Below are 57,671 nucleotides of genomic sequence, written 5' to 3'. Positions count from 1 at the left end.
ACCGTCGCCAGCACCAGGAGATTGGACTCAAGCTTCTCGACTTCCCGCGCGATCGAAACATCCAGCACTTTTTCGATCCGCGCCTGCAGCCCCATGAAAGAGGAGCCCGCGCCTTGCACGGTGCGCCGCCATTCGCGCATCGCGGCGACGAACAGGGTGGCCATTCCCGTCGTCGGGCGCGACGACAAGGTGCCATAAAGTTCATCAAGAGAGGCGCCCGACCAGAACACTTCCTCGAACTGGGCCATGGCGCGCTGCGTCCGCCGCAGAAGAAGAACTTTGTTGATAATGATCGCCCAGCACCAGACCGACGCCCCAAGCAAGCCCATCATGACGAGCTTGACCACGAGATGGGCGGACCAGAACATGCTCAAAAGCGAGACTTCGGCGCCCGAAGCCAATCCGGATGCGGCCAGTCCCGTAGCAGCGATGTCGGTAGGATTCATCTTCTAATAGTCCTCTCGATGCCGGCCGATCGCGGCGCATTGGCGCCGCATTGTCATAAAGCCAATCTTGGGCCGGAAATCGGTCATTTCTGGGGCTTTGCGCCAATTCGCCGGCGCCTATGAGCGCAGACTTTAGCCTCGATCGAGGTTAATATCCGGTTACCCTCGGCGTCCGCCCGCCACAGTTACAGTTCTCTTGGCGACGTCATCTTGAGCTTGGCCAGTATCTCCGCCGGGATGCGGCGCGCTCTTCCGCCTGAGACCACGGCTATTCTGACCTTAGCGGTCACAAGCGATTCGCCGCCGCGCAAGATCGCCTGCGCCATTTCGATCGAGGCGCCGCCAATGGCTTGGGTCCTGGTCTCGACCAAAAGCGCATCGTCCATCAGCGCCGGCTTGAGAAAATCGAGCGTCATGGCGCGAACGACGAAATGGAAGCCTTCGGCGCCGCCGCCGGCGAAGATCGCCTTATGGTGAATGCCGAGCGCGCGTAGAAATTCAGTGCGGCCGCGCTCCAGAAAACGCAGATAGGACGCATGATAGACGACGCCGGAAAAATCCGTGTCCTCGTAATAGACCTGGACGCCGAAGCGGTGCGGGCCGGGCAAGGCGATCGCCTCGCTCATCGTCGCTTCGCCGGAAGTAAGGGGCATATGACCTGTTGGCGCTTGAGCCCTTTGCGGGGGCGTTGAGCGGGAACCCTAGCCTTTTTCCCCGGTTCGCCTCAAGCACGGGGCCCCACCAAAGACTCTGACTTTTCCAAATCATGCTTTAGCCACGCAGAGTCCACATCGCCGCCAAACCCAGGGCAGCCACGAAATCATAAATCGCGCAAAAAGGCGGATACCAGACCGGTATCGTTACAAGCTTTGATCCTTGATGATGCGCGTAGTCCCAAGCTCCATGCAGGACATAGGCGATCGGAACAATCCAGACGTTGAGCCACAAGCCGGCCAGGGCCGCCGCCAGGAATCCAAAGGCTGCGGCGATTTCCGTCGCGATTTGCGACAGGCTGCCGCGCTGCAGGGCGAAACCGACGTAAATCGCGCCAATGGCGGCAAGGAGCACGCAGGCGAATTGCTCCGACTGCAGCTTTGAGAGAAAAAAATGCGCCGGGATTGTCGCGACGCTCGCGAGACCGCCGATCATGGCGGGCGAACGCGCGAAAGAATTTGCAACAAGAGCGCCGCCCATTCGATTGCCTCCATCCTCTACGCGTACGAAAACCTCGTCGCGAAATCGCCAATTCAAGGGTATGGATAAATTGCCATTAGGTTGAGCCGGCACGCATCGCCGACCCCGCACAATAGGCGCGAAAGACAAAAAAATACCGTTAAGGTAGAGCAAGCTTTCCCTCCTGTCGCAAGGCATAAGGCGCGCGCCCGCGAGGAAGGCGAAAAAGCGGGGAAGGAATTCATGGCCATGGAGCGCAATCGCCGGATCGCGGTTCTGGGGGCTGGCGCTTGGGGGACCGCTCTCGCCAATCTCGCCGCCCGTCCGGGAGCGGGCGTCGAGGTTGCGCTATGGGCGCGCGACGCCGCCCATGTCGCCGAGATGGCGGCGACCGGCGTCAACGCGCGCCGTCTGCCCGGCGTCCCTTTGCTCTCGAATGTGCATCCAACCGTCGATCTCGCGCAGGCGTCGGGCGCGGACGCGGTCCTCGCCGTTGTCCCGGCGCAGGCGCTGCGCGGCGCGCTGGAAGCCTTCGCGCCGCATCTGCCCGCCGGCGCGCCGATCATCGTCTGCGCCAAGGGCATCGAGCACGCGACCGGCCTGTTCATGAGCGACGTCGTCGCGCAGGTCCTGCCGGACAATCCGCCTGCGGTCCTGTCGGGGCCGAGCTTCGCCATGGATGTCGCGCAGGGCCTGCCGACCGCGGTCACCCTCGCCGCGCAAGATGGCGATCTCGCCGCCAGGCTCGCGGCCATGCTCGCGGCGCCCTGGTTTCGCCTCTACTCCTCCACCGACATAAGGGGCGTCGAGATCGGCGGCGCGGCCAAAAACGTTCTCGCCATCGCCAATGGGATCGCCGCCGGACGCGGCCTTGGCGCCAGCGCCGGCGCCGCCCTCGTCGCGCGCGGCTTCGCCGAACTCATCCGTTTCGGCCACGCATTCGGCGCGGAGCCCGGCACGCTCATGGGCCTTTCCGGACTGGGCGATCTGGTGCTCACCTGCACCTCGCCAATATCGCGCAATTACGCCTTTGGCGTCGCCCTTGGGCGCGGGCGCTCCATTGCCGAAACCGCGCAACGCGGCGGCCTTGTCGAAGGCGCGCATACCTGTGGCGTGCTTGTCGATCTCGCCAGCGCCAAAGGCGTGGAAATGCCGATCGCGGCCGCCGTCGACGCCGTGCTGGCGGAGCGGATCGGCATTGACGAGGCCATCGCGACCTTGCTCGCCCGCCCCTCGAAAGCCGAACTCACGATACTTGACTAAGCAACCCGCGGCGCTCTTTCCGGAGGCGGTGAAAATGGTCTAGCCTCCGCCGGGAATGGAGACGGACACCGATGGCGCATTGGCTGATCAAGAGCGAACCGAACAAATGGTCCTGGCGGGACCAGGTCGAGGCGGGCGAGAAAGGCACGTTCTGGAACGGCGTGCGCAATCATACCGCCAAGCAATATTTGATGGCGATGCAGCTTGGCGATCAGGTCTTTTTCTATCACTCGAATGAAGGCAAGGAGATCGTCGGCATCGTCGAGGTCATCAAGCTCTTTTATCCCGATCCGAGCGACCCCAGCGGCAAATTCGGCATGGTCGATGTCCGCGCGGTCAAGCCGTTGAAGCGGCCGGTGACGCTGGAGGCGATCAAGGCCGACCCTCGGCTGAAGGACATGATGCTGGTCAAGAACTCCAGGCTTTCGGTGCAGCCGGTCACGGACGAGGAATGGAAGATCGTTTGCGAGGAAGGCGGGGTGTAGGGGCGCGGAGAAGCCCTATGCGCAGCTGCGCTTCGCAGCAGAATTATGCACCAAAAAAGCCCTTAAAAATCAAGCAGCTGACTTTCGTGCAACATTCTTTTTCCCCGCACGGGATAGGCCGCTTCGGGTGGGTCGTGGCTGTTCGGCGGCGCTACGGGCGATCGACAGCTGAACCATTTCGATATTATGATGGCGTTGTACAAATTATCGTCTGAACACCCTGCGTACGTTCTCGAATCGTTTGCGCAAATCTATTTTGAAATCCCGCCACGCCATGCTGAATTCATCTTGCTGCATTCTAAACGCATAATCTTGTATCTCCCGTCTCATATTTTTCATTTCTCTGCGCAACTCCTCCATGGTCAGCGACTTTTTTATCGGATCAATAAAGCCTAAAATAGAAGATTTATCTAGTCGTATCAATATTTGTTTCTCGCTGTATGACATCAGCAAATTGTATAGTATTCCAGCGACTGGGCAAAAGACCAACGCGAACACCGAGAACAAGACTACCGTCCAATTATCCAGCGGCGCGGTTGGATCGACGGCGGACAGAACCAATCCGATAAGAGATAGTGATACCGCGACGCCAAATAGTCCGGCGATAATAAGACCTAACGGACGGGTGTTGCGCATTGCGGGGAATCCGTATCGCACGTAATGCCGCACGACGATCAACTCACGTTCGCCAAACTCAAGAGATGGATCGATCCTGCTCATTTCCTCCGCCAAGTGCCTAGCCAAGGAATCATGCGCTCGTCGATATGCAAAATATACGGTCGGCAGAGCCGCGTTCAATCCAAAAGCCAGTTGGAAGATGGACGCCGCGTTTCCGTACGTGCTCATTGTCCACTCCCTCTCAACGCGCACCGGCACCTGCCTTCAAATCAGGCGGCGCCTCTCGCGCCATTCTCAAGAACCCTTGCTCTTGAGAGGCGTTCGCCACGCGCATGAGTTTTGAATTTCGCACATACAATGCATCTATCAAGCCTGAGCGGAATACTTCCTTCCCTTGTGCGTTGAGACCACCGCGCCACTCGCCTATTGGCCTAGAGCCGGATGACTTTGGACGGAATCGCGACGCGATCTCGTCCAAAGTCTTAAATCCGCCTCTCATCAAAAAGTTAGAGCATGATGTCGTCCGAAAACCGGTTTCCACTTTTCGGCATCATGCTCTAGTCACCCAAATGGGCTGAGTCGGCCCGTTGCGATCTTGCTCGGCGCTAATTTTCTGGAAAATCATAGCGTAGGTTTCAGTTGGGCTATGCCCTTGGCGTCAAATAGGAAGGGCCGCCCGAAGGCGGCCCTTGTTCGCACTCATTCCCCGCTGCTCATCAGCCAGCGCAGAAAAATCAATACCGATAGTGATCCGGCTTGAATGGCCCGCTCGCGGGCAGGCCGAGATAAACTGCCTGCGCCGGGGAAAGCTGGGTCAGCTTCACCCCGATCTTGGCGAGATGAAGAAGCGCGACCTTTTCGTCGAGGTGCTTGGGCAGGGTATAGACCTTGCGCTCGTAGTGGCCTTGCTTGGTCCAAAGCTCGATTTGCGCGAGGGTCTGATTGGTGAACGAGGCCGACATCACGAAGGACGGATGTCCCGTCGCGTTGCCGAGATTGACGAGCCGCCCCTCGGACAAAAGAATGATCCGCTTGCCATCGGGAAATTCGATCTCGTCGACCTGCGGCTTCACATTGTGCCACTTGAAATTGCGCAGGCCGGCGACCTGAATTTCCGAATCGAAATGGCCGATGTTGCAGACAATGGCGCGATCCTTCATCGCGCGCATATGCTCTGTGGTGATGACGTCGACATTACCGGTGCAGGTCACGAAAATGTCGGCGCGGGGCGCCGCGTCTTCCATGGTCGTGACTTCATAGCCTTCCATCGCCGCCTGCAAGGCGCAGATCGGATCGATTTCCGAGACCAGGACGCGGGCGCCCGCATTGCGCAGCGAGGCCGCTGAGCCCTTGCCGACATCGCCAAAGCCCGCGACCATCGCGACCTTGCCGGCCATCATCACATCGGTGCCGCGGCGAATGCCGTCGACGAGCGACTCGCGGCAGCCGTAAAGATTGTCGAACTTCGACTTGGTGACCGAATCATTGACGTTGATCGCCGGCCAAAGCAGCTTGCCGTCGCGCTCCATCAGATAGAGGCGGTGGACGCCGGTGGTGGTCTCCTCGCTGACGCCTTTGATCGCCTGGCCATATTTCGTGTAGACGCCGGGATGCGAGACGAGCCGCTTCTTGATCGCGGCGAAGAAAACCTCTTCCTCCTCATTGCCGGGCGTCTCGAGAAACGCGGTGTCGCCCGCCTCGGCGCGCATGCCGAGATGGACCAGCATGGTCGCGTCGCCGCCATCGTCTAGGATGAGATTGGGCGCGCCGCCATCGCCCCATTCGAAGATCTTGTGGGTGTATTCCCAATAGTCGTAGAGGCTCTCGCCCTTGCGCGCAAAGACCGGGATGCCGGCGGCGGCGATCGCCGCGGCGGCGTGATCCTGGGTCGAATAGATATTGCAAGAGGCCCAGCGGATATCGGCGCCGAGCGCCTTCAGCGTCTCGATCAGCACGGCGGTCTGGATCGTCATATGCAGCGATCCGGCGATCCGCGCGCCCTTGAGCGGCTGGCTTGGCCCAAATTCGGCCCGCGTCGCCATCAAGCCAGGCATTTCGGTTTCGGCGATCGCGAGTTCCTTGCGGCCCCAGGCGGCGAGCCCGATGTCGGTGATGGCGTAATCATTGAACGAATGGGTCATGACGGTCGAGGCTCCGAAAATGGGACGCCGGGTTCATATCAGGCCAGCGGGAATGGCGCAATAAAGATATGCACAAGTCTTTATATCAACGAGCCGACGTGAAAAGCGGTTCGACAAGCGCGCGCAGCGCCCCGCGATAGGCCTCGAAGGAAAACAGCCTTTCATAAGCGGCGCTTGTGTCGGCGCGCGGCCGATCGCCCCCCGCCCCGCGCCCAGATGCTGCGGCGTTGGCGCGTCGCAGCGCCGCCGCGAAGCTCTCGGCGTCCGGCGCGACTATGACATTTGCGAGCCCAGCTGGATCGAGGCCAAGGCCGCGGAACGCATGCATTGTTGCAATGAGAGGAGCGCCGCTCGACATCGCCTCGATGGTCTTGATCGAAACGCCATGTCCCTGCGTGGTCGGCAAAAGAATCGCCGCGGCCTTGCGGTAAACGGCGCCAAGATCCGCCACCCGGCCGTAAAACAGCGCGGAATGCTTTCTAAAGAGGGCCGGCGCGTGGGCGCGAACCGCCTGATCGATATTGCCGAAGATCTTGACCGGAACCCCAGGCGCCAGAGGCAAAACCTCGCTCAGGAACCAGATGACGCCAAGGACATTGGCGCGATTGGCGCTGGCGACCATGATGAGATCCTGCCCCCCCTGCCCGCCCGGCGCCGGGGAGACGGCGGGATAAAGCAGGGCGTGGCGCTGCAAAGGCAGCAGCTTGCGGAAGGCCGCCGCTTCTTCGTCGTTCAAATGGACGAGAACATCGGCCTCGCGCATGGCGGCAAGTTCGATCTCCAGCATCTCCTCAAAACCCGCCGCCGGGGCCAAGGTCCAGCCGGCCTCATTGCGCAAGGCATATTGACGCGCCTGCAAATCATGGGTGTCGAGCAGGACCGGACAGGCGTGAGGCGCGCGAAGGCGCGTCGCTGCAGGCATGCAAAAAAAGTGATTGCAATGGATGAGATCGATGCGGCGCGTCGCGGCGAGCGCTTGCGGGATCGCGGCGAGCTTTGTGGTCTCGACCAGAATCTTCGCGAAATTTCCATGCAGCCAGAGCTTCGCCGCCCGGAGAAAATCCGGCTTCAAGACCGAGAGCAAAGGCATGCCGGCGTAATAGCGCGCGTCGGCTGCAAGATCGGCCGTCGCGCCGACATAGGCCTTGTGGACGCGAGAGCCCTCGGTCGCGCCCGGAGCGTCGGCCACCGCCAGGCTCAAGACCTTGGCCCCAAGGCCGCGATAGGCCTGCGCCTGAGAGACGAAGACCTGATGGCTGCCGCAGGAATGCCATGCGGGATGCACAAGCAAGACGGTCTTGCCGCTTAGCGGCCCTTCCGGGTTCGCTGGCGGCGGCGCGCCTTCTCCTTGGTCTTGATCCATGTTTTCCATCAATGTACATCAAGGCGAACGCAAGGCTTCCGCAATCTTGCGAGGACCGCCGTCCCCGCCAGCCTAAGATCGGGCAAGATTTCAACCAACCCTATTGCGGCGATGCCAGAAATCGCGGCGAACCAGGAACCGGCCATCGCATTGCCGACGCAAGATTCAACCGGCTTCTTCGACCCGCCAAGCCCCGGCTTGGCTCCAGCCGCGTCTGAAGAGCCCTGCCCGGCGCCGATCCCCGTTGACGCCAGAGCCGATCCCCGTTGACGCCAGATTCGTCGCCAAATTCGATCCTCCCGCCCAGCCAATGCCCCAAACTTCCATGCCCGATCAACTCTCGCCGGATCATCTCTTGCCAAATCCCCTGCCAAGCTCCTCGCCCAACTCTTCGCCAAATCCCGCTCCGGCGGCCAGGACTTATGGCATCGCCATCGTCGCGAATGACCGAATATCCGATTGGCTGCTGCCTTTCTTGGAAAGCTACCGCGCCACGAATGCGGCGACGCCGCTCTATCTCATCCCCTACGACGACAATCTCGATCTGACGCGGCGCGCGGCGGACGTCTATGGCGTTCACCTCGCCACCGAAGACTCGCGCGAACTGGACGCCCTGGCGAGCCGGCTCTATCCCTTGTTTCCCGGGCATCGCCGCCGCCTGCGCAAATTCCTCTCCCTCGCCCTGCCACTCGACGAAGTCCTTTATGTCGATGTCGATACGATTCTGTTTCGCGACATGAGGGAAGTCTTCGGCAAGCTTGAGCCCGGCAAGGTCGATTTCATCATGGCGTCGACCAGCGACGAATATGTCTACAACAAAAAGCGCGACAAATATGATTTCCTGCGCGACGTCAGGCTGTTCAACGATGGTTTCTTCCTCACCTCCAATAAGATCCTGTCGCTGCAGCATTTCTACGACGTGATCGAGGAGGATGAGAAAATCTTCCACGCCGTGCGCAAGCATGGCATGCTGTTCGCTCAGCCGCTCACCAATTTCGTGACGCATCGGCGCGGCTTGCAGATCGCCTCCCTTACCGAATGCGTGGCCGGAGCCTCCGACGAAAGTTTCTACAAGGCGACAAATGTCCGCTTCGACGCGGATGGCGGACCACTCGATTGGGCCGGCAATCGGATTTTCTTCGCCCATTGGGCCGGCGCGGTTTCGCTGCCCAGCCGCCGCGTTTTCGACAAAGCCTGGCATGATTATGCGCGCCAGGCTTCGGCGCGCATGAAAATATGATCTCGAGCCCATGACCCGCGCGGCGGCGGCCTTGGCCCGCCGCCTCATGCAAGGATTGCAATGCCTCGGCTCCTCTACCTTTATCTTGCCAAGCGGATCGCTTTATCCGCCCTGCTGATCGAGACGGGCCTTTGCCTTCCGGTCGTCATGACGACGCTGTTCCAGCATCTTCCAGCCGCCGCGATCCGGGGCGGCCTTCTCACGCCAGCGCTTCTGGGCACGATGCCGACGGTTCTCTATATCGCTTTGCCGATGGCCGTCGGCATTGCGGTCGCGCTCGAATTCGCGCGCATGTCGGCCGATGGCATGATCGCAGTGCTCTATTCCGTGCGGCTTTCGGTATGGTCTATTTGCGTTCCATACATTTGCGTCGCGGCGATCGCGGTCGGCGCCGGCTATTGGATCTCGTCGGTTTTCGCGCCGGCCAATGTCGGCAAGATGCATGACGTGATCCACGTCATCCGAAATTCGCTCAATCACCGCATGTTGCAGCCGGGCCAGTTCTATACGTTCGACGACGGCTCCCGCACTTTGTATTTCCAGCGCTGGCGCTCCGCCGATGTCGTGTCAGGCATGTTCATCCATCAATTCTCCACCGAAAAGAACGAGGAGCAAATCATCACCGCCGCCGAAACGGAATTCCGCCGCAACGAGCAAGGCGTCGTGATGATCATGAGCAAAGGCTCGATTCAATCCCGCTCTGAAGGCGGGGCGACCATGCGCACGGCGAATTTCGACGAATATGTGATTCCGATCGACATGCAGGGCGCCGGCGGCCTGCCCAAGCGCGGCTGGCGCGGCCTTTTTGAATTATCCTCCGGCGCATTTCTTCACGCTTTGCCGAACCCCGCTTGGGATCCCCGCGGCTACGCCGAATGGATGAGCGAGGCGACCAAGCGTTTCGCCATTCCCCTGCTCGCCCTGACCCATGCGCTGTTGGCGATCGGGCTGGTCTTGAGCGTGGCTACTCCGACCGGCCGCGGCGCCGCGGCGGCGAGCGCAATGGTGGGCGCGATTCCGGCTGTCCATGTCGCGATCCTCGTTTGCGCCGAAACGCTGGTGCGTCAGGATCCGCGCCTCGTCTGGTTGATCGGCCTCGCAATCCTCGCCGAATTCGTCGCCGCGATTGTCTTGATCCAACGTCAGAACGCGGATTTTCCGGCGCGACGGCCATTGAGCTTGCAGCCGGCGCGCTGAAAGCTATGCCAAAACGCGTGAAGCTCTTGGCGGCTCAGCTTGACGCAGCCGCTCTCTTCAGCAGCAGCGCCTTGGCTGCCGCGCGACCCTCGACCGATTTGCGATAATCGGCGATGACATGTTCGGCGGTCCCAAGTTTGCGCACCGCTCCGTCCTCGATCCAGATGACGCGATCGCAGACCGTCGCCAGAAGCTCGAGATCATGCGAGACGACGAGAATCGTTCCTTGCGTCGCGAACTCCTTGATGAAGGCGTCGCATTTTGCGGCGAAGGCGGCGTCGCCCACCGAAAGCGCTTCATCGATGATTAGAATGTCGGCGTCGGCATGGGCGCAGACGGCGAAGGCGAGCCGCGCCGCCATCCCGGTCGAATACATTTTCAAGGGTTGATAAAAGAAATCGCCGATCTCGGCGAAGGCCGCGATCGCGTCGAGCCGCGCCTCGACCGCCGCGCGGCGCATGCCGAGAATCGCCCCCCCGATCAAGGCGTTTTCCCGGCCCGTCAGCTCAAGGTCGAATCCGGCGCCGAGCGCGAGAATTGGTGCCACCCTGCCGACGACGTTCACATTCCCCTGAGTCGGGCGGGTAATGCCGCAGATGATCTGCAAAAGCGTCGTCTTGCCAGCGCCGTTGCGGCCGATAATGCCGACCTTTTCGCCGCGATGAACCTTGAAGCTGACATCGCGCAGCACCCAATGCTGACGGTAGAATTGCTTCCAATGGCCGAAGATCGCCTGTTTCAGCTGGTCGTTTCGCCGCATGTAAAGCTGGAACGCCTTACCCACACCATCGCAGCTGATGACGAGATCAGATGACATCGACGAACACGGCCTTGTATTGCATGAAGAATCGATAGGAGAAGAAAAAGACGAGGAGCGAACCGCCGACCGTCCCGAGATAAAGCAGCGCATCTGGGAATCGGTTGAACAAGACGACATCGCGAATCATCTCGACATAATTTCCGATCGGATTGAAGTGGACGTAGAAGCGCAGGTGCGGCGGCACATCCTCGATCGAATAAAAAATCGGCGTCGCGAACATGAACACCGGCACGATCGAGATCATCAGATAGGCGACATCGCGGGTGAACGACCCGAGCGCCATCAGAAACCAGGATATGCCGAGGAGAAACAAGAAGAAGGGAACGACGACGAAAGGCAGCAACAGGCACGTCGGCGGCAGCCAGAACGTCAGCGCCAACTCAAAGACGAAAAGCACCGCCAAGCTGATCAAAGCATAAACGGAGGCGCGGATCGCCGCCGTCCAGGCCAGCGTCTCGCTCGGAAAAATCGACTTCTTGATGACCGCCGCATGTTCGTGCAGCAGACCGGGAGAGCGGTAAGCGAGTTCGCTAAACAGGTTGAAGACGATGAGGCCAGTGAAGATCGACAAGGCGTAGCTGCCGACCCCGCCCTGCTTCGCCGAGGCGGGGACCCCGACCGCATTGGAGAAGATCACGGTATAGGCGGACAGCATCACGAGTGGGCCGAAGATGGCCCAGAGCCAGCCAAGGATCGAGCCGCGAAACCGCACCGCCAATTCCCGCCGCACCACCGCTCGTATCAACTCGCGATAATGCCAGGCGTTCTCAAAAGGGGTCAGAGGGGTCATTCGTGGCGTCGGTCCAAAATGCGAAAGCTTGGCGAAGTCGGCGGATGTAGACCAGTTTGAGCCGGTTCCGTCAACGGAGGCCCGCGCCGGCTCCGTCCAAGGCGCGGCGCGGAACCCTGTGGTCGATGCGACGTTGACCGCGCTTGAGCGTGGACGAAGCGGCTCCCGGCGTTTTATCGTCAGCCGGAAAACAATCCCCTAACGATTCAACGTGAGCGGAGCCAGAGACGTGGCGCAACCAGCGGACGTCGATATTCTCGTCATCGGCGGCGGCGTCAATGGAGCCGGCATCGCCCGCGACGCAGCGGGCCGGGGCTTTTCCGTGGCCCTGTGCGAGCAAGGCGATCTTGCCGGCGCGACATCCTCGGCGTCAAGCAAACTGATCCACGGTGGGCTCCGCTACCTCGAATATTACGATTTCCGCCTCGTGCATGAGGCTCTGGCGGAGCGAGAGGCGCTGCTTGCCGCCGCCCCCCATATCATCTGGCCGACGCGCTTCATCCTCCCTTATGAGAAGGGCGTGCGCCCGGCCTGGATGATTCGGTTGGGATTGCTGCTTTATGATTGGCTCGGCCCGCGCAAGCGATTGCCGGGATCAAAGCGGATCAAACTGAGCGGAAGCCTTGAGGGCGCGCCGCTCAACAAGAACCTAACCACCGGGTTTTCCTATTTCGATTGCTCCGTCGACGATTCCCGGCTGGTCGCGCTGAACGCGCTTGACGCCCGCGAGCGGGGCGCCGAGATTCGCACGCGGACGCGCTGCCTTTCCGCCCGGCGCGAGCTTGGGCTTTGGCGGGTGGCGCTCCAGGATGCGCGGGAGGGGACCGAAACGACCCTGACGGCGCGCGCGCTGGTCAATGCGGCCGGTCCCTGGGCGCAAGACGTGCTGAACCGCGTCTGTCGGCTCAAGACCGGCAAGGAGCTGCGCCTCGTCAAGGGCAGCCATATCATCGCGCCGCGGCTCTATGCGGGAGACCACGCCTATATCTTGCAGAACGCAGACCGGCGGGTGGTCTTCGTCATGCCGCATGGCGAGGAATTCTCGCTCATCGGAACGACCGAGCAGCCATTCGCGGGCGACCCGTCCAGCGTCGCGATCAGCCCGGACGAGATCGCCTATCTTTGCGACGCCGTCTCGCATTTTTTTCAAAGCCCGCTAAGGCCAAAGGATGTCATCGGCAGCTTTTCGGGCGTCCGCCCGCTCTACGACGACAAGGCCGCAAACGCGTCGGCCGTCACCCGCGATTATGTTCTAGATCTCGATGCGCCGGAGGGCGCCGCGCCCCTTTTATCGGTCCTCGGCGGCAAGATCACGACCTATCGGCGCATGGCGGAGCGGGCGGTCGGAATGCTGGCGGCGCATCTCGAACCGGCGCGGCCAAAGCCATGGACCCGAACCGCGCCGCTGCCTGGCGGCGATATGGAGGGCGCCGATTTCGATTTGTTTCTGCGGCAATTCCACACCAAACACGCCTGGTTGCCCCTCGCGCAGGCAAGACGCCTCGCGCGCGCCTACGGAACCCGGGCCGAGCGGATCCTTGGCAAGGCCCGCGCCCCGGAGGATTTGGGACTCGATTTCGGCGCCGGTCTGTATCAGGCCGAGATCGACTACCTCATGGACCAGGAATGGGCGCTGACTGGAGAGGACGTTCTGTGGCGGAGATCGAAGCTCGGGCTGCGCCTATCGCCAAGCGAAAGCGCCCGCGTTTGCGCCTATGTCAGCGCGCGAAGCCATGATCGGGGAGCGCAGACATGACAAGCCGCAGCCTTCTCCTGGCGATTGACCAGGGCACAACCTCGACGCGAAGCCTCCTCTTCGACGGCTCGGGGCGGCTCAAGGCCACCGCCCAGCGCGAGTTCCCGCAGCATTATCCGCGCTCGGGCTGGGTCGAGCACGATCTTGAGGATATCTGGCGCGACGTCCTCGAAACGGCGCGCGAAGTCATCGAAAAGGCCGATGCGCCGATCGCGGCGCTTGGAATCGCCAACCAGCGCGAAACTGTTGCAGTGTGGGACCGCGCCACCGGCGCGCCAATTCATCGCGCCATCGTCTGGCAGGACCGGCGCACCGCCGATCAATGCGCGCTTTTGCGGCGGGACGGGGTGGAGGCTATGGCGCGAGCGCAGACCGGCCTCCTTCTCGATCCCTATTTCTCGGCGACCAAGCTCGCTTGGATTCTCGATCATGTGGCGGACGCGCGGACCGAGGCCGAGCGGGGAAAGCTGGCCTTCGGCACGATCGACAGTTTTCTTCTTTGGCGCCTGACCGGCGGGCAGGTCCATGCGACCGATGCGGCCAATGCGTCGCGCACATTGCTGTTCGACATTCATCGCCAATGCTGGAGCGACGAGCTTCTCAGGCTGTTCCGGATTCCCGCAGCTCTGCTTCCAACGGTTCGCGACAATAGTTGCGTCTTCGGCGCCACGGCCCCAAACTGGTTCGGCGTGAAGATACCCATCGCCGGCATGGCGGGCGATCAGCAGGCGGCGCTGATTGGGCAGGCCTGCTTTGAACCGGGCATGGCCAAGGCGACCTATGGCACCGGCTGCTTCGCCTTGCTCAACATCGGGGCCCGCCCCAAGCCGACGGACCCCGGCGCGCTGACGACGGTGGCCTACCGGATCGACGGCGTCCCCACCTATGCGGCCGAGGGCGCGATTTTTTCCGCCGGCGCCGCGGTCAAATGGCTGCGCGACGGCCTTGGCCTCATCAAGGATCCAGCTCAAACGCAGGAGATGGCCTCCGGCCTTGCGAGCAACCATGGGGTCTATATGGTTCCGGCCTTCGTCGGCCTTGGCGCGCCTTACTGGGACCCGAACGCGCGCGGCCTGATTTGCGGCCTGACGCTGGACGCCAGCGCCGCCCATATCGCCCGCGCGGCTTTGGAAAGCGTCGCCTACCAGACTCTCGATCTGATGGCGGCTCTGACCGGTGACGCTTCCGTCCGCGGACCACAAGCGCTGCGGGTGGATGGCGGAATGGCGGCGAATGACTGGTTCTGCCAATTCCTCGCGGATATTCTCGATGCGCCGGTCGAACGCCCAATCATGCTCGAGAGCACGGCGCTGGGGGCGGCCTATCTGGCCGGCCTGTCGAGCGGCGTCTATGCCGACTTCGCCGCCATCGCCAAGGCATGGGCGAAGGGCCGCCGCTTCGATCCTTCCATGGACGCGCCGCAAAGAGCGCGCTTGATCGACGGTTGGCGCGACGCGATCCGCCGCGCCCTCGCGAGCGACGCGCGCTCCGTGCGGTGAAACGCCGCAAGCGTATCGCGGGCGGAATTGACGAGAGAGAGAGAGAGAGAGAGAGAGAGAGAGAGAGCCGCTTATTTGCTCAAGGCATAGCTTAGTCGCGCGGATTATATCTTCCGACGTGCATTTTGACGCATATCATTATTTAAAAAATGTCCTAATATTTTCTTTAAAGCTTAATCACAGCATCGCCTCAACAATATTTGATAGGATTGGCGTTTTACGCAGTTTCTATGGGTCTCCATTGACCGCACGCCCTAACCCAACCAAACATAGTAACCGCCTAATGCCCTTGAGGAGAACCCATCGCGAGCTCTAGCTATCTGTATCTTTTACGGTTCCTAGAATAAGAAAATGGCCGGTGCGGCGCTTTTTGGCTTCGCCGAGGACAGACCGGCCCGGCTCCAGATGGTTTGCGGGCGATTGAGCGCCGGGCTTGCCGCCCGCGCGGATAATGGGCGAATTAGCTGACCAACTATCCAAGACAATGTCGGTATGTTATTTTTTTACAGTGTAAAAGATTCAATGCGGTCTGACGCGCCGGTTTGAACCTGAGCGTCATATGCGAAGGCCGGGGAGACTGTCGATGCCCCGGTTTAAGCCTTCAAGACACATGGCGAAGCGCTCACGTCGAAGTGAACGTCATTCACTGAAAATGCGCCTATGTCCTTGGCGTAGGCCGGATTGAAGACATAATTTCGTCAGCAATAGCTCCCTTAAAGGCCAGGATTCAGGGCCGAGAGTCATAATGGTCCTCTATGGCGGATGGCCGCGGCCATAATTTTCGGCCTAGTCGGACGCGCTTTGGCCTTACCGGCCCCATTGCAACCATGGCCAAGACGATCTGGCAGGAGCCCAAACCCCGCGATGCATTCTTCTTTTCTCCATCCCGAGTCGTTGTGGTCGATCACGTGAAACGCATCATCATTTTTGTCCTTGTGTTCATACTCTTGGCCGCGCTGGGCGGCGGCGTCGGCTATTTCCAATTCGTCGTCAAACCGGAGATGATCAAGACCATCATCGCGCAAGCGGCGCCGCCGCCCGCGACCGTTGCGGTCAGCGCGGCGCAGAGCGAGAGCTGGACGCCGCGATTGCCGGCCATCGGCAGCTTCCGCGCCGTGCAAGGCATCGAAGTCGCGCCGCAGATCGGCGGCGTGATCGTGTCGGTCCGCGTCCAATCGGGCCAAGACGTCGAGAAAGGCGCGGTTCTTTTTGAGATCGATAATTCAGTCGAACAGGCCGATCTCAAGAGCAATCTCGCGACTCTGAAGAATGCCGATCTCGCCCTCGAGCGGCAGCGGCAGTTGGTCGTCGGCGGCAATACGGCCAAGGCCAATTTCGACGCGGCGGAAGCCGCCCGCGATTCCGCCGCCGCCGCCGTCGAGCGGGTTCGCGCGATAATCGCCCAAAAAACGATCGCCGCGCCTTTTTCGGGCCGGCTTGGCATTCGCAAAAATGATCTTGGCCAGTATGTGTCGCCAGGAATGAGCCTCATTACCTTGCAGCAACTCGATCCGATTTTCGTTGATTTTCCCGTGCCTGAAAAATCGTTGGACATCTTGAAGCCCGGTCAGGTCATCGAGGTCGAGGTCGACGCCTATCCCGGCAAGATCTTTCGCGGCTCGATCGCGACGATCGACGCCCGCGTCGCGCAGGAAAGCCGCAATGTTTTGGTGCGGGGCCAGCTCGACAACAAAAAGAAGCAGTTGCTTCCGGGCATGTTCGCCAATGTGAACGTCATCGCCGGCGCGCCGGTCAATGTCGTGACCTTGCCGCAGACGGCAATCAATTATTCCCTTTATGGCGATAGCGTTTTCGTAGTCGCTCCCGTCGGCCCGAGGGCCGGCGAGGCGCAAGCGGCGCCGGCAGGCGGCGAATCCTTCGCAGCTGATCAGCCGTTGAAAATTGAGCGCCGCTTCGTGCGCGTCGGCGACGCGCGAGAGAGTCGCGTCGCGATCCTCGACGGCCTGCGCCCTGGAGAACGAGTCGTGACGGAAGGCCAGCTGAAGCTGCAGCCCGACGCCCGCGTGCGAATCGACCCCGATGCGCGCCTCGACCCGCCAGCAGTCCTGCCGAAGGAATAGAGAATGTCATTTACCGATATTTTCATTCGCCGACCGGTGCTGGCGAGCGTCGTCAGCCTCTTGATCCTGCTCATCGGCCTGGAATGCGCCTCCAAGCTGCAGGTTCGGCAATTTCCCGCGCTTTCCTCCACCACGATCACGATCACGACCACATATCCGGGCGCCAATGCGGACGTGATCAAGGGCTTCATCACGACGCCGATCGCCCAGGCGGTAGCGAGCGCCGAGGGCGTCGACACGCTGATTTCCAGCTCTCAGCAGAATGTCTCGACGATCACCCTCAACCTGCTTCTCAACGCCGATCCAGACCGCGCCGTCGCCGACGTGCTGTCGAAGGTGAACCAAGTCAAATATGTTCTCCCGCGAGAGGCCTTCGACCCGGTCGTCGTAAAGCAGACCGGCGATTCGACCGCGCTTCTTTATATGTCGTTCAGCTCGAAGGTTCTCACGCCCTCGCAGATCACCGATTACATGACGCGCGTCATTCAACCGAAGCTGCAAACAATCGACGGCGTCGCCAATGCGCAAATTCTTGGGGGCCAGACCTTCGCGATGCGGATTTGGCTGGATCCGAACCGCATGGCCGCGCGCGGCGTGACCCCGAACGATGTCAGGATCGCGCTGGCGGCGAATAATTTCACCGCCGCCGCGGGCCAGATCAAAGGCGATTTCACCCAAACCTCGATCAACGCCCAGACTTCGCTCAATTCGGCCAAGGCTTTCGGCCAGTTGGTCGTCGCGGCGCATGGCGATGCGCTGATCCGGCTTGGCGATATATCGACGATCGAACTCGGACCGGAAGCAGTCGATTCCTCCTCCGTTTTCGACGGCCTGAAAGCTGTTTTCATCGGCGTCTATTCGACCCCGACCGCGAACCCGCTGGATGTGATCAACGCCGTCAGGCAGGCCTTTCCCGAGATCAAGGCGCAATTGCCCGTCGGCCTCGAAGCCGCGATCGCCTATGACGCAACCGAATTCATCCGCGCCTCGATCAACGAGGTCGAGAAAACGCTCGGGGAAGCCGTCGTCATCGTCGTCATCGTCATTTTTCTCTTCCTCGGCAATTTTCGCTCGACGATCATCCCGATCGTGACCATCCCGCTGTCGCTGGTCGGCGTGATGATCATTCTGCTGGCGCTCGGCTATTCGCTGAACCTTTTGACCCTGCTCGCGCTCGTGCTGGCGATCGGCCTCGTCGTCGACGACGCCATCGTCGTCGTTGAGAACATCTATCGCCACATGGAAGAAGGAATGCCGCCGGTCGAGGCGGCGACCCAGGGCGCGCGTGAAATCACTGGCCCAGTCATTTCGATGACGATCACGCTCGCCGCCGTCTACGCGCCGATCGGCTTCGTCTCCGGGCTCACCGGCGCATTGTTTCGCGAATTCGCTTTCACGCTTGCCGGAGCGGTCGTTGTCTCCGGCGTCATCGCGCTCACTTTGTCGCCGATGATGTGCTCGCTTCTCCTGAAGCCGCCGGAGGCCAATCCGCGCGGCTTTCCGGCCTTGCTGGATCGCCTCTTCGATTGGTTGCGCAAAGCCTATCAGCGCCGCCTCCACAAGACGCTGAACTTTCGCGCCTTGACCGTGCTGATCCTCATCGGCGTCCTCGGCCTGACCGGCGTGATGTATATGTCGACGCCGAAGGAGCTTGCGCCGGAGGAGGACCAAGGCGTGGTCTTCGCCCTGATCAAGACGCCGCAATACGCAAACCTCAATTACATGGAAAAGGCGACCGAGCAGGTTCAGGCCTCGGCGGACCAAATCCCCGAAAAGGACCATGTGTTTCTGATCAACGGCTCAGGCGGCGTGCATCAGGGTTTCGGCGGCCTCATCCTGAAAGCCTGGGACCAGCGCGCACATAATCAGAAAGAGGTCATTCAGGCGCTGCAGCCGAAGCTTTCGGGCGTCACCGGAGCCCAGATCATCGCCTTCTCGCCGCCGCCGCTGCCCGGCTCGACTGGCGGCCCGCCGGTTCAATTCGTGATCCGCACGATTGGCGACTATCGCCAACTCGTCGAGGTGATGGCGCAGGTGGAGAAGGCCGCGCGCGAGAGCGGGCTCTTCATTTTCACCGACAGCGATCTCAAGTTCGATTTGCCGCAGATCGAATTCAAGATCGACGCCGACAAGGCGAACCGCCTCGGGATCACCATGCAGGAGATTGGCACCTCACTGGCGACCCTGCTTGGCGGCAATTACGTCAACCGCTTCAGCCTCAATGGCCGCAGTTACCAGGTTATCGCGCAGGCGCCGCGGGAGTTCAGGCAAACGCCCGATTGGCTGACGCGCTATCAGGTGCGCACGCGTTCGGGAGATCTTGTCTCGCTGGCGACGGTGGCGAGCGTGTCGACAAGCGTGCAGCCGAATGGATTGCCGACTTTCCAACAATTGAATTCAGCGACCTTGCAAGGCGTGCCCTTCCCCGGCCATACGCTTGGCGAGACGATTGATTTTCTGCAAAAGACGGCGGCGAACCTCCTGCCCGCCGGATACACGGTCGATTATCAGGGCGAGAGCCGGCAATATATTCAGGAAGGCAATGCGCTTCTGGTCACATTCGCCTTCGCGCTCATCGTGATCTTCCTCGTGCTCGCGGCGCAATTTGAAAGTTTTCGCGATCCTTTCATCATTCTCATCGCGTTGCCGACATCGATGTTCGGCGCGCTCTTGCCTTTGAACATTCTTGGCGTCGTCGGCGCGGCGAGCATGAACATTTATTCGCAGATCGGCCTCGTCACCCTGATCGGCCTGATTTCCAAACATGGGATCCTCATGGTGGAATTCGCCAACCGGCTCCAGGAAGAGGAAGGCATGAGCCGCCGCGCGGCGATCGAACATGCGGCGGCAGTGCGGCTGCGCCCCATTCTCATGACGACGGCGGCCATGGTGGTTGGCATGATTCCCCTGATCATCGCCGAAGGCGCCGGCGCGCGCAGCCGCTTTGCGATCGGCATCGTGATCGCCTCGGGAATGAGCATCGGCACGATTTTCACGCTGTTCGTGACGCCGGCGATGTACACGCTGATCGCGCGGGACCACAACAAGCGCAAAGAAGAAGACCGTCTGCAAAAACTCCTATTCCCGCCGCAGGCCCTTGAACAGGATCGGTCCGCCGCCGAATGACGAGCGCGGGCGCGATGCCCAAAGAGGTTACGGCCTTTTGGACATCCATGCGCTTGCGTTTCAAATCAGGCGGGAAGCCGCCGTTTGAGCGAGCCGGCGGCCAGCGCTAGCGCGAGACCCGCGCAAGCCAGCGCCGCCATGGCGAGATAGGCCTTTTGCCCAAAGAGGCTAGTCAGCCTGCCGGAAGCGAAAGTCGCCGCCGCCAAGCTGAGAGCGGAAGCCGCCGAGAGCCAGCCCTGCATCCGCGCCCGATGGGTGGGGAGCGCGAGGCCGCCAAGGAGCAGGACGCTGCCGCATGTTGTGGCGCCAAAACTCAAACCATGCATGGCCTGCAGGGCGATGAGACGCCAAGGCTCGGGATCGGCGCTCATCGCCCACCAGCGCAAGGCGGCGCCTAAGCCCCCGATCATGAGAAGGCCGATGGCGTTTTTCTCCGCGCCGAAGAAACGCGCCATGAGCAGAAAAAGCAGGCTCTCGGAGGCGACGCCGATCGCCCATGCGGCGCCGATGAAATCAGACGAAAGCCCCGCCTGCCGCCAGTGGATGGTGCCAAAGGAATAGACCTCGGCATGGCTCGCCTGGATCAGGGCGGCGGCGGCGATGCAAACGATTGCGAGCCGCAGTCGCGCGGCGTCTGCGGTCATGCGGCCGCCTTCCGACGCGCGCCAAGGTCCGGCCTTTTTCAGCTTCAGGGCGGCCAGCACGGCGACGCAAACAGGCGCCAAGGCAACCAATGTCAGCGCGAAAATAATCCGCTCGCCCGGGAATATCCCGACGATCCTGCCAGAGAGCAGCATCATCGTCAGCACGCCCACCGAGGTCCAGACCCGGATATGGCCATAAGCAATCGAGCGCTGACCCAAGGCGTCGACGCGCCGAATCTCATTGAGCGTCAAGGCGTCGGCGAGCGGGAGCATCGCGCCCATCGCCAGCGCCACGACCAGCGCGCCAAGGAAGATCGCCGCAAAGCCCTCGACAATGTCGAGGCCGCAATAACCGGCCAGCATCGTCATCGCGCATGCGGAAAGAACCAGCGCGATGCCAAGCCTGTCGGCGAGCGCCGCGATAATCGGCGTGGCCAGGACGCGCATGACCATCGGGGCGGCGATGACGGTCGCGATCTCGCCATCGGAAAGTCCCCGAGCGGCCAACCACACCGGAAAATAAGGCAAATGCAATCCGACGGGCAGAAACAAAACAGCCGCCAGGATCGAGAGATGCAATGCGGTCCGATCGCTGTCCGCCGGTTTCGCGCCAGACGGATTCAAGCTCTTGTCCACATTATTTTTGGAAATCATCTTGGCTGAGAACAAGAGAAATGGGCGGGGCGAAATCAGCCCTATTCCATCGCCGCGGCTTTGAGAATGCAGACCATCATGGCCGCCGCCGGCTTTTGTGAAACATTGCGGATTGTATGCGGACGGTCGCAGCGGTAGCGCAGCGTTTCGCCGGCCTTGGCCCGGTCGATCGCGCCGCCGACCTCGACCTCGAGCTCCCCCTCGCTGACCGACAAGCTCTCGACCGAACCGCGCTGATGCGCCTCCGACTCAAGCACGCCGCCGGGATCGGCATAAAAATCATACCATTGCAGCCATTCGACCGTCTTGATCCAGCCGATGATGGCGAGCTTGCATTTGCCATCATCCGAAACCAGGATCGGCGTATCGCCGCGCGATGATTTCTCCAAGAAGGGCTCGTCGTCGGCGGCCTGCAGAACCCGGTCGATCGAGACATCGAGCGCCTGCGCGAGGCGCCAGATCGTCGCGAGCGTCGGATTGGTCTCGTTGCGCTCGATCTGGCTGATGATCGACTTGGCGACGCCCGATTGTTCGGAAAGTTCGGAGAGCGAAAGATTATAGGCCTTGCGCAGCCGCTGCACGGTTTTGCCGAGCTGGCTCGACAAGGCAAGCGCGCCCGCCTCCAAAACCTTGACCTTCTCACGTCCTTCGATGCCCATGGATCCGGCTCGTTGTTGCCCTTGCGTTTGAGAAAATAGCTGGTTTCGTTTGAAATATCGAACGATCATTTGAGCGAAACGTGAACTTCAGAGCATAGCGTCGCCGCCGCGGAATTCCTGCGACGGGCGTTCTCATGGCGCCCGGATTCCGACCGGAAGCCGGCCACAGCTTTCCTGCTATTCCCTTGATTTGCTTAGTTTCTCTACCGGAGAAACCGTCACGCCAACAAGCGCGTTCTCGCCCCTCGCCTGACTGCTGTCATCCAACCGCCATAAGAATCTGCTCTTGCATGCTCGGATACGACATTCAAATCCGAGGTCACGCCGGTGAGCCACGAACGAGAGCCGACCCATTATCGCACGCTCTTTCTCTCCGACATCCATCTCGGAACGCGCGGTTGCCAGGCCGAACTCCTGCTCGATTTCTTGCGACATAATGAAGCCGACACAATCTATCTCGTCGGCGACATCATCGACGGGTGGCGGCTGAAAAGCGGCTGGTACTGGCCGCAGGCGCATAATGACGTCGTGCAGAAGTTTTTGCGCCAGGTGCGCAAGGGCTCGCGGATGCTCTATGTGCCGGGCAACCATGATGAATTCGCCCGCGACTTTATCGGCACGGTGTTCGGCGGCGTTGAAGTCGTCGACCGCGCCTATCATGTCACCGCCGATGGAAAGCGTCTGCTTGTCGTCCATGGCGACCAGTTCGACATGGTCGTGAAACATGCGCGCTGGCTTGCCGCGCTGGGCGATTGGGCCTATACTTTCGCGCTTTGGTCGAACATCGGGTTCAACAAGATCCGGCGCTCATTGGGTTTCCCTTATTGGTCCCTCTCCGCATGGGCCAAGCTCAAGGTAAAGAATGCTGTGAACTTCATTAGCGCTTTCGAGGAAGCATTGGCCGAAGCCGCGCGACGCGACGAGGCCGACGGCGTGGTATGTGGTCACATCCATCACGCTGCGATCCGCGACATGGGCGGCGTCGTCTATGTGAACAGCGGCGATTTCGTCGAATCCTGCACCGCCATCGCCGAGCATGCCGACGGCCGGCTCGAGATTGTGCACTGGCAGCTCACCGCCGTGCAGCAAAAGGCCGCCGCCGCGGCGGCGCAGGTCCGGGCGGTGACGAAGGCAGCCGCCTGATGCGCATCCTCATTGCGACGGACGCCTGGAAGCCGCAAGTCAATGGAGTTGTCCGATCGCTTGAATCCGTGGCCAAGGCGTTAGGTGAATTCGGCGCCGACATTGAATTTTTGACGCCGCAGGGTTTTGCTTCGATTCCCCTACCGACCTATGGCGAAATTAGGCTCGCCTTGGCGACGCCGAGGGCGGTCGCAAGACGCCTCGATGGGCCCTCGATCGACCATATCCACATTGCGACCGAAGGCCCCGTCGGCTTTGCCGCCCGGCGCTATTGCCTGCGCTCGAACCGCCCTTTCACGACGAGCTATCACACCCGCTTTCCCGAATATATTTCGGCCCGCGCACGCGTGCCGGAATCCTTCACCTATGCGCTTTTGCGCCGTTTTCACAATGCAGGCTCGGGCGTCATGGTCTCGACCGCTTCAATTGCCAATGATCTCGAAAACCGCGGCTTTCAACGCTTGATGCACTGGTCGCGCGGCGTCGATCACAGCCAGTTCACTCCGGCCAAAGCCTCGGTCATGAACCTGCCCCGGCCGATCTTTCTCTATGCCGGACGCCTCGCGCCCGAAAAGAATGTTGAGACTTTCCTGGCCCTGGATCTGCCCGGCTCCAAAGTCATCGTCGGCGACGGCCCCTCCCGCCGGGCGTTGCAGGCCAATTACCCCGAGGCCCATTTTCTCGGCTCGCAAACCGGCGACGCTCTCGCCGTTTCCTATGCTTCGGCGGATGTTTTCGTGTTCCCAAGCCGCACCGACACATTCGGCATGGTGCTGCTCGAAGCCCTCGCCTGCGGCCTGCCGGTGGCGGCCTTGCCGGTGCCGGGGCCGCTCGACGTCATTGGCGCTAGCGGCGCCGGCGTTCTCGACGCGGATCTGCGCGCCGCCTGTCTCGCCGCGCTCGAAATCCCGCGCGAAAAGGCGCGGGAGCATGCGCTAACCTTTACCTGGGCGAACAGCGCCCGGCAGTTCCTCGACAATATTCTCCTCGCCAAAACCGCCGGACCCTGCCAGATGATCGCAAGCCCCGGCCTTACCGGCTAAGTTTTTCCGCGCGAATTCCTGAAAAGCGGCGGTCATGCAAGTTGCACGCGCTGACGCCGCTTCATGAACCGCACAACATGAGCCGCCAAGCCGCGCGACAGGCCTTCGCCCGGCCCTTTGAGCGCTTTCTGATCGATCGAATGGAGTCATTCGATCGATCAGAAAGCGCTCCAGTGTCAAAAGAGTCTAAGCATGTTCTGGTCGAACAGTTCGAACCAATCTGTTCGGAATATGCTCTAGATCCGCGCAAGTTTGGTCGGTGCGCCGCAATGCCTGCCGCCGGGCGCTCATTCAAGACTTCGCGGCCCACCCTCTTAACGCACGGAAATCCGGCCCCATATCAATGGGGCCACAAAAGGATTGACGTGAAATGCTTGAGGTCTTTCCCTCATTCATCCTTGATGAAGACGACGGCGTTCGGGCGCCAGCCTCCGCCGATAACCGGGTCGATGACTCTTCCCTTCTGGACGCCTACTCCAGGAGCGTGACCCGGGTCGTCGAGCAGGTCGGGCCGAGCGTCGTGCGCCTCGACATTCGCCGCGGCGATGGCAAACGGGCGGGATCGGGCTCCGGCGTCATCGTCTCGCCGGACGGGCTCGTCCTCACCAATAGCCATGTCGTGCAAGGGGCCAGACGCGCCGAGGTGACGACGCTCGATGGGCGGAGCTTCTCCGGCCGCGTCCTCGGCGACGATCCCGACACCGATCTCGCACTGGTCCGGATCGATGAGAGCGCGACGCTTCCGGCGGCGCGGCTCGGCGATTCCAAGACGCTGAAGCCCGGCGAAATCGCCATCGCGATCGGCAATCCGCTCGGCTTCGACGCCAGCGTCACGGCGGGCGTCATTTCGGCTCTTGGCCGGTCTCTGCGTTCGAAGAACGGCCGCCTGATCGAAGATGTGATCCAAACCGACGCGGCCCTCAATCCCGGCAATTCCGGCGGCCCGCTCGTCTCGTCGAAAGGCGAGGTGATCGGCGTCAACACCGCCATTATCACGGGCGCTCAGGGCATATGCTTCGCCGTCGCCTCGAACACGGCGAGCTTCGTGCTCGGCGAACTCGTGTCGCATGGGCGCGTTCGGCGCGCCTATCTCGGGATCGGCGCCGGCACGATCCTCCTGCCGCGGAGAATCGCGCTTCGGCTTGGCCTCGCTCAGACGACGGGCGCCGTGGTCAGCATGGTGGAGGCGGAGAGCCCGGCCGATCACGCCGGCCTCCTCACCGGCGATATTCTGCTCGCGATCGATGGCGCGGCGGTCACTGGCGCCGATGATCTTCTGCGCTTCCTCGACGCCGAAAAAATCAATCGGACGATTCCGCTCGACGTTCTTCGGCGCTCAGATCGGCGCCGCTTCTGGGCCGCCCTTCGCGAACGGGAACGCTAGAGCACGAGTCTGCCTCATCGGGAAGCGCTCCAACGCATCCTTTGCGGCGTGACCGGCCACGCGCCTACTTCTGCCCGCCGCGAGAGATCGGATCGGCTTTACTTGACACCTTCAAGCAATGACTGCTGGTCGGCGTCAAGCGAGCCGCTTTTCCTTTTTATATCAATTCTAAAGATGGATCTTTACATTGATTGGCTGCATATCTTGGTGTAAAGCGCCAAAGCGTTTCGGGTTTCGCTCCGTAAGAGCCGGCCCTGTCGGGCCATCGCCGGTTCAGCCCGGCGGACGAAACCGCGGGGAAAATTCGGACCGTTCGGCGCCAAAGGAGCATTCAGCGTGATCGGCGCTCTCATTATCGTCCTGCGCGAGGTCATTGAAGCGGGACTGATTGTCGGCATCGTTCTCGCCGTGACCAAATCCATGCCGGGGCGGATGGCCTATATCGCCGGCGGCCTTGGCGCCGGACTCCTTGGCGCCGGCGTCGTCGCGATTTTCGCAGGCGCCCTCTCCAATGCCTTCGAGGGCGTCGGCCAGGAAATTTTCAACGCGTCCATTCTTGCGACCGCCGTGATCATGCTCACATGGCATAATGTCTGGATGGCGCGCCACGGCCGCGAGATAAGCGAACAATTGCGCCGCACTGGAAGCGAAGTCGCCGCCGGATCGCGATCGCTTCTCGCCCTTGCCGTTGTCGTCGGACTGGCTGTCCTGCGGGAGGGCTCCGAAGTCGTGCTGTTCCTCTATGGAGTGGTGATTTCAAGCGGCGCCTCCGGCTTCGGCCTGTTTCTCGGCGGATTGCTCGGGCTCTTGCTTGGAACTGCGATCAGCGGGCTCACTTATGCGGGTCTCGTCACCATCCCCATGCGTTATCTTTTCCGAGTGACCAGTCTTCTGATCGCATTCATGGCGGCCGGCATGGCGGCGCAAAGCGTCGCCTTTCTCGAACAGGCGGATCTCGCAACGGTCTTGGGTCGGATCGTCTGGAATACGTCATCGATCCTGCCAGACAGCGGCATGATCGGCCGCGTCCTCCACACCCTCCTTGGTTATTCCGACAAGCCGACGGAGCTGCAGCTCCTCGCCTATGTCGGAACCCTCGCCGGCATGTTCGGCCTCATGAGGCTTTTATCGCCTCCAACAAAACAAAACCAACGGCTCGCAACCCGTTGAAGGCTTTGTAATGAGCGGCTTTTTGTCCCGGCCTTGCCTCTGGCCGCGGCAATTCAGCGCAGGCGCGCTTGCCGATTTAGCTTTGCCGATCAATGCGGCGCTTGTAATTCCATTGTCTTAAGACGATAATAGTATACGAATGCGACAAGAAATCGCGTGTATGCCTCCGTCTGGCCGCGAGGGCGCGTCGGTTTGAACCCCTGCCGTTCAGGCAACGCACAGTTCTTGCTTCACCAATTAATCTTGCAAAAACCTGGACGGATTTTTGCGTCTCGAGGCCAAGGCTCGCCTGCCTGCGCGCCCGGACCTCACCAATCCAAGCTTCCGGCTAAACAGCCCATTTCAGGATCATAATGACATTTAACGAACTCGGACTCAGCGAGAAGGTTCTCCAAGCCGTGGAGGCTTCCGGCTATACGATTCCGACGCCTATTCAAGCGCAGGCGATTCCTGTCGCGCTCGCCGGACGCGACGTGCTGGGCATCGCCCAAACCGGCACCGGCAAGACTGCCGCCTTCACCCTTCCAATGTTGTCGCGTCTCGAACAAGGCCGGGCCCGGGCGCGGATGCCCCGCACCCTCATTCTCGAGCCGACCCGCGAACTCGCCGCGCAAGTCGAGGAAAGCTTCGCCCGCTACGGCGTCAATCACAAACTCAATGTCGCTCTCCTGATCGGCGGCGTCTCCTTCGGAGATCAGGAAACCAAGATCATGCGCGGCGCCGATGTCCTCATCGCAACGCCTGGCCGCCTCCTCGATTTTTCGGAACGCGGCAAGCTGCTTCTCACCGGCATCGAGATTCTTGTGATCGACGAAGCGGACCGCATGCTCGACATGGGTTTCATCCCCGACATCGAGCGCATCTGCAAGCTGGTTCCGTTCACCCGGCAGACCTTGTTCTTCTCCGCCACCATGCCGCCGGAAATCACCCGGTTGACGGAGACTTTTTTGCACAATCCGGTGCGGATCGAGGTCGCCCGCGCCGCCTCCACCGCCGTCACCATCACCCAAGGCCTCGTCGCCTCCGCGACCGGCCCGGCCAAACGCGAAACCTTGCGCCGCCTCATTCGCGGCGCGGCGGATTTCAAGAACGCGATTATTTTCTGCAATCGCAAGCGCGATGTGGCGGTGCTGCATAAGTCGCTGCAAAAGCACGGCTTCAACGCCGGCGCGCTGCACGGCGACATGGACCAGCGCGCGCGCATGACTTCCCTCGATGCTTTCAAATCGGGCGATGTCGACCTCCTCGTCTGCTCGGACGTCGCCGCGCGCGGCCTCGACATTCCCGATGTCAGCCATGTGTTCAATTTCGATATCCCGACCCACGCGGAAGATTATGTTCATCGCATCGGCAGGACCGGGCGAGCCGGCAAAAGCGGCGTCGCGATTTCGATCATCACCCGCGCGGACCAAAAGCATGTCGGTGAGATCGAACGCCTGATCGAGCGAAAGATCGATTGGCTCGGCGACGAGACGCTGGCGAATTTGCCCGATGACGAAGCCGCGGAGCATCCGCCGCGCCGCGAGCGCGGCTCGCCATCCCGCCGGCCTGCGCCCCACCGTGCGGAAACCGACCATGCGGAGAGCGCCGGTCGCGCTCTGCAAGCAGCAGCGACGAAGCCCACCCGCTCACGGCGGCGCGTCGAGGAGAGTCCCGCCGCCCCCGCACCCGTTTTGGTAGTTGAGGCCGGAGCGCATGCCGCGCCTTCGCGCCGGCCAAGGCGGCGACAGGAAGAGGACGACGCGCCGGTCATCGGCATGGGGGACCATGTTCCGATGTTCATGCTGCGCCCGGTAAAGCTCAAATCCTCCAAATCGGCCGAAGAATAAAGCCAATCGCGAGACGTGACGCGGAGCGCGGGAGATGGCCGCACCCGCTTCCGATCCCTAATAGTCAAGCCGCTCTCGCATCCGTCCGGCGGTTTCCTAGAGCGCTTCCCGATCGGATGGAATCATCTGATCGAAAAGGAATCGCTCAAATTCGACGAGTTGAGCATGTTCGGCGCCCGCCATTGGCGGGCATTTCTTTGCCTCGCCGCGCATCGAATGAAGGGCAAGGCCTCATGTCGAAAGCCGCTCCCAAGCCAAAATATTTCCTGCGGGACATTCCCTCCGGGATCTGGGCGCTGGGCTTCGTCTCAATGCTCATGGATGTCTCATCCGAGATGATCCATGGCCTGCTGCCCGTCTATCTGGTGACCGGGCTTGGAGCCTCGATGGCCGCAGTGGGGCTGATCGAAGGAATCGCCGAAGCGACGGCCTCCATCACCAAGATCTTCTCCGGGGCGCTCTCCGATCGCCTCGGCAAGCGCAAGCTGCTCGCCGCCTTCGGCTATGGTCTGGCCGCCTTCACCAAGCCCGTCTTTCCACTGGCCTCGAACATTGGATGGCTGATCGCGGCGCGCTTTGTCGACAGGATCGGCAAAGGGATCCGCGGGGCGCCGCGCGACGCGCTGGTCGCCGATATTTCACCGGCCCATTTGCGCGGCGCGAGCTTCGGCCTCAGACAATCCCTCGACACCGTCGGGGCGTTTCTCGGCCCGCTCCTGGGCATCTTGCTTATGTGGCTGACCGCCGACAATTTCAGGGCGGCATTCTGGGTCGCGGCGGTCCCCGCCTTTCTGGCGCTTGCGCTCATTTGCTTCGCCGTGCATGAGCCGAAACGGCCAGATGGCCTGCGCAAGGTGCGCAACCCCTTAAGCCTTACGGAAATGCAGCGTCTCGGGGCACTCTATTGGTGGGTTGTTGGCGTCGCGACAGTCTTCACCCTCGCGCGATTCAGCGAAGCCTTCTTGGTGCTCCGCGCCCAGAATGCCGGCCTGCCCATCATGCTGGCGCCAGCCGTCCTTGTGGTGATGAATATCGTCTATGCGCTCACCGCCTATCCCGCCGGCGCGCTGTCCGATCGAATGGATCGACTGAGCATCCTGGTCATCGGCCTCCTCTTGCTGATCGCCGCCGATATGACGCTGGCGCTCGCGACCAGCCTTGCGGGAATCGCCCTTGGCGTCGTTCTGTGGGGCCTCCACATGGGCCTGACGCAAGGGCTGCTGGCGACCCTCGTGGCCGACGCCTCGCCGCCGGAGCTGCGCGGCGTCGCCTATGGCTACATCAATCTGTTTGGCGGATTGGCGATGCTCGCCGCCAGCGTCATCGCCGGAGCGCTTTGGGATGCGAGCGGCCCGCAGGGCGCCTTTCTAGCTGGCGCGGGATTCGCGTTCATCGCCCTGGCTGGCCTCTTGGTCCTCCGCCGCAAGCTCCGCGCGAAATAAACGGATATCCGCCACGCCGGAATTCTTAGAGCATTTTCGAGCGAAGTGGATACCGGTTCGCGTTAAGAAAATGCGATAAAACAAAAACCTAGAGCCGGATGACTTTGGACGGAATCGCAACGCGATCTCGTCCAAAGTCTGAATCCGCCTCTCATCAAAGAGTTAGAGCATGATGTCGTCCGAAAACCGGTTTCCACTTTTCGGCATCATGCTCTAGAGCTGCTTTCAGGTTCCGCGGAAACTGAAAGCGCTCTAGCGCCGCAGCCCAATCAAGGAGCCAAAGCAGCTTTCAGGTATTTCATCGGTGAACTTTTCCATGATTGAAGATGAAGTCTTCTATAGAAGCTTGAACTTAGATGCATCATGGCAACAGCTTCGCGTTATTCGCAAGTAAAGCCGACAAACCCATTGTGACCCTGGTCCTTGAAATCTAGTCTCTTGCGACGAGAATGGAAATCCTGGTCAATAGGCGGGGGACATGCGGCGGAAATTCAGGTTGGCGAAAACTCAGAGCCTTGGCGCGGCTTTCGCGCTTTTGCCAGCGGCCTTGGCGCTTTTGCCTATGACGCAAGTCGCCGCGCAGACCGCCGAGCCCGCCGCCACGGTGGCCTTGCCGGAGGTCGACGTCGTCGCGACGTCGCCCTTGCCCGGAAGCGGCGAGGATCCTGAAAAATTCCCCAGTCTCGTGCAAAGTCTATTCGGGCCGGATTTCGAACGCACCTATTCCCCGAATATCACCGACGCGTTGCAGCAGCGCGTGCCAGGGATTTTCGTCGACGACATCAATGGGAACCCTTTTTCCCAGGAATTATATTATCGCGGCTTCGTCGCCTCGCCGCTGCAGGGGTCGCCGCAGGGGCTCGCCGTCTATCAAAACGGCATCCGCGTCAACGAGGCATTCGGCGATACGGTCAATTGGGACCTCATTCCGCCGCAAGCGATCGCCCGCACCGACGTCTTCACCGCCAACCCGATCTTCGGCCTCAACGCGCTTGGCGGCGCGATCAGCATCCAGATGAAAAACGGCTTCACCTGGCAAGGTTTCCAGGCGCAGGCGATGGGCGGCTCCTATGGGAGAGCCAGCGGCCTCATCGAATATGGCAAGCAAATTGACAATTATAGCCTCTATATCACCGTCGACGCCGCGCGCGACGATGGTTGGCGGCGTTTCTCGCCGTCCTCGCTCGTCCGTCTTTATGGCGATGTCGGATATCGGACGCAGGACGCGGAATTGCACCTCATCGCCAGCGGCGCCAGAACGACGCTGGGCGTCGTCGGGCCAACGCCCGTCGGCCTCCTCTCTCAAGACTACGCAAATGTTTTCACCTCGCCGCAGACCACGCTCAACGAGGCCGGTTCGCTGGCCTTTACGGGCAAATTCGAGATCAATCCGCAATGGTCCATTTCGAGCAATTTCTATTTGCGGAACTTCAATCAGAAACACGTCGACGGGAACGATTCTGATCTCCAGGATTGTTCTGAAAATACCTTGCCGACCAATTTCAGCGGCTTCCTCTGCCTCGACAACAGCAACTTCCCCGGCATAACCTCCCCCACTACCGCCGATGGCGACCGCTTCGTCATCCTGGGCCAGAATGGGAAGCCGCTCTTAACCTCGAGCAGCGCCGTCTATGGAACCGTGGACCGCACCTTCACCCATTCGACCACCGCAGGGACCGCGCTCCAGGCCACCAATCGCGATAAGGTCTTCGGCCACGACAATTACTTGACCTTTGGCGGCAGCGTCGACCGAAGCTTTTTCAGCTTCAGCGCCACCAGCACGCTCGGCAATATCTATCCCGATCTGGTCATTGGCGATGGTCTGTTTCAGGGTTCGGGATCTATCATTCGAACTCTGGGCGGCATCGGCTATGTCCCGACCTATCTGACCGGGACAACCACCTATTACGGGCTCTATGCCCTCGACACCTTCAACATCACGCCCGAACTCGCCCTGACAGCCGGGGCGCGGCTCAATATCGCCAGCATCCTTACCGAGGACGCCAGCGGAACGGCCCCCGAACTCAATATCAACAGCGCCTTCTCGCGCATCAATCCGGTTGTCGGGCTGACCTATCAAATCATGCCCAGCCTCAACGCCTACGCTGGCTATTCGGAGGCGAACCGAGCCCCAACGCCCCTCGAACTCGATTGCGCCGATAAGAATCGCCCCTGCCTGCTTGAAAATTCGCTCGTCGCCGACCCGCCGCTGAACCAGGTCGTGTCCCATACGGTGGAGGCTGGCCTGCGCGGGACGCAGCTTGTTGGCGGTGGGCGCATCGATTGGAAGGCGGGCCTGTTCCGCACCGAGAGCACGAATGACATTATCGCGCTGGCGAGCACGATCACCGGGCACGGCTATTACGCGAATGTGCCGGCGACGCTGCGGCAAGGGGTCGAGGCCGGCGCGGAGTTCCGCAGCGGCGATTGGCTGGCCTATGTCAATTATAGTTTCGTCGACGCGACCTACCGATTTTCTGGATCCCTGGCTTCGCCCAACAATCCCTTTGCCGACGAGGAAGGCAATGTTTTCGTGACCCCAGGCGACCATATTCCGGGCATTCCCCGTCAGCAGGTCAAGTTCGGCGCCGATTACGCCTTCACGCCGAAATTCAAACTTGGCGGCGACGTCCGCGTAGTGGGAACGCAATATTATATTGGCGACAATTCCAACCTTAACCCGAAATTGCCCGCCTATTGGGTGGCGAACCTACATGCGTCCTATCAGATCACCGACAATATTCAGGTCTTTGGGCTCATCAACAATCTGTTCAATAATCGAAACCCGACCTATGGCGCTTTCTTCGATACGGACACCGATGCGCAACGCGCGGTCGCGACGAATTTCACAAGCGACCCGCGGACGATTACGCCCCTGCAGCCGATTTCCTTCTATGGCGGGATGAAAGTCACGTTTTAGGCTGCCCTAAATCCGCGGGCTAAATCCGAGGGAGAGCCTCGCAGATTCAAGGCTGTCGACAAGGCCCGCGAGAGGTCCCGGCTTGCGCGCGGCAGATTTTTGGTGTCTTGTCGACCATCTGTGGCTTCGCTTTCTGTCGCTAAGGCCGGCGACAATCGAGCCGCATTCACGATCAACAGCCTGTTGAAGGGCGACATCGCTTTGGAAGAAACCCCGCCCCCGGCGACCAACGCCGCATCGTCGCAATCGGCCGGTTCCGGACTGAATGGCGCGCCGGGCGGCATCGGCATTGAAATAGTGACCCTGGCGAGCCTGCCGGACGCCGCAAACTTTGGCGAGCATGACTTTTATCTCGATGCTTTCGCTCCGTCCGAGATCGCCTATTGCCTTCGACAGCCCGCCATCAAGGCATCGTTCTGCGGTCTTCTAGCGGCAAAAAAGGCGATTCTCAAATCTGGCGCCGCGAAAGGTCCGCTCGAAACCCTGCGGCGGATTGAAATCGTCCACGACGCAGACGGCAGGCCGACCTACCCTGGCGCTCTTGTGTCGATCAGCGATACCGATGCAGCCGCCGCGGCCGTCAGCCTCTATTCAAGCGGCCAGAGCCCTTTCCCCGTTGGCGCCGCCGGGAGCGACCGTGGACCAAACGGCGGCCCGGCCAATCCGCTGAACCGTGGAACGCAAATTTTCGTCATTGCGGTGCTGCTGTCGCTCGTCTTCCTCTTCGCCTTCGGGCTTTGGAAGATATTGCAATTCGCGTCGATGCGCTGATCGGCGGACCGCGCCGCTCCGTTTCCGGGATGCGCGGGACCACCACGGACCGCCGCGCCGCGGCCTCAATGACAAAGGCCGGCTTCAGCGGGACACATATTCTGGAGCCGGGGTCGGCTCGCCGATTTGCACCCAAAGATTCTGATCGCTCTGTGATTGCCGTTTGACGAAACGATAGCCAGTCTGGTCCCAGCGTTTCATTTCATTATTCAGATTGTCGAGCACGAACTCGCCGAGGTTCGTCTTTATGGTCAGCAGCGCGTGGCCCTCATTGCGCGCGTCCTTGACCACGGTCATCAGTAAAGCTTGACGCGGAAAACCTTCTTCGAGAAGGAGCCGCCGCTTTAAGATTGCGTAATCCTCGCAATCGCCTTTGCGGTCGGTCGGGTAGTCCCATTGGTCGACGACCCCCCAGTGATCGAGGTCCGCCACCGGCTCAATATGCCCATTGACCCATTGGTTGAGGCGTTCGAGTTCCTTAATCGCTCCAGCCGTCAGATTGATGTCCAGCGGCGCAAGCTTGCCGCCGTCACACTCGCCGTCATGGCGGCGGCAAAAATCGACCCATCCGAAGGGTGCTGTCGCCGGCTCGCCGACCAAAGCAAAGGCGGCGCGCGGCGGACCCGCCGCCTGCGCCGTCGGAAGCGCGTCGAGGCCGAACGCCATCAGACAACACGACGCCCGGCTTAGCGCCCGAATGGATCTCGTAGCCCACCCCATTATATCCTCGCCTCCGAGACGGCCCATGACGCGGATTTTTCGCAGGTCCGATTTGGCGCGCGCTGAATGACCTGGGTCGGTTTTTAGCCAAATGGCCTTTAGGCTCGACCCAAGCGGCATTTGCTTAACGCACGTCAAAGCCAAATCGATTGTATTTGGCGACTTTTTTTGATCGGACTTGAATGGCGGATGGAAAGTGGCCAATTGCATTAAATGCCGCGACAGCCGCGGCGCGATGCGCTAGCCGCATTTTTGCCGTTGCAAAAGGACCGGGCGTCCAAATAGGCTTTGCGATGTGTGGATAGGGCCACATGATAAAACGCGCGGATAAGCGCCGCCAGGCTATTGGGCAAGGCTATTTTGGCGAGGACAGCTTGTGAATTCCCTGATTAACGCCACCCCGTCCACATCGGGCGCGTGGGTCATTCGAAGCGAGACATCGGGGTTCTCGGCGGAGGACCAAGCGTCGCTGGAGCGCGCGATCGCGCAACTCGAACGCTCCAGTCTGGCGATGCGCCTCTCATCCCTTCTCGGCCGGCAGGTCGGCTTCATCGGATCGGTCTTTCCGGCGCAAATTTTAGACGTCGTGAACCAGGCGGCCGAAATCGCAATCAAGCGCGCGCTTGTCCTGGCCGTGAGGAGCCTTGAGGGAAGGCCCGTCCGGGACACCCGCCGTCTTCACAAGACCGTCGCGGTTCTCGCTGGCGCCGCCGGCGGCGCCTTCGGCTTTTCGGGCCTCCCGGTCGAATTGCCCTTCACGACCACGCTCATGCTGCGTTCAATCGCCGATATCGCGCGCAGCGAAGGCGAAGATCTGTCCCAGCCCACGGCCGCCTTCGCCTGCCTCGAGGTCTTCGCTCTAGGGGGGCGCTGCGATGCGAAGGAGAATCTGCTTCAATACGCCCATCTTGCGGGCGACCCCAGCGTGGAGACCGGCTATTTCGCGGTTCGCGGCATTTTGGCGAAATCGGTGACCGAGGCCGGCCGCTATCTCCTGGAGCGCGGCCTTGGCGACGAAGCCGCTCCCCTGCTGGTGCGCTTCGTGACGCAGATCGGCGCCCGATTTGGCGTCGTCGTTTCGCAAAAGCTCGCCGCCCAGAGCGTCCCGGTGATCGGCGCCGCCTGCGGCGCGGCGATTAATTACGCCTTCGTCGATCATTTCCAGACGCTCGCGCGCGGCCATTTCACAATTTTGCGGCTTGAACGCCTATATGGGGCGGCCGCGGTGCGAGCGGAATATGAACAGCTTTTGAAGCGAACCTGAAACTTTAGGGGAACTTTGCGCACCGCCCTCGCGTTCCGGTGGCGTTAGCTATTGGAATGTTCTTGACGCCATTTTTGCGACGGAGACAGTGCAGGTGGGATTTTCGCGAAAGTTATTATTGACGCTTTTCCGCCATGCGCGCATTCCAGCCATCGCCGCTGGCGCATTGGCCATGCCTTTGAATGCGGCCCATGCTGGATTTTTCGACTTCCTGTTTGGTCCGCCGCCTGTCGCTCAAAGCCCGGCTCCCGGCTACCCCGGCGCCATTGCGCCCCGTTTGCGCGGCGACCATTTCCGTCAACGCAAGAACAAGGCTGTCCTGCTTCACCACCCAAAAAATGTGACCATGCTGGAAAAGGCGGGCAAGCCCCGTAAGGGCCTGCCCCATGCTTCTCCCGCCGGCCTCATGGATGACGACAGTTTGAAGGACGGCGACGCGGTGATGACGCAACGCGGCATCCGCATTTTTACCGGCGATTCCGGGCGGCATCATAAGCCCGAGGATTTCGCCCGTCTGTCGGAGATCAAGGGCCTTTCCGGCCGCACCCGCACCGCCCTTGCCGCAATTGACGCAAATCGGTCCGACGCCGGCAAGCGCATCGAGCGCCAGCATGAAGTCGTCACCGGCCGATCGGCGGCGGAGCCTCACGTCGCCGCTGGCACGATGATCACGGACGCGAAGGGCCGTCAGATCCGCTATGTCGGACCCTAAGCATGTCCCGAAAAAGTTGATCGATTTTTAGACATCGGATATATTCGATGTCTAATCGGGACATGCTCCAACTCTTCGATTTCGAGCGAGTCCTTGTCGATCACATGATTCCATGTGATCGGGACGCGCTCTAAGCAAGATTGCTTTTGAAGACATGTTCTGAAGGCGCCAATTTAGCGATCTTCCTCCCCGACGAGGCGCGGGGCGTCTTCGGCGCTCGACAGATCCCGGAGCACATCCGCCACCATGGCCCGCGTGATCGGTCTTTGGCGCGACAGCGCCTCCCGGTCGAGCGCATCGACAAAGGAGCGGGCGGCGTTGAGCGAGCGGTCGAGCCGCAGCGCGGCATATTCGACGGCGCCGGGGTCGACGACCAGTTGCCTGTCGACGAAGTGCTTGACGAGAACCGCCCGCATCAAAGCGTCGTCCGGCGTCCCAATTTCGACGCAGGGCGCAAGACGCAGGCGCGACAGGAGATCGGGGATTTGCAAGCCCCAGGCATCCGGCGGCTTTCGCGCGGTCAGCGCCAGCGCCACTCCGCGTTCGCGCAGGAGATTGACGAGATGGAAGAGATGCGTTTCCGCCGCGCCGATCGCTTCCAAGTCCTCGACAAGCAATGGCCCGGCGGCGGCCAAAGCGTCTATGTCGGCGCGCGCCAACTCGGCGGCGTAAAGGGCGCGGGCCTTCGCCTTCGCCGCCCAGATCGCGCCAAGATGGCTCTTGCCGGCGCCCGCAGGCCCCAAAATCACCAGCGCCTTGTCCGGCCAATCGGGCCAGAGCTCTATCATCGCATAGGCTTTTTCATTCGAATCGGAAACGAAGAAATCCTCTCGACCGAAGCGGGGCGCCGGAGCGATCTCCAGTGTCAATTGCCGGCTCGGCGCCAGCGTTTTATGCGCGCCGCCGAGGACGAGACGAACCATTTTCAATGATCCTTTGGGGGCGGCGCCACAGTGGCTTCGAGAAAGAGTTTCGGCCTTGGCGGCGGCAATCCCGTGTAAATATTGCTTTCACGATAGCGCTTGACCGCAAAGCGCAAGATCACGCCGGCGGCGGCGGCGAGCGGAACCGCGGTAATCAGGCCGGTGAAGCCAAACAGGCTGCCGAACGCGAGCAGCGCGAAAATCAACCAGACCGGATGCAGCCCGACCGATTCGCCGACGAGCTTGGGCGACAGGATATTGCCTTCGAGAAATTGGCCAGTCCCAATGACCGCGAGCGCCATGAGAAGCAGCTTCCATTGCGGCCAATCCTGCACGATCGCCACGGCCGAGGCCAAGACAAGCGCGGTCAAGGAGCCGACATAGGGGATGAAACTCAAGATTCCGGCCGAAATGCCGATCAATAGGCCGAAATTAAGCCCGATCAGCGAAAGCCCGATACCGTACCACGAGCCCAGGAAGAGACAGACAAGGGATTGGCCGCGCAGAAAGCCCGCCATGGCGGCGTCGATCTCATGCGCGAGTTGGCGCACAGTATCGCGATGACGGAGCGGCACGAGGCCATCGATCGTCGCGATCATCTGGCGCCAGTCGAGCAGCATGTAAAAGGCGACAACCGGCGTCACGATAATCAGCGAAACGAGGCTGATCAGAGCCGCCCCGCTGGTCCAAAGCGATTTCACGAAGGAGGCCGCCCATTGCGCCGCCTGGGAAACGAGATCGCTCGTGGTGCTTCGAATATCGGCCGCCGCCTCGTTTCCAAGGCCGAGCTTTTCAAAGAGAACGCCGCCATATTGATGCGCGAGGCGCGCGCTCTGATCTGAAATCAATTGCGTCAATCTGGCCCCATATTCGGGCGCCGCGCTGATGAAACTCGCCAGTTGCTTCCCGAGAATGGGCGCGATCAGAACGAAACACGAGACAAGCACGATGGCGAAACCCGCCATAATGAGAAGGGTCGCCCCGAGCCTGCTGAGACCCAGCCGCTCGAGCCGGTCGGCGACAGGATTCAAGAGATAGCCGAGCGCCACCGCTGCGGCGAAAGGCAAGAGCACGCCGCTGAACAGCCAGAGCAGCAGGATGAAGAGAAATAACGCGCCGACCCAGAAGCCGATCTGCCATTCGATCCGCATCGCCATCGCCCCTCTCCGCCTGCGGCCGCGACGCTCCGGCGGACTTGTCCCAACGTGCGGCGCCGGACGTTGATTTGTCCGGGCGCCAGTCTCTTCCATAGCATAAGCGTTGATGACATAGCATCAGAGGCGTGCACAAACCGTTGCTTGCGTCATACGCTCATGTGCCGGATCCATTGGTTGAAATAGGCCGCAAGCGAGGCAAGGCTGAGGGCCGCGACGGCGTAGAGCGAAACATCGAACCAGATTCCAGCCGGAAAATCGAACGCCTTGACGGCGAGAATCATCGCCGCGCAGCCGAGCTGGACCAAAGTGTTCAGCTTCGAGATGAGCAGCGGCTTGACCGCCATCGGCTTGTCCAGGAACCAGGAAATCATGAAGGCCCCGACGATCATCACGTCGCGGGCGACGACGATGATCGCGATCGTCGCCGGCAAAACCCCGACGATCGCGAGCGCAACATAGATCGAGACGATCAGCGCCTTGTCCGCCAAGGGATCGAGATAGGCCCCGAGTTCGCTGCGCAGATTGAAGCTCTTGGCGATCCAGCCATCCAGCGCATCGGAGAGGCCGGCGACGATGAAAACCACGCAAGCGGCCTGCCAGCGTTGCGCGGCGATCATCGCCATAATAGCCGGAACCAGCACGAGGCGGCCGAGCGTGATTAGATTGGGCAGACTGCGGTAAAGGGGAAAACTCATGCCATCTCAGCGCTGAAAGGCGGCCCCTCGCTTTTTGTTGTTTAATCTAACATAGGCGCAGGCCAACCCCTAGCCAAGGATCGTGGTAGAATGGAACCGGTTGTTGCTCTCGTGGTTTAGCATGCGCTGTTTAAGATTAGCTCACCCGATTCAATTGAGCCTTATTGAATAATAATAGCTCACAGCGCTCATGTAGTCAATTGGCGCCAATACAAATCATCAAAAAACTTGATCCTTAAAATTAAGGAGATTGATCATGGATTGCTTAGGCCGCGAGCGGGACCACGCTACAAGAACATGTAATGCCGCCGTCCTTTGGACGATGTTGGCAATAGGGTCAGGCTCGATCGCGTGGCCAGCGCAGGCGGCGCCCTTCGCCTATGTCGCCAACGCGGCCTCTTTTGACGTCTCGGTCATCGATACCGCGACCAAGACGGTAGTGGCCACTATCCCGGTCGGGCGCTCTCCCTTCGCGGTCGCTGTAGCGCCAGGCGGGCAAAAAGTTTACGTCGAGAATACAGGCGACAACAGCGTTTCGGTGATCGACGCAACCAAGAACGCTGTGGCGGCGACGATTTTGGTTGGACATAGCCCCTCCGGTCTCGCGGTCACTCCAGATGGAAAAAATGTCTATGTCGCGATTTCCGGAGACAACGCAGTTGCAGTGATCGATGCAGCCAGCAACACGGTGGCGGCCACAATCCCGGTAGGAAACACCCCGGTTGAACTCGCGATCGCGCGTGACGGAAAGCAGGCCTATGTCGCCAATCTTATCTCCAACAGCGTTTCGGTGATCGATACGATGACCCGGAAGGTCACGGCCACGATCCCCACGAAGCGCTACCCCTATGGCGTCGCCGTCACGCCAGATGGCAAGGAGATCTATGTAACGCATCGGGGCGAGAATGTCGTCTCGGTCATCGATGCCGCAACGAAAAGCGTGTCCAATGCGATCCCGGTGGGTGGCCAATCCTTTGGCGTCGCCATTACTCCAAACGGGAAACGCGCCTATGTCACCGTGGACGACCCGGCCGGCGTTTCGGTCATTGATACCGCGAACAAACAGGTGGCGGCGAAAGTTCCGGCCCTGCGCTATCCTTCGGGAATCGCCATCACGCCAGACGGGAAGGAGGTCTACGTCTCGATCAGCTTCACATCCTCCAGCGTCTGGGTGATCGACGCCGCAACCAATACTGTGGCGGCTGAGGTAAGCGCGGGCAATATGCCGCATGGAGTGGGCATCATGCCAGCCCCTCCGGGCGCTTCCTTTCTCAGCTTTAACGCCAGACTTCAAATCGAGACGGGCCGCGATAAGGCATTCGCGCTCCAGTCAAGCTTCACTTTGAGCAGCGCCAAGAGCAATGGAATAAATCCCGGCGCCGAGCCGACCTTGCTCCAAGTCGGCGGCTTTGCCGCCACCATTCCGGCCGGCTCCTTCAAGAAGCGCGCGGACGGGCTTTTCACCTATGCCGGGATTGTCGACGGCGTTAAGCTGAAAGCTCTGATCAGGCCCACCGGCGCGCTGCGATACGCCTTCCTCGCAGCGGCGGAAGGCGTCACTCTGAATGCGCCACAAAACCCTGTCCCTCTGATGCTCAGCATTGGCGACGATAGCGGCGCCACCTCGGTGAAGGCCCATTTTGAACGAGAGCATCAGGCTTATGTCGGATTGGATTTTTGATTGCGGCGCGGCGGCGGTCAGGGCCGCCGCGTAGGGTTGGAGCATGTTCTTATGAGACATCGGATATATCCGATGTCTCAATATCGAAAAAGTCGATCAACTTTTTAAAGAACATGCTCTAGAGCATAATCCGAACAGATTGGTTCATCTGTTCGACGAGAATATGCTCAGACGCTCTAACACTGGAGCGATTTCTGATCGATCGAATGACTCCATTCGATCGGAAAGCGCTCTAGCTGCTCAGATACTTGATCAAGGCCGCGATTAAGAGGATCAGGACGACAAGGAGCAGCAACCCGATCAGGCCCATGCCCCACATCCCACCGTCCATCATTCCATAGCCGTTCATCATGGCTCGTCTGCCTATTTCTTCAATCAAGCCGCGTGACGCGCAGCCGCAGCGCGTTGGCGATCACGCTGACAGATGACAGCGCCATCGCCGCCGCCGCAATGATCGGCGAAAGCAAAACGCCGAAGACGGGATAGAGTGCGCCCGCCGCGATCGGCACGCCCGCCGCATTGTAGACGAAGGCGAAGAAGAGGTTCTGGCGGATGTTGCGCATCGTCGCCGCTGAGAGGCGCCTCGCCCGCATGACGCCCTGAAGATCGCCTTTGAGCAGAGTGACGCCGGCGCTCTCGATGGCGACATCCGTCCCGGTCCCCATCGCGACGCCAATGTCGGCCGCTGCGAGCGCCGGCGCATCATTGACCCCGTCGCCCGCCATGGCGACGACGCGGCCATCGCGGCGCAGGCGCTCGACCACCTTGCTCTTGTCCTCCGGCAGGATTTCCGCCTCGATCTCCGTGATGCCGAGCCGCTTCGCGACGGCCTCGGCGGTCGTGCGATTGTCGCCGGTCAGCATGACGACGCGAATGCCGTCGGCGAGCAGCGCGCGGACGGCCTCCGGCGTCGTCTGCTTGATCGGATCGGCGATCCCGATGAGCCCCGCTGCGCGGCCATCGATCGCCAAAAAGACCGCCGTGGCGCCATCGAGCCGAAGCGCCTCCGCCTGTTGCTCCAGGGCGTGCGCATCGATGCCGAGCTCTCCGAGGAAACGGCGATTGCCGATGGCGAGCCGCCGCCCTTCGACCTCGCCGGCAACGCCCTTGCCGACTGGCGAATCGAAGTCCTGCGCTTCAGACAGAGTCAGGGCTTTCTCCTGCGCGGCTGCGACGATGGCCGCCGCAAGCGGATGTTCGCTGCCGCGCTCCAGACTTGCGGCAAGACGCAGCACGTCGTCGCCTTCGAATCCCGATGCGGGGATGATCGCCGCAACGCGCGGCCTGCCTTCGGTGAGCGTGCCGGTCTTGTCGACGACAAGCGTGTCAATTTTCTCGAAGCGCTCCAGCGCCTCGGCGTTCTTGATCAAAACGCCGGATTGCGCGCCGCGCCCGACGCCGACCATGATCGACATCGGCGTCGCCAGCCCAAGCGCGCACGGACAAGCGATAATCAGCACCGAGACGGCGGCGATCAGACCAAAGCTCAATCGCGGCTCCGGTCCCCAGATCGACCACGCGACAAAGGCGAGCGCGGCTATGCCAATGACGAGCGGCACGAACCAGCCGGAGACCCGATCCGCAAGGCGCTGGATCGGAGCTCGGCTGCGCTGCGCATTCGCGACCATTTGCACGGTCTGCGCGAGCATCGTGTCGCGGCCGATCTTCTCGGCGCGCATCACGAAACTGCCGGTCTGATTCATCGTGCCGCCGATCAACTTCGAGCCGACAATCTTGGTCACCGGCATCGATTCTCCGGTGACCAAGGACTCGTCAACGGCGCTGCGGCCTTCAACGAGTTCGCCGTCGACCGGCGTCTTCTCGCCTGGACGCACGCGCAGCATGTCGCCAACCGCGACGGATTCGAGGGCAATGTCGCGCTCGCCGCCGTCCGACTCGATCCGGCGCGCCGTCTTCGGGGCGAGGTCCAGCAGCGCGCGGATGGCGCCTCCTGTCTGCTCGCGCGCGCGGAGCTCCAACACCTGACCGAGAAGCACGAGGACAGTGATGACCGCCGCCGCCTCGAAATAGATCGCGACGGAGCCGTCAGCATTGCGGAAGGCGGGCGGAAAGATCTGCGGCGCAACGGTCGCTGCAACGCTATAGAACCAGGCAACGCCCGTGCCCATGGCGATCAGCGTGAACATGTTGAGGTTGCGGGTCAGGAGCGATCGCCATGCGCGCGCGAAGAAGGGCCAGCCAGCCCAGAGCACAACCGGAGTCGCCAGCGCGAATTGAGCCCAGTTCGAGCTCTGCCGTGAAAGCCAGTGCAAGTTCAGGACGTGGCCGCCCATCTCCAGCGCCAGCACTGGGATCGAAAGAACAAGACCGATCCAGAATCGCCGCGTCATGTCGAGGAGCTCAGCGCTGGGACCTGTCTCGGCTGATGGCGTTTCGGGTTCAAGCGTCATGCCGCAGATCGGGCAATTGCCGGGACCGGGCTGGCGGATCTGCGGGTGCATGGGGCAGGTGTAGATCGTTCCGGCCGGCGCCGGCGGCGTCTTTGGCGCCGCGGCGGCGGCCCGCCTGACGTAGCGTTCTGGATCTACGGTGAATTTGTCGCGGCAATGGGCCGAGCAGAAGTAATAAGTCCTTTCCTCATATTCAGCGGCGCGCTTCGTCTTGGCGGGATCGATGCTCATTCCGCAGACAGGATCCTTGACCAGATCCGGCGCATGATCCGGGCTGTCGCGATGGCGCTCCGCGCCGTGGTCATGATGATGCGGATGGTCATGCTGGACAGGCATTGGATTGGCTCCTTCGTCCTTGTCGACGCTGATGCTACCCCTCCCATCATTGGAACGCCAATCCCGGACGCGCCCCGCCCCCCGCGCGTTTCGCTCCAAAGACTGCGCCGACTGGATTTGCCAACCTTGCTTTGCTCCCCACAAGGCGCTAGCCCTGGCGGGCTCTTGCCGGGACCCTCATGACGAAAAAACATGGCCTGACCTATGCCGATGCCGGCGTCGATATCGACGCCGGCAACGCCATGGTCGAAACGATCAAGCCGCTGGTGCGCGCCACCCGCCGGCGCGGCGCCGACGCGGAAATCGGCGGCTTTGGCGGATTGTTCGATCTCAAGGCGGCGGGCTTTTCCGATCCGATCCTCGTCGCCGCCAATGATGGGGTCGGCACGAAAGTCAAAATCGCGATCGAGACCGGCATTCACGACACGATCGGGATCGATCTCGTCGCCATGTGCGTCAACGATCTCATCGTTCAGGGCGCCGAGCCGCTGTTCTTCCTAGACTATTACGCCACCGGCAAACTCGATCCCGCCGCCGGGGCCGCCGTCGTCAAGGGCATCGCGCAAGGCTGCATCGAGGCCGGGGCGGCCTTGATCGGCGGCGAAACCGCTGAAATGCCGGGTCTTTATGGCGGCGCCGACTACGATCTCGCCGGCTTCGCCGTCGGCGCCGTCGAGCGCGGCAAGCTCTTGCCGAAAGCCGGGATCGCTTCGGGCGACCGCCTCATCGGACTGCGCTCCTCCGGCCTGCATTCGAACGGCTTTTCGCTGGTGCGCAAGATCGTCGCGAAAACCGGACTCGCCTGGACCGACGCGGCCCCCTATGACGCCGCCAAAACGCTTGGCCAAGCCTTGCTGACGCCGACCCGCATTTACGTCAGGCAAGTCCTGCGGCTGCTCGAGGCGACGCAGGGCGTCAAGGCCCTGGCCCATATCACCGGAGGCGGATTTCCTGACAATCTGCCGCGCGTCCTGCCGCATGGCCTGGGGGCGCGGCTCGATCTTTCCGCGATTCCCGCGCCGCCGGTTTTTTGCTGGCTCGCCGAGGCGGGCGAGGTCAGCGAAGCCGAGATGTTGCGCACGTTCAATTGCGGCGTCGGCATGGTTCTGGTCGTCAGCCCAGAGCGCGCCGAGGAGGTTGAAGCCAGCCTGAGCGGCGCGGGCGAAGACCCCCCGGTGCTCCTTGGGCAGGTCATCGAAACGGGCGACGCGGAGAGGGTCGCCTATTCCGGGCGCCTGCCGCTGTGACCTCCCAGCGCAAACGCACGGCGATCCTGATCTCCGGGCGCGGCTCCAATATGCGGGCTCTGATCGAAGCCGCGCGCGTCCCTGCCTTTCCCGCCGAAATCGCCCTTGTCCTGTCGAACCGGCCGGACGCGGCAGGATTGGCTTTCGCCAAGGAGAACGGCATCGCTTGCGCCGCTGTCGATCATAAGATTTACGCTGGGCGGGAGGAGTTCGAACGCTCGATGCAGGTCCTGCTCGATCTGCACCGCATTGAAATCATTTGCCTCGCCGGCTTCATGCGGATGCTGACGCCCTGGTTCATCGGCCAATGGCAAGGCGCGCTGATCAACATCCACCCAGCCCTCTTGCCGGCCTATCGAGGGCTCGACACGCATCGACGCGCCTTGGATGATGGCGTCAAAATCCACGGCTGCACGGCGCATTTCGTGGTCCCGGCCATGGATGAGGGCCCGATCATCGCTCAGGCGGCGGTTGCGGTGCTCGATTCCGACACGCCCGAAACGCTCGCGGCCCGCGTGCTGGCGCAAGAGCATGTCATCTACCCGGCCGCGCTGGAGCGCCTCGCCGCCGGGCGCCTCCAGGTCCAAGGCAATCGAGTGTTTTGCGAGGATGGCAGCGGCGCCCTGCCCGCGCCCCTGCGCGTTCCTGCGGCCTCGTAACCCTCAACCGCCTCCATCCGCGACGCCGTCGGCCTTCTTCACCCAAACCCGCGTGTCATGAAACGCCGCCCCGCCGTAGGGCGCGACGCTGTCGGCGCCGGTCAGCGTGTTGATCCCCTTGCCGTCTTCGAACGAGGCATTGGGCATGATCCCTTCCGCGATCAGCACGCCCTGCTGCAATCCATCGAAAAGCGCCACCCTGAGCCGCACCTCGCCCCGATCATTGCCGAGGACGACCTTATCACCGGCCTCGACGCCAAGGCGCGCGGCATCAAACGGATGGATCTTGACCGTTGGCCCGCCCTCCGCGGCGCGGGACGTCCGCGTCTGCGTGAAACTGGAGTTCAGGAAATTGCGCGCCGGGCTCGTCGCCAGGCGGAAGGGATAGGCGTCGTTGGCGCTCTCGATCGCGTCCCAATGATCGGGCAGGCTAGGCATCTCGCGCCACGGGCCTTGCAGGCCAATATTGCCAAAAGGCACATTCGCCCAATCCGGCTTGAAGCGGAATTTCTTGTCCGGCCAGGCGAAGCCGTCGAGATAATGCGCCGCGGCGAAATCGGGCTGAGCGTCGAGCCAGCGCTTGTCCTCAAGCTCTTTGAGCCCGCCCCAGCCGGATTCGCGCAAGGTCGCGTCGATCAATTCGCGCGGGCTCATCGCAAAGCCCGGATGCTCGGCCCCAAGCCTGCCCGCAAGCGCGCAAACGACCTCATGATTGCTGTGGCATTCCCCCGGAGGCTCGATCAGCTTGCCGCCGAATTCAAGATGCTGATGCCCTCCCCCCGCATAGAAATCATCATGTTCAAGAAACATCGTGGCGGGTAGGACGATGTCGGCCATGGCCGCCGTCTCGGTCAAGAATTGCTCATGCACGGCGACGAAGAGATCGGCGCGAGAAAACCCTTGCCGCACCTTGGTCTGGTCAGGGGCGACCGACATCGGATTGGTGTTTTGAATGAGCATGGCTCTCACCGGCCCGCCGCCGCGAAGGGCGTCCGAATCGCCGGTCAGGATCGCGCCGATTCGCGATTGATCGAGGATGCGGGTCGTGGAATCGCGGACGTCGAGGCCTTCGATCAGGTCCTGGCGCAGATGAAAGATCGCGCCATTATTGTGGAAGGCGCCGCCGCCCTCCTCTTTCCACGCCCCGGTCACTGCGGCGATGCAGGAGGCCGCGTGCATATTGACCGCGCCATTGCGCTGGCGCGAGAAGCCATAGCCAAGCCGGAAAAAGGTCTTCTTTGTCCGCCCTATAAGCTGGGCGAAGGCCTCGATCTCCTCGACGCTGAGGCCAGTGATCGCGGCGGCCCAGCGCGGCGTGCGGCTTGTAAGATGCGCCTCGAACTCATGCGGCGCATCGGTATATTTTTCCAGATAATCCCAATCGGCGAGACCATCGCGAAAGAGCACATGCATCACCGCGCAGGCGAGCGCGCCATCGGTTCCCGGCCTAAGGCAGAGCGCGAGATCGGCCTGCGCCGTTGTCGCGTTGCGATAAATATCGATGACGACGATCTTCGCGCCGCGCTCTTTTCGCGCCCGCGCCGCATGGGTCATCAGATTGACCTGCGTCGCCACCGCATTCGTGCCCCAGATCACGACGCAATCGGATTTGGCGATTTCGCGCGGATCTGGTCCGGCCATTTTTCCGGTCCCGGCGATAAAGCCCGGCCAGGCGATATTGACGCAGATCGAGCCATAGAAACGCGAATAGCGCTTGGCATGGGTGAGGCGGTTGATCCCATCGCGCATGACGCGGCCCATCGTGCCGCCGTAGTAATAGGGCCAGATGCTCTCCGCGCCGAACTCATGTTCGGCTTTCAGGAATTCTGCCGCGATTGCGTCGAGCGCTTCGTCCCAGGAGATCCGCGCGAAGGAGCCCGATCCCTTGGGGCCTGTGCGCTTCAGCGGATAGAGCAAGCGGTCCGGATGATGGATCCGCTCGGCATAGCGCGCGACTTTGGCGCAGACGACGCCGGCGGTATAGGTCTGATCCTTCGCGCCATGAATGCGCCCGATGGTTTTTCCGTCGATCACCTCGACATCGAGGGCGCAGACCGAGGGGCAATCATGCGGACAGGCGGAAGGGTGGCGGAGGATTTTTGGCGCGGCGTTCATGGCCGGCCATGATGGCGCGACGATCGCCTTTTCGCAACCGGAGGATGGGCGCGCTCGCGCCAACGCGATTCGCGCCCTACCCTTCAGTGAGCTCCAGGCTCAACGCCAGCAGCGTGTCGACGGCCGCGATATAGGACGCATGTTCGGGCTTCTCCGGATCGAAGGGCGCAAAGGGGCCGGTCTGCATCGCTGCGGAAATGGCCTCCGGGGAGGGCAGATCCATGCTCGCCTCCTTGGTCATGACCCGGCGGATCTCGCGCCTGGAGGAAGTTGGATGGCTGCGCCGCTCCGCGAGAAAGACATTCTCGAGGATCGCGATGCGGTTCGATTTGATCCCTTCCGAAATTTGCGCGAGATGGGATAGCGAAATGAACAAGGGGGCATAGGCGACCGGCAGCGCCTTGGTGGAGACCAGGGAGATTTCCCGGGTCCGGCCCAGGCTTCCCTGAACCTCTAGGCCAAGATCGATTTTGACGGGGATGTCGCGTCCAACAAGGCGCTCCGCGACCCGTTTGATGAGCTTGGCCAGTTCGTCCAAGCCCAGCTTCGCCTGGCCGCCGCCTTCCGCCGACACGCTCCAATGAGCGTTGGCCGCCGCCGTGTACACATTGCCCAGGATGAGCCCCTCGGCGCCGCGGGGATTGGCCTTTGGATCCAGGATTGGCGCCAATGGCGCGCATTCCGGCCTGTTTTTCGTCGCTTGAAAGCTTTTCAAGACTTCCGCTTCGCCCGTGCTGCGAACGGAAACATTGTCGAAACTGAGCGTTCCGGTCCGTTCGAAGCGCAGCTTGACGCCGCCCTCGCCAAGACTTGCCTCCTCGATCGCGGCCTTCAGCGTTGCATTCAGCTCCGCCTGGGTCGCCTCGTTCATGGAGGGCAGGTTGGCGCTGCCCGCAACTTCCGCCAATTTCGGAAAACAGGTCGGCTGCCGCGTCCTGAACCCGCCAAGCGTCGACCGATAGACGTCGCCGGGCATTTCTCCAGCGGGAGCCAAGACCGGCAGCAGGCCGAGCGGTTGGAAGAAAGCGAAAAGCTTGGCGGCAGGGTCGTCCAGACTCTTGCGGAGGGCTTCAGGCTTGCCGCCGCGCAAGAAACTAATATTGCGCTGCAGCCACTCGCCCAGGCCGGCATGAGCCGGACGCGGCGACGCGAGAACGCCCAACAGCGCGAAGGCCACTAGCGTTGCAAAAACGCCGATGCGCCTCGACAAAGCCAGCATCCGCGGCCCTCCACGTCTCTGTCTCACGGCGGTCCGTCGCGAAACCTCAGTCTGATGCAGTCAAGATTAGGGGGCAAGGCCGCTTGCGCGACCTTGCGGCAATATTTACCCAACGATCTCGTTGCCGGAGAACCATTGCGCGATTTCGACCGCGGCGGTCTCGGGCGCATCCGAGCCATGCGCCGAATTTTCTCCAAGCGAAAGCGCGAATTCCTTGCGGATCGTGCCTGGATCGGCCTTGGACGGATCGGTCGCGCCGAGCACGTCGCGGTATTTCTTGATCGCGTCCTCGCCCTCGAGCACTTGCACGACCACCGGACCGCCGATCATCGATTCGACGAGTTCGCCGAAGAAGGGCCGCGCCTTGTGAACCGCGTAAAAAGTTTCCGCCTGGGCGCGGGTGAATTGAACGCGCTTTTGCGCGACGATGCGCAGGCCGGCCTTTTCGATCAGGGCGTTGATCGCCCCGGTCAGATTGCGCCGGGTCGCGTCGGGCTTGAGGATGGAGAAAGTGCGTTCGATGGCCATTTTGTCCCTGCGTCGGAAGAAGCGGAAAAGCACCGCCGCTTATAGAGGCGCGCTCCGACATTGCAAGGCGCCGCGGCGCTTGCGCCTGTCCATGCTCCATAGAGAAGGCCGATTGTTTCGAGAATTATGATTTGATACTACGATCGCATGAATTTGCGCGACCTCCGTTACATTATCGCCGTCGCCGATCTTGGCCATTTCGGCCGCGCCGCCGCCACCTGCCATGTCAGCCAGCCGACCTTGAGCGGCCAGATCCTGAAATTAGAGGAAGAGCTCGGGGTTTGCATTTTCGAGCGGGTCGGCAAATCGATCGCGACGACGGCCGCCGGGGAGCAGATACTCGCTCAAGCGCGGCGCGCCATCGCCGCCGCCGATGACCTTCTCGCCTGCGCCAAAGCCTGCCGCGATCCGATGGTCGGCCCCTTGCGTCTCGGCGTCATTCCAACGCTTGGCCCCTATCTGATGCCTTTCATTCTGCCGCGCGCGCGCCACGCCATGCCGGCGACGCCCCTGCTCCTCGTCGAGGATTTGACGGAGCGGCTGATCGAGCCTGTGGCCTCTGGCCGACTCGACGCCGCCATCATCGCCTCGGATCCGGAAAATGCCGCGCTCGAGGCCCTGCCCTTGTTCGATGAGCCCTTTTTTCTGGTTCTGCCGGATGACGATCCGCTCGCGCGCCGCGCCAGCGTCGAGGCGGAGGACATCGATCCGCATCGCCTTTTGCTGCTCGCGGACGGGCATTGCCTGCGCGATCAGGCGCTGGACCTCTGCCAGCATCCCAATCTGGGCGACGACGCCATGGCCGACATGCGGGCGACAAGCCTGCAAACCTTGCTGCATATGGCCGCGGCGGGCTACGGCATGACTCTGGCGCCGGGCCTCGCTCTTCTTGACGCGCGCGGCCTTCCCGGCAATCTGACCGCGCGACGGATCGAGGGGCCGCATGCCTCGCGCGGCGTTCGCCTCATTTGCCGGGCGACCAATCCGCGCCGGCCCGCAATCGCGGCGCTCGCCGAATTGATCCGAAACGCCATCCCGACGGCGTTTTCAAGCGAGGCCGTCCTCGGTTCGCTTGAAAATGCGTTTAGATAGGACGTTGGGCGACCCCATGGATCATGCGTGTTCGACCGAGAGGCTGGCGGCCTCAATGGCGACGGCGACGGATTGAACGATCGAGGCGCATCGCACCGCGAACTGGATCGCTTCCTGACTCACGCCCGCCGCCGCCAGGACCTTTTCATGCGCGTCGATGCAAGCGCCGCAGCCATTGATCGCCGAGACCGCGAGGCACCAGATCTCGAAATCCGCCTTGGCGACGCCAGGAGCGCCGATCACCGACATCCGCAGCTTCGCCGGCATCGTCCGATAGGCCTTGTTCGAGGCCAGATGAACAAATCGATAATAGACATTGTTCATCGCCATGATCGCGGCGGCCGAACGCGCCGCATCCCGCGCCGCCGGCGAGAGACGCGAGGCCGCCTCCCGATCGAAAGCCTGCGCCACATCCGCGTTGCGGGTGGCGATGGCGCAGGCGAGCAGGAGCCCGTATTTGGCCTCCTCGCCCAGCGCATCGTCATTGACGATTGCGGAAAGGTTCAGACGGACATCGCGGGCGAAGTCGGGAATCCTGTCTTTCAGGCTTTCAATCGACATTTGCGCCTCACGCGACCAGGAGAATATCGCCGCCGACCTCGCGGTTGCAGGGGCAAAGCTCGTCCGTCTGCAAGGCGTCGAGCACGCGCAGCGTGTCTTTGGGCGCGCGGCCGACGTTGAGGTTATTGGCGTAGATATGCTGGATCGCGTTGTCGGGATCGACGATGAACGTATAGCGATAGGCGACGCCATCGGGCGAGCGGACGCCGAGACCATCGGTTAAGGATCCATTCGTATCGGCGAATTGCCAGATCGGCAGCTTGGCGAGGTCCTTATGCGAGCGCCGCCAGGCGAGCTTGACGAATTCATTGTCGGTCGAACCGCCGAGCACGACCGCGCCGCGATCCGCGAATTCCGCGTTGAGCCGCGCGAATTCGGCGATCTCGGTCGGGCAGACGAAGGTGAAATCCTTCGGATAGAAGAAAATAATCTTCCACTTGCCGGGAAAGCTCGCTTCGGTGAGCGTCTCGAAGGCGCTGACGCCGTTTTCTTCGTGCGTCTCGAAACCCGGCTTGACGCCGATGACGGAAAAGCTCGGAACCTTGGATCCAATTCTGACCATCTGCCAATTCCTTCTTAAGGCCCGGTCGATGCCGCTGCATCGACCGTGAAGGGAGCTATAATGGCGGAATTAACATCGGTCCAATCGATGGTTTAGATCATTACCATCGTTAATTTCGATTATATGGCGCATGGGCCCGCAGCGCCCGCGCCCCGCGCAAAGCCGCTCGCGTTCAATCGAAATCGCCGGCCAGTTCAGCGCGCACGGCGTCCGGCAACACAGCCATATGACCGTAGGACGGATGCGAAAACCCAAGCGAAATTTGCGCGCCGGGGCTGCGGAACGCGGCGATCTGCGCCGGCGTAAAGGCGAAATGCACGAATTGGACCGAGGAGGCCTTTCCATCGGCGCGCGTGCGCTCCAGATCTTCCTCCGCCAAGCCGGGAATGCGCTCCGCGCCGATCGCGATGAAGGCGGCATTCTCGATGCCGCCCACGGCGCCGAGTATGCGTTTGCGCCGCTCAGGATCCTCGATCTCGATCATGAAAGTGGCGACGAGTTCCTGGCCTTTGGGGATCAGCGGATTATAGGCGGCGATTTCGTCTCGAATCTGCGCGTCTCCGCCTTTTTCGATGAAGACCATCTCATGGACCTGCATCCACATCGTGTCGTAATTCTCGAAATAGAAGGTGATGTAAGGCCCCACCTCGACGCGCCGATTCTGTTTGCGCTCGGAGATCTTGCGGCGGCTTTCCGCGCGTATCTTTCCATATTCCGCGAGCGGCAGGATGTCGGCCGCCGTCAGATTGTGTTTTTGCGCCATGTTTCAGCTCCGAGGTCGATGACCGGACGCGGCGCCGGCAAGACTCTTCCGGCGCGATGGTTCAAGCAAGATAGCTTTAATTCACATCGATCACGCGCCAGACTCCTGGTCGAGGCCATAGGCCTTCGCCACGAGCTGGATCGGATGGTTGTAGAGCTGCGGCTTGCCTTCGCCGCCGCCGAGCCGTTCGACGCCTTGCGCGATATGAAGGCCAGCCAGCGGACATTCCGAGGTCACGATGGCTTTGCCGCCCTCAACGACCTGTCGGGCCACCGGCGCGCCGACCTTCAGGGCGGTTTCGAAATTCTCGGATCTGTACCCCCAAGACCCGCCATGGCCGGAGCAGCGCTCGATCACCTGCAAATTGGCCTCCGGCAAAAGCTTCAACAGCTCCCGCGCCTTCTGGCCCATGTTCTGCGCCCGCGAATGACAGGAGATATGCAGGGCTATGCCGCCCGGGGCGACCGGCGCCAGTCCCGGCGCGAGGCCTTCCTTGCGGGCGATGCCGACGACATATTCGCTGAGATCATAGGTCGCCTTCGACAACATCTTGACGTCGGCGTCATCGGGCAGGATCAGCGGCCATTCGGTCTTCAGCATCAAGGCGCAAGAGGGCACCAGCGCCACGATGTCATAGCCTTTTCTGATCCAGGGACGCAGCTCAGAGGCGACAATCTTGGCGGCCTTCGCGACTTCCGCGATATTTCCTTGCTCCAACATCGGCATTCCGCAGCAATGCGGATGCAGCACTTGCGTCTCGACCCCGTTCTTGGCGAGCACCGCACGGGCGGCGAGGCCGATGTCGGGCTCGTTGTAATTGGCAAAGCAGGTCGCGTAGATGACCGCCTTCCGGCCCGCGGCCGGAGCATGGGCGTTGACGAGCGGCGGTTTTTCCTTGGCGCGCTCCTCGAAGCTCTTCGATGCATATTTCGGCAGCCAGGCCTCCTTGTCGAGGTCGGCGATTTTCTGAAGCAGGCCGCGCATCATCTTGTTCGCGCTATTGGTCACGAAATTGGCGAGCGGCGCGACGTAAGAGGCGAGTTTGCCATTGCGGTCGGTTTGAGCCAGCTCGCGTTCGGGGCGCGCGATCTCGCCCTTCTTCGCTTCGACGGCGCGATAGCGCAGCATCAGATGCGGAAAATCGAGATTGAATTCATGCGGCGGGACATAGGGGCATTTCGTCATGTAGCACATGTCGCAGAGCGTGCAGGCATCCACGATAGGCTTGAAATCCTTGCTGTCGACCGTGTCCAATTCGCCACTTTTCGAAGCGTCGACGAGGTCGAAAAGGCGCGGGAAGGAATCGCATAGATTGAAGCACCGGCGGCAGCCATGGCAAATGTCAAACACCCGCCGCAATTCGGCGTCGAGTTTGGCCTCGTCATAAAAATCGGGATTTTGCCAATCCAATGGATGCCGGGAGGGAGCTGCCAGACCGCCTTCGCTCATGTCGCCTTCTTCTAAGCTGGATGAAACGCTGGGAAAGAACGGCCCGGCTCGCGGATGAGCCGGGCCGTCGGATGACTTTAAGTGTTCGGCCGATTACTTCGGCAGCTCGTCGAGAGCCTTCTGGAAACGGCCGGCGTGCGAACGCTCGGCCTTGGCGAGCGTCTCGAACCAATCGGCGATCTCGCCAAAACCTTCCTCGCGGGCGGTGCGCGCCATGCTCGGATACATGTCGGTATATTCATGCGTTTCGCCGGCGACGGCGGCGGTGAGGTTCAGCGAGGTTTCGCCGATCGGCAGGCCGGTGGCGGGATCGCCGACCGCCTCGAGGAACTCGAGATGGCCATGGGCATGGCCGGTTTCGCCTTCAGCCGTCGAACGGAACACCGCGGCGACGTCGTTATAGCCTTCCACATCCGCCTTTTGTGCGAAATAAAGATACCGTCGGTTCGCTTGCGATTCACCGGCGAAGGCGTCCTTCAGATTGCCTTCGGTCTTGCTGCCACCAAGCGCTGCCATATCCACACTCCCTTCAAACCAAACAGGACAAAAGCCAGTGCTCCCGCGTAATGCGAGGGGCGATGGCTTAGAATCATTCTAACCATAGTCCCGCATTCGAGCAAGAGGCGCTTTGGACCTTTACCACTTTCGAGCCCTTGCTCCGCTCCGTGGGTTGATCCCGTTGGCCATTGCGCCGAGCGGCATAGGGTCGCACGGCGGAGGAGGAGGAATAAAATCCGGCGATAAATCCAGCCGGCGGCCGAAAAATTGGCGGGTTCGTCCCTGCGTCGCGGAGAATGATGCGTAGCTTCTCGCGATCCTTTCTCTTGCAATGCAGCACAAGGCGGGCGACAAGCCCGCATGCTCCATATCAACGACATTACTCTAAGGCTAGGGCCTCGGATTCTTTTCGACAAGGCGACCGCCGCCCTGCCCGACCACGCGCGGGTCGGATTCGTCGGCCGCAATGGCGCCGGGAAGACGACCTTGTTCAAGATGATCTCCGGGGAGCTGGCGCCTGAGACCGGCTCGATTTCCTACCCCAAACAGATGCGCCTTGGCCGCGTCGAGCAGGAGGCGCCGGGCGGCCCCGGAACCCTGATCGATTTCGTCCTCGCCGCCGATCTCGAGCGCCACAGCCTCATGGAGGAGGCCGAGACCGCCACCGACCCGGCCCGCATCTCCGATATCCATTTGCGCCTTGTCGACATCGACGCCCATGCGGCGCCCTCGCGCGCCGCCGGAATTCTTGCCGGACTTGGTTTCGATGAAGCGGCGCAAAACCGATCCCTATCGGAATTCTCCGGCGGCTGGCGCATGCGCGTAGCGCTCGCAGCGGTGCTGTTCTCGAACCCGGATCTTCTGCTGCTCGACGAGCCGACCAATTATCTCGATCTCGAAGGCACGCTTTGGCTGATCGACTATCTGCAGCGCTATCCGGCGACGATCCTCGTCATCAGCCATGATCGCGATTTGCTCGACGCCGTCTCCGACCACATCCTGCATCTCGATCAGGCCAAGCTCACCCTCTGGCGCGGCAATTATTCGAGCTTCGAGCGGCAGCGGCGCGAACAACAGGCGATTTTGCTCAAGCACAAGAAGAAGCAGGACGATCAGCGCAAGCATTTACAATCTTTCGTCGATCGCTTCCGCGCCAAGGCGACCAAGGCGGCGCAGGCGCAATCGCGCCTCAAGATGCTCGCCAAGATGGAGCCCATCTCGGCCATCGTCGACGGGCATATCCTGCCGTTTCATCTTCCTTCGCCGCAAAAGCCGTTAAGCCCGCCGATCGTCGCGATGGACGACGCCAGCGTCGGCTATGGCGAAACGCCGGTCTTGAAGCGGCTCTCGCTCAATATTTCGGACGACGACCGGATCGGCCTGCTCGGCTCGAACGGCAACGGCAAATCGACTTTCGCCAAGCTGGTCGCCGGACGGCTTTCGGCGCAGGCGGGAACGGTCAGGCGCTCATCGAAGCTCGAAGTTGGATTTTTCGCCCAGCATCAGGTCGACGATCTCGACGAAAAGGCGACGCCCTATCAATGCGTCGCCGAACTCATGCGCGAGGGAACGGAAGCGAAAATCAGGGGCAAATGCGCCCAGTTCGGCTTTCCTAACGTCAAAGCCGACACCAAGGTCGCGCAACTCTCCGGCGGCGAGAAAGCGCGGCTTCTGATGGGACTTGCGAGCTTCAATGGCCCGCATCTGATGATCCTCGACGAACCGACCAACCATCTCGACATCGACAGCAGGGCGGCCTTGATCGAGGCGATCAACGATTACGAGGGCGCCATCATCCTCGTCTCGCATGACCGGCATCTCTTGGACGCCTGCGCCGACCGGCTGTGGCTCGTCGAGGAGGGCACGGTAGAGGCCTTCGACGGCGACATGGACGATTACAAGAAATACGTCCTCGACCGCGCCGGCGGCGGCAATGGCAAATCGTCGAAGAAAAACCGCAACGAGGCCGAGCGTTCGGCGCCCCAGCGCAAAGAGGGCGCACAGAACCGCAAGGATGGCGCGCCAACCAAAAAGCAGATTTGGGCGATCGAGGAAAAGATGCGGAAATTCCAGGATCTGATCCAGCGGATCGACATGGCGCTGGCGACGCCCAAAGCCTTTGCCAAGGACCCCGCGAAGGCTGCGCAGCTTGCCGCCCAGCGCGGCGATCTCGAAACGGCGCTGATGGCGGCCGAAGAGGAATGGCTGGCGCTGACCAGCGATGCCGAAACGGCGCAAGCTGGATGATCTGAGCTAAAGCACGGTCCTGAGAAGGCGCGGACTTCTCGGATCGGATCATGCGTTGAAATAGGCCGACCCCACTTGCGGCGGGTCCTTTGGGCCAAACCAGACGCCGGTTCGGCCCAAAGCGATTTGCTTAACGCGAGTAGAACTCGATCACGAGATTGGGCTCCATGATGACCGGATAGGGCACTTCCGCCGGCAAAGGAACCCGCATGACCTTTGCGCTCATCTTGGTGTGATCGACCTCGTAATAATCCGGCACGTCGCGTTCGGCGAGTTGCTTGGCCTCGAGGACGAGGATAATCTGGCGCGAGGTTTCCTTGATCTCGATCACGTCGCCGACCTTGACCAGATAGGACGCGATATTGACCCGCCGTCCATTGACCTTGATATGGCCATGGTTGACGAACTGGCGCGCGGCAAAAACCGTCGGGACGAATTTCGCCCGATAGACCACGGTGTCGAGCCGGCTCTCCAGGAGGCCGATCAGGTTATTGCCGGAATCGCCCTTCATGCGGATCGCCTCGGCGTAATATTTGCGGAATTGCTTTTCCGAAATATTGCCGTAATAGCCCTTCAGCTTCTGCTTGGCCTTGAGCTGGGTGCCGAATGGGGTCGGCTTGCCCTTGCGGCGCTGGCCGTGCTGGCCCGGCCCATATTCGCGCCGATTGACCGGGCTTTTCGGACGGCCCCAGATGTTCTCGCCCATCCGGCGGTCGATTTTATACTTTGCTTCCGCGCGCTTCGTCATCGCGTGTCCTCTTCGATCATTGCGCTGGCAATGAGGACGCGCGCGCAAACGCCCGGCGCTCCGAAAAGCGCGGCGCTCAAACTCGCGTCCTCCCGCCAACTAGGGGGGAGGAACGCGCCCTCCTCTGCCCGGCCTCGAACGAGGTCAGGCCGACAGGCTCGTCGCTTCAAAAGAACGGGTCTTGATTGAAGGAAGCGCCACGGGTGCGTCTTTGGCGGGACAAAGGCCCGCCGCATGGACTTGGGACGCCCGAAGACGCGCCAAGAACGGTTGTGGTTAGAGGAGTTTGGCGCGCGGGTCAAGGAACGGCAGTGTTTCAGCGCGAATTTCTGCTTTCGACCGAGGTCGTGTAAAAACGCGGTGTGTTCGCCGGCGATTATGACGGGCCGGACTTTCCGGTAATTGAAGGCAGACGGATTGAACCGAG

47 protein-coding genes (1 of these 47 running past the window's edge) are annotated in these 57,671 nt (G+C 61.4%); 23 read left to right on the top strand and 24 right to left on the bottom strand.

The genetic code is table 11. The features are described 5' to 3' along the window. From tolQ to DL86_RS05820, 3 genes are all read right to left on the bottom strand, one after another. A protein-coding gene (gene tolQ, locus DL86_RS05830) for a protein TolQ (protein ID WP_036259284.1) crosses the window boundary here: on the bottom strand, positions 1 to 446 show its 5' portion. It extends 298 nt beyond the left edge of the window; only the first 446 of its 744 coding nucleotides appear in the window; it begins with the start codon at positions 444 to 446; its stop codon lies off the left edge, out of view. Between the two features lie 185 nt (positions 447 to 631). Beyond that, positions 632 to 1,072 carry a tol-pal system-associated acyl-CoA thioesterase gene (ybgC, locus tag DL86_RS05825; protein ID WP_245276264.1) on the bottom strand — a complete coding sequence of 147 codons (441 nt, stop codon included), beginning with the start codon at positions 1,070 to 1,072 and terminating at the stop codon, positions 632 to 634. A 145-nt stretch (positions 1,073 to 1,217) separates the two neighbouring features. Next, the gene (locus tag DL86_RS05820; RefSeq protein ID WP_051952792.1) at positions 1,218 to 1,640 is read right to left on the bottom strand and encodes a DUF6010 family protein; all 423 of its coding nucleotides are present in this window, start codon (positions 1,638 to 1,640) and stop codon (positions 1,218 to 1,220) included. Between the two features lie 228 nt (positions 1,641 to 1,868). On the opposite strand from DL86_RS05820, the gene DL86_RS05810 reads away from it, so the two are divergent. Both DL86_RS05810 and DL86_RS05805 read left to right on the top strand, forming a co-directional pair. Beyond that, on the top strand, positions 1,869 to 2,882 hold the full coding sequence (locus DL86_RS05810) for an NAD(P)H-dependent glycerol-3-phosphate dehydrogenase (RefSeq protein ID WP_036259521.1): 1,014 nt from the start codon (positions 1,869 to 1,871) through the stop codon (positions 2,880 to 2,882). A 71-nt stretch (positions 2,883 to 2,953) separates the two neighbouring features. Then, entirely contained in the window at positions 2,954 to 3,367 is a 414-nt protein-coding gene (locus DL86_RS05805; protein ID WP_036259277.1) for an EVE domain-containing protein, read from the top strand. 204 nt (positions 3,368 to 3,571) lie between these two features. Here the strand turns inward: DL86_RS05805 and DL86_RS05800 are convergent, their stop codons facing one another. The 3 genes from DL86_RS05800 to DL86_RS05790 form a co-directional block, all read right to left on the bottom strand. After that, positions 3,572 to 4,213, bottom strand: a complete 642-nt coding sequence (locus DL86_RS05800; RefSeq protein WP_156964497.1) for a hypothetical protein — start codon at positions 4,211 to 4,213, stop codon at positions 3,572 to 3,574. A 506-nt stretch (positions 4,214 to 4,719) separates the two neighbouring features. Then, positions 4,720 to 6,126: an adenosylhomocysteinase gene (gene ahcY, locus DL86_RS05795; protein WP_036259273.1), complete on the bottom strand. Its 1,407-nt coding sequence runs from the start codon at positions 6,124 to 6,126 to the stop codon at positions 4,720 to 4,722. 85 nt (positions 6,127 to 6,211) lie between these two features. Next, positions 6,212 to 7,489, bottom strand: a complete 1,278-nt coding sequence (locus DL86_RS05790) for a glycosyltransferase (protein WP_202899167.1) — start codon at positions 7,487 to 7,489, stop codon at positions 6,212 to 6,214. A 325-nt stretch (positions 7,490 to 7,814) separates the two neighbouring features. Here DL86_RS05790 and DL86_RS05780 point away from each other — a divergent pair, with 325 nt between their 5' ends. Continuing rightward, entirely contained in the window at positions 7,815 to 8,729 is a 915-nt protein-coding gene (locus tag DL86_RS05780; protein WP_036259519.1) for a hypothetical protein, read from the top strand. A 60-nt stretch (positions 8,730 to 8,789) separates the two neighbouring features. Continuing rightward, entirely contained in the window at positions 8,790 to 9,926 is a 1,137-nt protein-coding gene (locus DL86_RS05775) for an LptF/LptG family permease (protein WP_036259270.1), read from the top strand. 34 nt (positions 9,927 to 9,960) lie between these two features. Here DL86_RS05775 and DL86_RS05770 read toward each other — a convergent pair whose 3' ends face one another. Both DL86_RS05770 and DL86_RS05765 read right to left on the bottom strand, forming a co-directional pair. Further along, positions 9,961 to 10,743, bottom strand: coding sequence for an ABC transporter ATP-binding protein (locus DL86_RS05770; protein ID WP_084572734.1), 783 nt, complete (start codon positions 10,741 to 10,743; stop codon positions 9,961 to 9,963). Then, positions 10,733 to 11,536: an ABC transporter permease gene (locus tag DL86_RS05765; protein ID WP_036259269.1), complete on the bottom strand. Its 804-nt coding sequence runs from the start codon at positions 11,534 to 11,536 to the stop codon at positions 10,733 to 10,735. Before DL86_RS05765 ends, DL86_RS05770 begins: the two co-directional genes overlap by 11 nt. Positions 11,537 to 11,765: 229 nt before the next feature. Here DL86_RS05765 and glpD point away from each other — a divergent pair, with 229 nt between their 5' ends. The 4 genes from glpD (at position 11,766) to DL86_RS05745 (ending at position 19,998) form a co-directional block, all read left to right on the top strand. Beyond that, complete coding sequence (glpD, locus tag DL86_RS05760; RefSeq protein WP_036259268.1) at positions 11,766 to 13,292, top strand: glycerol-3-phosphate dehydrogenase; 1,527 nt, start codon at positions 11,766 to 11,768, stop codon at positions 13,290 to 13,292. After that, entirely contained in the window at positions 13,289 to 14,791 is a 1,503-nt protein-coding gene (gene glpK, locus DL86_RS05755; protein ID WP_036259267.1) for a glycerol kinase GlpK, read from the top strand. The genes glpD and glpK overlap by 4 nt, the downstream gene beginning before the upstream one ends. Positions 14,792 to 15,546: 755 nt before the next feature. Then, positions 15,547 to 16,872, top strand: a complete 1,326-nt coding sequence (locus DL86_RS05750) for an efflux RND transporter periplasmic adaptor subunit (RefSeq protein ID WP_245276263.1) — start codon at positions 15,547 to 15,549, stop codon at positions 16,870 to 16,872. 3 nt (positions 16,873 to 16,875) lie between these two features. Then, a complete protein-coding gene (locus DL86_RS05745) occupies positions 16,876 to 19,998 on the top strand; it encodes an efflux RND transporter permease subunit (protein WP_036259265.1) in 3,123 nt (1,040 codons plus the stop codon). 65 nt (positions 19,999 to 20,063) lie between these two features. Here DL86_RS05745 and DL86_RS05740 read toward each other — a convergent pair whose 3' ends face one another. Together DL86_RS05740 and DL86_RS05735 are read right to left on the bottom strand one after the other, a co-directional pair. Beyond that, entirely contained in the window at positions 20,064 to 21,266 is a 1,203-nt protein-coding gene (locus DL86_RS05740) for an MFS transporter (RefSeq protein ID WP_245276262.1), read from the bottom strand. Positions 21,267 to 21,337: 71 nt separating this feature from the next. After that, the gene (locus DL86_RS05735) at positions 21,338 to 21,955 is read right to left on the bottom strand and encodes a helix-turn-helix domain-containing protein (RefSeq protein ID WP_036259260.1); all 618 of its coding nucleotides are present in this window, start codon (positions 21,953 to 21,955) and stop codon (positions 21,338 to 21,340) included. A 327-nt stretch (positions 21,956 to 22,282) separates the two neighbouring features. Here DL86_RS05735 and DL86_RS05730 point away from each other — a divergent pair, with 327 nt between their 5' ends. The 8 genes from DL86_RS05730 (at position 22,283) to DL86_RS05695 (ending at position 33,657) form a co-directional block, all read left to right on the top strand. Beyond that, a complete protein-coding gene (locus tag DL86_RS05730) occupies positions 22,283 to 23,098 on the top strand; it encodes a UDP-2,3-diacylglucosamine diphosphatase (RefSeq protein WP_036259258.1) in 816 nt (271 codons plus the stop codon). Beyond that, entirely contained in the window at positions 23,098 to 24,141 is a 1,044-nt protein-coding gene (locus DL86_RS05725) for a glycosyltransferase family 4 protein (protein WP_036259255.1), read from the top strand. The genes DL86_RS05730 and DL86_RS05725 overlap by 1 nt, the downstream gene beginning before the upstream one ends. 370 nt (positions 24,142 to 24,511) lie before the next feature. Beyond that, a complete protein-coding gene (locus DL86_RS05720) occupies positions 24,512 to 25,525 on the top strand; it encodes a S1C family serine protease (protein WP_036259253.1) in 1,014 nt (337 codons plus the stop codon). 336 nt (positions 25,526 to 25,861) lie between these two features. Then, a complete protein-coding gene (locus DL86_RS05715; protein WP_036259251.1) occupies positions 25,862 to 26,695 on the top strand; it encodes an FTR1 family iron permease in 834 nt (277 codons plus the stop codon). Positions 26,696 to 27,048: 353 nt separating this feature from the next. Continuing rightward, positions 27,049 to 28,524: a DEAD/DEAH box helicase gene (locus tag DL86_RS05710; RefSeq protein ID WP_036259249.1), complete on the top strand. Its 1,476-nt coding sequence runs from the start codon at positions 27,049 to 27,051 to the stop codon at positions 28,522 to 28,524. 233 nt (positions 28,525 to 28,757) lie between these two features. Next, positions 28,758 to 29,966 carry an MFS transporter gene (locus DL86_RS05705; protein ID WP_036259246.1) on the top strand — a complete coding sequence of 403 codons (1,209 nt, stop codon included), beginning with the start codon at positions 28,758 to 28,760 and terminating at the stop codon, positions 29,964 to 29,966. A gap of 496 nt (positions 29,967 to 30,462) precedes the next feature. Beyond that, positions 30,463 to 32,886 carry a TonB-dependent receptor gene (locus DL86_RS05700; protein WP_245276261.1) on the top strand — a complete coding sequence of 808 codons (2,424 nt, stop codon included), beginning with the start codon at positions 30,463 to 30,465 and terminating at the stop codon, positions 32,884 to 32,886. Between the two features lie 120 nt (positions 32,887 to 33,006). Further along, entirely contained in the window at positions 33,007 to 33,657 is a 651-nt protein-coding gene (locus DL86_RS05695) for a holo-ACP synthase (protein ID WP_036259241.1), read from the top strand. An 84-nt stretch (positions 33,658 to 33,741) separates the two neighbouring features. Here DL86_RS05695 and DL86_RS05690 read toward each other — a convergent pair whose 3' ends face one another. Next, a complete protein-coding gene (locus tag DL86_RS05690) occupies positions 33,742 to 34,323 on the bottom strand; it encodes a transglutaminase-like cysteine peptidase (RefSeq protein ID WP_245276260.1) in 582 nt (193 codons plus the stop codon). A gap of 430 nt (positions 34,324 to 34,753) precedes the next feature. Here DL86_RS05690 and DL86_RS05685 point away from each other — a divergent pair, with 430 nt between their 5' ends. Together DL86_RS05685 and DL86_RS05680 are read left to right on the top strand one after the other, a co-directional pair. Then, a complete protein-coding gene (locus DL86_RS05685; protein WP_245276258.1) occupies positions 34,754 to 35,641 on the top strand; it encodes an EcsC family protein in 888 nt (295 codons plus the stop codon). Between the two features lie 172 nt (positions 35,642 to 35,813). Further along, the gene (locus tag DL86_RS05680; protein ID WP_156964495.1) at positions 35,814 to 36,353 is read left to right on the top strand and encodes a hypothetical protein; all 540 of its coding nucleotides are present in this window, start codon (positions 35,814 to 35,816) and stop codon (positions 36,351 to 36,353) included. Positions 36,354 to 36,526: 173 nt separating this feature from the next. Here the strand turns inward: DL86_RS05680 and DL86_RS05675 are convergent, their stop codons facing one another. The 3 genes from DL86_RS05675 to DL86_RS05665 all read right to left on the bottom strand — a co-directional run bounded on the left by DL86_RS05675 (position 36,527) and on the right by DL86_RS05665 (position 39,128). Further along, positions 36,527 to 37,276, bottom strand: coding sequence for a P-loop NTPase family protein (locus DL86_RS05675; RefSeq protein ID WP_051952788.1), 750 nt, complete (start codon positions 37,274 to 37,276; stop codon positions 36,527 to 36,529). A gap of 2 nt (positions 37,277 to 37,278) precedes the next feature. Then, positions 37,279 to 38,427 (bottom strand): AI-2E family transporter, encoded by a 1,149-nt coding sequence (locus DL86_RS05670; protein WP_036259504.1) that lies wholly within the window; start codon positions 38,425 to 38,427, stop codon positions 37,279 to 37,281. A 152-nt stretch (positions 38,428 to 38,579) separates the two neighbouring features. Continuing rightward, complete coding sequence (locus DL86_RS05665) at positions 38,580 to 39,128, bottom strand: CDP-alcohol phosphatidyltransferase family protein (RefSeq protein WP_036259236.1); 549 nt, start codon at positions 39,126 to 39,128, stop codon at positions 38,580 to 38,582. 256 nt (positions 39,129 to 39,384) lie between these two features. Between DL86_RS05665 and DL86_RS05660 the strand changes: the two genes are divergently transcribed. After that, complete coding sequence (locus DL86_RS05660) at positions 39,385 to 40,809, top strand: YncE family protein (RefSeq protein ID WP_084572732.1); 1,425 nt, start codon at positions 39,385 to 39,387, stop codon at positions 40,807 to 40,809. A 371-nt stretch (positions 40,810 to 41,180) separates the two neighbouring features. Here DL86_RS05660 and DL86_RS05655 read toward each other — a convergent pair whose 3' ends face one another. Beyond that, positions 41,181 to 43,556 (bottom strand): heavy metal translocating P-type ATPase, encoded by a 2,376-nt coding sequence (locus tag DL86_RS05655; RefSeq protein ID WP_036259234.1) that lies wholly within the window; start codon positions 43,554 to 43,556, stop codon positions 41,181 to 41,183. 179 nt (positions 43,557 to 43,735) lie between these two features. Here DL86_RS05655 and purM point away from each other — a divergent pair, with 179 nt between their 5' ends. Together purM and purN are read left to right on the top strand one after the other, a co-directional pair. After that, entirely contained in the window at positions 43,736 to 44,803 is a 1,068-nt protein-coding gene (gene purM, locus DL86_RS05650) for a phosphoribosylformylglycinamidine cyclo-ligase (protein ID WP_036259231.1), read from the top strand. After that, entirely contained in the window at positions 44,800 to 45,462 is a 663-nt protein-coding gene (gene purN / locus DL86_RS05645; RefSeq protein WP_036259230.1) for a phosphoribosylglycinamide formyltransferase, read from the top strand. The genes purM and purN overlap by 4 nt, the downstream gene beginning before the upstream one ends. Before the next feature lie 3 nt (positions 45,463 to 45,465). On the opposite strand, the gene DL86_RS05640 is transcribed toward purN, so the two are convergent. From DL86_RS05640 to ndk, 3 genes are all read right to left on the bottom strand, one after another. Then, complete coding sequence (locus tag DL86_RS05640; RefSeq protein WP_036259501.1) at positions 45,466 to 47,577, bottom strand: molybdopterin-containing oxidoreductase family protein; 2,112 nt, start codon at positions 47,575 to 47,577, stop codon at positions 45,466 to 45,468. 76 nt (positions 47,578 to 47,653) lie between these two features. Further along, positions 47,654 to 48,796: a hypothetical protein gene (locus DL86_RS05635; protein ID WP_156964494.1), complete on the bottom strand. Its 1,143-nt coding sequence runs from the start codon at positions 48,794 to 48,796 to the stop codon at positions 47,654 to 47,656. 105 nt (positions 48,797 to 48,901) lie between these two features. After that, complete coding sequence (gene ndk, locus DL86_RS05630; protein ID WP_036259225.1) at positions 48,902 to 49,324, bottom strand: nucleoside-diphosphate kinase; 423 nt, start codon at positions 49,322 to 49,324, stop codon at positions 48,902 to 48,904. Between the two features lie 147 nt (positions 49,325 to 49,471). Here ndk and DL86_RS05625 point away from each other — a divergent pair, with 147 nt between their 5' ends. Next, positions 49,472 to 50,416, top strand: coding sequence for a LysR substrate-binding domain-containing protein (locus DL86_RS05625; protein ID WP_051952784.1), 945 nt, complete (start codon positions 49,472 to 49,474; stop codon positions 50,414 to 50,416). A 21-nt stretch (positions 50,417 to 50,437) separates the two neighbouring features. Here the strand turns inward: DL86_RS05625 and ahpD are convergent, their stop codons facing one another. From ahpD to DL86_RS05600, 5 genes are all read right to left on the bottom strand, one after another. Beyond that, a complete protein-coding gene (gene ahpD / locus DL86_RS05620; RefSeq protein ID WP_036259222.1) occupies positions 50,438 to 50,977 on the bottom strand; it encodes an alkylhydroperoxidase, AhpD family in 540 nt (179 codons plus the stop codon). A gap of 7 nt (positions 50,978 to 50,984) precedes the next feature. Beyond that, positions 50,985 to 51,539, bottom strand: coding sequence for a peroxiredoxin (locus DL86_RS05615; RefSeq protein WP_036259220.1), 555 nt, complete (start codon positions 51,537 to 51,539; stop codon positions 50,985 to 50,987). A 172-nt stretch (positions 51,540 to 51,711) separates the two neighbouring features. After that, positions 51,712 to 52,302 (bottom strand): DUF3501 family protein, encoded by a 591-nt coding sequence (locus DL86_RS05610; RefSeq protein ID WP_036259218.1) that lies wholly within the window; start codon positions 52,300 to 52,302, stop codon positions 51,712 to 51,714. A gap of 90 nt (positions 52,303 to 52,392) precedes the next feature. Then, positions 52,393 to 53,751, bottom strand: a complete 1,359-nt coding sequence (locus tag DL86_RS05605) for a heterodisulfide reductase-related iron-sulfur binding cluster (RefSeq protein WP_036259216.1) — start codon at positions 53,749 to 53,751, stop codon at positions 52,393 to 52,395. A 93-nt stretch (positions 53,752 to 53,844) separates the two neighbouring features. Continuing rightward, complete coding sequence (locus DL86_RS05600) at positions 53,845 to 54,267, bottom strand: rubrerythrin family protein (RefSeq protein ID WP_036259213.1); 423 nt, start codon at positions 54,265 to 54,267, stop codon at positions 53,845 to 53,847. A gap of 342 nt (positions 54,268 to 54,609) precedes the next feature. On the opposite strand from DL86_RS05600, the gene DL86_RS05595 reads away from it, so the two are divergent. Then, complete coding sequence (locus tag DL86_RS05595; RefSeq protein ID WP_036259210.1) at positions 54,610 to 56,496, top strand: ABC-F family ATP-binding cassette domain-containing protein; 1,887 nt, start codon at positions 54,610 to 54,612, stop codon at positions 56,494 to 56,496. Positions 56,497 to 56,626: 130 nt separating this feature from the next. Here the strand turns inward: DL86_RS05595 and rpsD are convergent, their stop codons facing one another. Beyond that, on the bottom strand, positions 56,627 to 57,244 hold the full coding sequence (gene rpsD, locus DL86_RS05590; protein WP_036259207.1) for a 30S ribosomal protein S4: 618 nt from the start codon (positions 57,242 to 57,244) through the stop codon (positions 56,627 to 56,629). Positions 57,245 to 57,671 lie beyond the last annotated feature (427 nt).

Source organism: Methylocapsa aurea, from assembly GCF_000746085.1.
Taxonomy (GTDB): Bacteria; Pseudomonadota; Alphaproteobacteria; order Rhizobiales; family Beijerinckiaceae; genus Methylocapsa; species Methylocapsa aurea.
This window is presented reverse-complemented; position numbering and strand designations above follow the sequence as displayed.

Coding starts and splice junctions, on each gene's coding strand:
- DL86_RS05615 (WP_036259220.1), bottom strand. CDS start 51,539: ATGGTCAGAATTGGATCCAAGGTTCCGAGCTTTTCCGTCATCGGCGTC.
- DL86_RS05765 (WP_036259269.1), bottom strand. CDS start 11,536: ATGACCCCTCTGACCCCTTTTGAGAACGCCTGGCATTATCGCGAGTTG.
- DL86_RS05665 (WP_036259236.1), bottom strand. CDS start 39,128: ATGAGTTTTCCCCTTTACCGCAGTCTGCCCAATCTAATCACGCTCGGC.
- DL86_RS05720 (WP_036259253.1), top strand. CDS start 24,512: ATGCTTGAGGTCTTTCCCTCATTCATCCTTGATGAAGACGACGGCGTT.
- ahpD (WP_036259222.1), bottom strand. CDS start 50,977: ATGTCGATTGAAAGCCTGAAAGACAGGATTCCCGACTTCGCCCGCGAT.
- DL86_RS05670 (WP_036259504.1), bottom strand. CDS start 38,427: ATGCGGATCGAATGGCAGATCGGCTTCTGGGTCGGCGCGTTATTTCTC.
- DL86_RS05770 (WP_084572734.1), bottom strand. CDS start 10,743: ATGTCATCTGATCTCGTCATCAGCTGCGATGGTGTGGGTAAGGCGTTC.
- DL86_RS05775 (WP_036259270.1), top strand. CDS start 8,790: ATGCCTCGGCTCCTCTACCTTTATCTTGCCAAGCGGATCGCTTTATCC.
- ndk (WP_036259225.1), bottom strand. CDS start 49,324: ATGGCCATCGAACGCACTTTCTCCATCCTCAAGCCCGACGCGACCCGG.
- DL86_RS05805 (WP_036259277.1), top strand. CDS start 2,954: ATGGCGCATTGGCTGATCAAGAGCGAACCGAACAAATGGTCCTGGCGG.
- DL86_RS05625 (WP_051952784.1), top strand. CDS start 49,472: ATGAATTTGCGCGACCTCCGTTACATTATCGCCGTCGCCGATCTTGGC.
- DL86_RS05710 (WP_036259249.1), top strand. CDS start 27,049: ATGACATTTAACGAACTCGGACTCAGCGAGAAGGTTCTCCAAGCCGTG.
- DL86_RS05820 (WP_051952792.1), bottom strand. CDS start 1,640: ATGGGCGGCGCTCTTGTTGCAAATTCTTTCGCGCGTTCGCCCGCCATG.
- rpsD (WP_036259207.1), bottom strand. CDS start 57,244: ATGACGAAGCGCGCGGAAGCAAAGTATAAAATCGACCGCCGGATGGGC.
- DL86_RS05660 (WP_084572732.1), top strand. CDS start 39,385: ATGGATTGCTTAGGCCGCGAGCGGGACCACGCTACAAGAACATGTAAT.
- DL86_RS05705 (WP_036259246.1), top strand. CDS start 28,758: ATGTCGAAAGCCGCTCCCAAGCCAAAATATTTCCTGCGGGACATTCCC.
- DL86_RS05610 (WP_036259218.1), bottom strand. CDS start 52,302: ATGGCGCAAAAACACAATCTGACGGCGGCCGACATCCTGCCGCTCGCG.
- DL86_RS05595 (WP_036259210.1), top strand. CDS start 54,610: ATGCTCCATATCAACGACATTACTCTAAGGCTAGGGCCTCGGATTCTT.
- DL86_RS05680 (WP_156964495.1), top strand. CDS start 35,814: ATGCCTTTGAATGCGGCCCATGCTGGATTTTTCGACTTCCTGTTTGGT.
- ahcY (WP_036259273.1), bottom strand. CDS start 6,126: ATGACCCATTCGTTCAATGATTACGCCATCACCGACATCGGGCTCGCC.
- DL86_RS05640 (WP_036259501.1), bottom strand. CDS start 47,577: ATGAACGCCGCGCCAAAAATCCTCCGCCACCCTTCCGCCTGTCCGCAT.
- DL86_RS05605 (WP_036259216.1), bottom strand. CDS start 53,751: ATGAGCGAAGGCGGTCTGGCAGCTCCCTCCCGGCATCCATTGGATTGG.
- purM (WP_036259231.1), top strand. CDS start 43,736: ATGACGAAAAAACATGGCCTGACCTATGCCGATGCCGGCGTCGATATC.
- glpK (WP_036259267.1), top strand. CDS start 13,289: ATGACAAGCCGCAGCCTTCTCCTGGCGATTGACCAGGGCACAACCTCG.
- DL86_RS05635 (WP_156964494.1), bottom strand. CDS start 48,796: ATGCTGGCTTTGTCGAGGCGCATCGGCGTTTTTGCAACGCTAGTGGCC.
- DL86_RS05735 (WP_036259260.1), bottom strand. CDS start 21,955: ATGGGCATCGAAGGACGTGAGAAGGTCAAGGTTTTGGAGGCGGGCGCG.
- DL86_RS05800 (WP_156964497.1), bottom strand. CDS start 4,213: ATGAGCACGTACGGAAACGCGGCGTCCATCTTCCAACTGGCTTTTGGA.
- DL86_RS05600 (WP_036259213.1), bottom strand. CDS start 54,267: ATGGCAGCGCTTGGTGGCAGCAAGACCGAAGGCAATCTGAAGGACGCC.
- DL86_RS05780 (WP_036259519.1), top strand. CDS start 7,815: ATGCCCGATCAACTCTCGCCGGATCATCTCTTGCCAAATCCCCTGCCA.
- DL86_RS05810 (WP_036259521.1), top strand. CDS start 1,869: ATGGAGCGCAATCGCCGGATCGCGGTTCTGGGGGCTGGCGCTTGGGGG.
- DL86_RS05745 (WP_036259265.1), top strand. CDS start 16,876: ATGTCATTTACCGATATTTTCATTCGCCGACCGGTGCTGGCGAGCGTC.
- DL86_RS05690 (WP_245276260.1), bottom strand. CDS start 34,323: ATGGCGTTCGGCCTCGACGCGCTTCCGACGGCGCAGGCGGCGGGTCCG.
- ybgC (WP_245276264.1), bottom strand. CDS start 1,072: ATGAGCGAGGCGATCGCCTTGCCCGGCCCGCACCGCTTCGGCGTCCAG.
- DL86_RS05750 (WP_245276263.1), top strand. CDS start 15,547: ATGGCGGATGGCCGCGGCCATAATTTTCGGCCTAGTCGGACGCGCTTT.
- DL86_RS05675 (WP_051952788.1), bottom strand. CDS start 37,276: ATGGTTCGTCTCGTCCTCGGCGGCGCGCATAAAACGCTGGCGCCGAGC.
- DL86_RS05655 (WP_036259234.1), bottom strand. CDS start 43,556: ATGCCTGTCCAGCATGACCATCCGCATCATCATGACCACGGCGCGGAG.
- DL86_RS05725 (WP_036259255.1), top strand. CDS start 23,098: ATGCGCATCCTCATTGCGACGGACGCCTGGAAGCCGCAAGTCAATGGA.
- DL86_RS05790 (WP_202899167.1), bottom strand. CDS start 7,489: ATGGATCAAGACCAAGGAGAAGGCGCGCCGCCGCCAGCGAACCCGGAA.